The organism is Veillonella sp. S13053-19, assembly GCF_002959835.1.
GTDB classification, from domain to species: Bacteria; Bacillota; Negativicutes; order Veillonellales; family Veillonellaceae; genus Veillonella; species Veillonella rogosae.
This window is the reverse complement of record NZ_PPDA01000015.1, coordinates 1-57,671: the sequence shown is the minus strand read 5'-3', so window position 1 is coordinate 57,671 and position 57,671 is coordinate 1. Positions and strand designations below refer to the sequence as shown.

Sequence of the window (57,671 nt, the reverse complement as noted above, 5' to 3'; positions counted from 1 at the left end):
TGGATATCATCGTGATGAAGATGATTTTAGGACTACACAAGTAGTTATTCAATGTAAGCGTTATAATGCTGGAAAAGTGGGAGAACCCGAAATAAATCAATTTCTTGGTGCCATGAGTAAGTTTCAAGCTGATTATGGTGTATTTATAACTAATAATCTTTTTACTGAACAAGCACGTCAAGCTGCAGCTGAAGGGAAACCTATAACACTTATTGATGGTAGTGAATTGATCAAGCTTGTTATGAAATATGAGTTATATATTACACCTGTTAAAACATACTTATTAGATGACTTTTATCTAGATGTATAAAATTTTATGATAGTTAGTCTGTATTAAAAAGACCTGATTTTTATCAGGTCTTTTTTGTCACAATAGTTTATATTACAATATGTATAATAATTTAGTATTTGCTTTTTTTATCGTCGCTTCTCTAAAATTTATGAGGTGAGATATAACATTATATTCAGAGAATTATAATCTATGAAAAGTAACTTTAAGCCATTGTGTAAATCTACCGGTTGGATATTAGAACAGAAAAATAATTATAGAAAATGTTATAAGGCTACTAAGTTTTCCTTAAGTGATGCGAAGATGGAATATTCTGTAGTTGAGTTAAGAAAAAATTATTATAAAACTGGGGGCTTATTTACAATATTGATGCCCCTCCTTACCACGGTGACTTCTAATGTTAATCCTAGTATTATGAATGGAGCTATAGGTATAAACTTTCAAAATTGTATAACGGTTACGACAATTAAATTAGTTGGAGCTATGATTATTTTATATTCGATAACGATGTGGTTCGATTATAAGTTGAGAAAACATAAACCATATTATCTTGTACCTTATTTCTTCTTGTCGGTAGTAGTATTGCTTTTAACTATTGGAATAGAAACGAGTAATGCACTAGTAGCTATTTTAATTTTTATATTTAGTTTACTATCTTTTCTTTTACCGATTGCATACTTTATTTACCATAAAATAATAGACTATGATACTCGCTTGATAGTTTTAGATGAGATTATTGAAGCTCTAGAAAATAAATAGTCATAAATAGAGATGATTACAGATGGATTAATCATAGTAATTATCTCTATTTTATATAAATTTTGACTTCATTTTATTTTCATTTATTGTAGTGAAGACGTATAATATAAATATCATTATATGTAGTTTTCCTGAAAGGGGATTTATTATGAGTGTTAGTTATGTAGGAGAATTATTTGGTAGAGATAGTATATTAGATTCTTTATCAAACCGTCTTGAAATTGCCTTAAAAGGAAAAGGTTGTATTGATTTATTACATGGTGATGCTGGGATTGGTAAAAGTGCAATAATAAATAAGTTTGCTATCTTGCATCCAGAGGTACAAACCTTGTATGTACAATGCTCCGCTTTGACAGATGCAGATGATTTGTATAAGCCTTGTTCTGATCTTTTAAATGGTATAGAGTCGATTAAATGGCAAGAACAATCTAAAGTGAAAAAGTTCTTTGGCTCTTTTAATATGGAAAAAGTTTTTGATGTAGGTGGTAAGATTTTGGGATTTATTCCTGGGTTGGAATTACCAAGTGCAATTATTGACCTAGCTATCTCTGCTTATGCAGGAGATACAAACCCAGAAGTTTTAGCCGAGACCTATAAAAATGATAAAGTTAAGCTCTATTCAGATATCATATTGGGCCTTAGTATGGAGAAACCGATAGTTGTAGTTTTTGATGATCTTCATTGGGCTGATCGAGGAACTATCAATGTATTTAAACATATCTTTCAAATTATGTTGGAGTCTCGACAAGGATTAAATGATAAAAAATTTAATTTGTTATTAATTGGTTCATTACGAGGTTCAGAAGCTAAGGCTGATTCACTTCATAATGGTATTAATGAAATGTTTAGCTTTATGGATCGTTACAATTTTGGCCGAACTCAAAAGTTGATGATTCAACATGAGGTTCAAGAACTAGATGCTGCATCAGTTCAAGCTCTTATTACCTACAATTTTGATAATGATGAAAAACTTTCTGACGGATTAAAGCGTTGGTTATGTGAGTCCAGTAATGGCAACCCGTTGTTACTGTCCAATCTTATAGATGTATTACGTGAGAATGGTGCGGTTGAAAGCACATACACTGGATGGGTCGATTTTAATGAAGTTAGTTATATATCTCATAGCCCTGTATTAAAAGGTAGAATGCTACGTCTTGAAAAGCAAGGGGCTTTTAGAAGTAAGTCTGTAGTTGCTCTTGAAGCATTACGTAATCTAACGGATACAGAATTAAAGATTCTATATGTAGCCTCTATTTTTAAGGAATATTTTACTATTGAAAGCTTAGCTCATGTTTGTAAAATTATCGAATCAGATTTATATTGGCCAATTAATAGATTAATTAAAATGGGCTTTATTGTTGAACAAGGAGAAGTAGATAATGGATTAGAAGTTCAAAATCGCTACCAAATTAAATCTAAAGCTCTAATTGAAGCTCTGCGAAATGATATGTCTGTCCATCAAATCACTTATTATGAGAATTCTCTAGGTGAGTATTATTCCTCTAAAATAAAAGCTATTGACTATATGGAAGAGACTGTTGATAGCTTAGACTTATCTGATTTAGTTGCTAAACCAGTTATCTCTGATAAGTATAGTAAGATTAATAAAGTTAGAGATTTCTATCATAAAATGGCTTCTTATCATTATATGAAAGGTAAAAACTCACTAAAAGCGATAGAACATGGTTTATTTGGCATTGAACGACTCGTAGAACGATATAAAGAAACTAAAGAACAAACACCGTCGCCTTTAGAGTTGGATGGATTATATAAGACGATTGAGTCTCAGATTTCTTTATATGATACTCTTTTTGATAAGGTGATTGATGAATTAATTTTAGTTAAACATAACGATAATGAATTAATTCAACATCTTAAAATACGCGCATTAAAAATTTATGCTCAATTTTATGGCTGTTTTGGTCAATATTCTAAGGCTAGTCAATATTTAAATACGGCACTTATGTTGACTAGTTTTACTGAGTCAGAGATAGATGATGCAGAGTTAATGTTAGCAGTTGCAGAGATTAATATTGATAGTGGAAATTTTACAAAAGTAGGACAGATAATAGGAAAGCTTTTAGTCTATTTAGAAGAGTATGGTGATTCTTGGGAGTCATCACAATATGACGATATAATTGAGAAACTATTGGACTTAATTAGTTTTGACTCATCTTTACAAGCTAAATATCTTTCTAAAGTTAGTTCAATTGCAGTTGAATTTAATTCTGAATGTATTGTTGATGCAAAATTTGCTGAGTTGGAGTTTTATTTACATCATAATAATCTTGAGAGTGCTAAAGAGTTAATAGTACAAATAGAAAATACACATTTAGATATAAACTGGGCTCATTATTTAGGCATTCAATTATGTACATTATGTTTATATAATATTCCAAAAGATGTTAATAAGCAGTTAGAGCTTTTAGCTGATGATTGGGACGCTCAATATAATTATAAAGTCAAAAAAGATTATCAATGGGGCTTAAATGTATGCAACTTATTTTTACCAATCTTGTTAAAGGAACTTAAAGCGTTGAATGAAGACGCATTGTCTTCAACTGTAGAGGAGACGTTGACACTTTTATCTTGGCTTTATAGTTTATTAAGATTAAATCCAGATATTGCAATTGAAAACTATACTGACGACGAACATATTCAATCGGTTTATAAAGGTCGCGTTCTAGAGTTACAATCACAAGCAATTAATATTTTGGAGGTTAATAAGTATAATATTGATTTGCAGGCTATTTATAACTGGTTTTATGATCAGATTAAAAGTGGACTATATATTGAAGAAAGAGACTCCATATTGCGATACTTTTTAACTAGCTGGCCTGAGTATATTGACAGTAAACATATAGAATATTTATTTAAAGAGTCTATGAATTCAACTGAAATAATATCTAATATTAGTAGGTATGAAAATAATATAGCTGCTTGGCGTGACTATTATTTGATAAAACCTAGTCATGGGTTAGCAGACTTAGTTGTCCACTCATTAGAAGAAGCAATTAAGGCCTTAGGAAATAATCTGCTTGTAGTAAAATTAGTTGATGATATATTATTAAAAATTAATGATTTTAAGCAACTTGTAGATGGTAATAAATATATTAAATTAGCTGTAGATATTTGTTTAGAATATAGTGAGTATCATGAGGCTAGAAATCTTTTGAAATATGCATCTAAATCATTATCCGATGAACTACTTCTTAAGATAGATGAATTAGAAAATAAAGAATATGAAAAGTGTTTAGATAAGAGTAATCTTGAACTATTTTCATATAATGGAGAGGATCAATTTTCTAGATTTATTACTGCTGAAAAACTAATTAATCAGGCAGAGTCACTTTTATCAGATTATGAATCTGATGAGGAAAGAGAAGATTCTGACATTATCGAAGGTTTAAAACTATATGTACCTGCTTATAATTTAATGAAAAACAATGAATATGCAGAAACCAAAATAGATGATATATGTGAGTGTATTGCAAATTATATTGATGTACTTGAAGAGGTTGATTTATCAGAACTCGTAGATATTTTTGGAGAAGAATCTATTTATGAGATTCCAGAATTAAGTCTGTTTGTATTGCGACTTAAATTCCTGTATGAAGCATTAAAAATTAATCAGGCTCTAGGGGATGTTAATAGGGTTGTTGAATGTCTAGCAAATATGGTTTCAACTGTAGAGGAGGCCATTAATCCTAGTGAATCTGACGATGATGAGGATAATATTGAAAATGAAGTAGACGAAGGTCTTTCCTACAATGAAGTAGACAATGCACTAAAAACATTAGACCTTTCAATTGAAGCTATTTTATCTTTACATCAACAATTATTAGTTGAAAATACTATGTTAGATACTGCATTAGAGCAATATTTTGAATTCGATGATTTGAGTGGCTATGATTTTGCTGATGAATATATTATTCCTAGTGTTAAATCGTCTATAGAGCAAATTGTACAAAATATTGATAATCCCATTTTGACTAATTATGTTAATAGTTTGTTAGCTGTTAAAAATCCATTTTAATTATTTCTAGTAACACTTAAAGCCAAGGATATTAAATGATCTTTGGCTATAAATGTTAGAGGTTATTATGAATAACATTTTTTCTTTTGCCACAGGTGAGTTATCTCAAGATGCTTTTATTTGCTGGTGTCTTAATTGGATTAATGAACCAGATAATTTAACTACTCATAAATATCGTCAACTGGGCTTAAATCTACTATCTAAATTAACAGAAAATCTAGCTATCAGTAATGTGCTTTCAAGGATAGACGTTAAATCAATAGATAAAGTAATCTTGGTACAGCAAGTTTTAAATATTGATGTGCTAGCAATTATTCCTCAACATAAGCTAGCCATTATTATTGAAGACAAAACAAATACTAGTGAACATGGTAATCAAATTAAATTTTATAGAGAGTCTCTTGATGATGTTTTTAAAAATAAGAAACCTTGGAATGCTTATAATAAATTAGAAAAAGCTTTTAAGTCAGTAAACCTTAATATAGACCATGCTGATATAGCAAAATATCATATTCATACGGTCTATTTTAAGACAGGATACTACTTTGATTATGATTGGCAAGTGGCTCATAGCGATTCGGTGGATAATTATTTAACTGGTCCTATGTTTTGGGATATCTTAAAAAATTATGACGACTGTGAAAGTGATATTTTAAGAGGCTATTGTGAGCACTTAAAAAATCAACTAGATTGGTATCAAGCTGTATCTAAGATTGATGGGAAATATGATGATGAAGACTGTCATTATATTAAGTGGGAACATATTACGCAGCATGGTTTTTTACAGGTTTTATTTGATAATGAAAGCTTGGATGGAACTTGGTTATGGAAAGATATGAGTACATATCCTAATCAATATAGTACCGGTACAAATCAGGGAGGCAGCCCGTGGACTAACCGTCGTTTTTGGAGTCGACCAGAATCAGATGCTATATGGTCTAGTCCTCCAACTAGCTTTAAGCCTTGGATGTTTTGGCGCGTAGATCATGACTCAAAAGGGTTATATTTATCACTGCGATATTATAATAATGACTCAAGCGAAGCTGGAAAGGTATTACGTAAAAAGGTATATGCTCAACTTAATACTATGATTAATGAAACCATTTTGAATGAATTGGAGACATTAAGTAGTGCTTATAATCAATGTGTCATTAGACCTCGACATGGCAACTATTATGAAAATACTTTGATTCATATTGGTATCGAACCTGTGTTAGCATCTTGGGATGAAAATAAAGGACAACCGTTTATTAAGTGGGTACGAGATATTGATTGTAAGCTAAGAGAAACTATTGAAGCTTTTGATTGGGAAAAGTTTTAAGTTATAACAATCAAACAGGGAAAGAAATCATAAGATTTCTTTCCCTGTTTAGATATGATATAATTTATATCAAAGTGAGGCATAAATGGTTTCGACGCCAGACTTCGCTTCTAGTGTTTTAAATTGAAGAAACGGTCTGACTTCTATGTCGGGCCTTTTTTCATGCCACTATTAGAAAGCTAGCTTTCAGCTAGAGGTCAATCACTTTGCTGCCATGATAATGGTCGCCACAAGTATGCCAAAGGAAATCATGAGCGATAACACTTTGTATGTACTCATATTGATCACCGCCAATCCTCGAGTTGATTAGCAAAGGCTGGACCCATTTAGAGGCCTCAAGTTCAATATAGTGCCGTCAATAATAAAAGTAAATAGATAAGAGGTTCCTAATAGTCACATAGGTGACCAATAGGAACCTTTTTCGTTTTGTAATCGTATTCATAATTGTGTTCTTATTATGTTACAATACAGTTAAAATTACTATTTTGTGGAGAGCTGTATATGTTAAAACGATTATTATTAAGTGCTATTGCATTGAGTTCAATTTGTGTATCTTGTCATGCTATAGATGTAGACCTACCTGGTGCAAACTCCAAAATACCTGAAGATGAGTATAAAGATTATGTATATCTTAGTCCTAAAATCGCATTGGAGCAAATTGCTAGTACACAGGCTATAATTAATCAAATTAAAGCTGATGGTACTTTTGAAAAATTAAAAGAATGGCGTAAGATATCTGATGATGCTGAATTGGAGAAAACGTTACGCCATGATTTTAAGCAGTTTATGACGCCAATAGATGGACAAACAGAAATAATAGAACATACAGAAAATAGTGGGATACAGTTCACAGTTCCATTTTCAAGTATATTTAAGATTCAAAATAGTGAACATAACTATACCTTAGAAGGTCTTACTGGCAGTACATATGTCGCTAGAGATTATAATGTTGTTGAAAAAGGTGGTTCTGAAAGAACATTTATTTATAAAAAATTAGATAATACAAAATATTGGAATCTAAACGTTACTAATTTGGATAAATCAAATCAAGGTACTATAGTAGGCATTACTTTTACAAGCAAAGATAATCCTAATACTAGTCATAGTATTGGTACGTATGTTGCAGGATCTGAATCAGAGTCAGAACGTAATATAAAAGCCAATAGAATTCTTGCAAATTATGTATTGCCTTCGGTACGTTCCTTGAATAGACTTAACGAATTTTCTACCATTACGATGTCGAAGAATTTACAGTATCGGATACTAAATGGTTCAACTCGTACAGAATCGACAGATAAGGACAGTATATATGGATCTAAATCTTATACTGTAATGCATAAAGGACCACATGGAGTAAATCAAGTCCTTCAGATGATTCCACTACATGATAAGCAACAGCATTTTTTATTGAATGCCAAACCAGATGATCCATATAACTTTGAGACCCATATTGAGTATATTAATTCTTTATATGGTCATACCTTAAATAAAGAGATTAGATTGTCTCGGATTAGTAAAAGCTTTGTCTGGTTTGATGGTATTCCGGGGTTATTATTGGATTATGAATTATCTAATGGAGAGGGTAGATTAGAATTTATAACACGCGATAAAGACTATGAATATCGTCATATTGTTTTATATCGAGTAAATGGCTATTATACTTTGGAGCAACTAAAAAATATGTTGTTAGATGTCAATTTGTTAAATACTGGAGATATGTATAATAGAGATATTAACTTATTTAATCTAAGATTAAAGTCTTAGCTTATCTTGAATTGCAATAAGTAATAAAATAGTAGAGCCTAATAAACATATATATGCCTATTTGGCGCACAATGATAACAGGGAAAGAAATAATACGATTTCTTTCCCTGTTTAGATATGATATAATCTATATCAAAGTGAGGCATAAATGGTTTCGACGCCAGACTTCGCTTCTAGATTTATTGAATTGAAGAAACGGTCTGACTTCTATGTCGGGCCTTTTTTCATGCCCCAATTAGAAAGCTAGCTTTCAGCTAGAGGTCAATCACTTTGCTGCCATGATAATGGTCGCTACAAGTATGCCAAAGGAAATCATTAACGATAACACTTTGAATGTACTCATATTGATTACCGCCAATCTCTAGAAGATTAGCAAAGACTGGACCCATTTAGAGGCCTCAAGTTCAATATAGTGTTGTCAACTATAAAAGTAAATAGATTAGAGGTTCCTAATAGTCACCTGGGTGACCAATAGGAACCTCTTTAGATTTGTAATTAATTCGGGGGATTTTGGTTGTGATAATTCATTTACAATTTTATAGTACTAGAATTAAGTATCAGTTATGCAGTCCTCGTTTGCCATATATTTTTAAGAGTATAGCAATAATTGTATTTAATACGAATAGAAGAGCAAAGCATATTAAGGCTGTAGTATATCCATATCCTGCTTCGTGAAAGTATGATACGAGCATAGGACCAACGATGCCTGCTAATCCCCAAGCAGTCAGAATGCGGCCGTGAATAGTGGAGAGTTGGCGTATGCCATAGAGGTCTGCAAGATATGCTGGCATACAGGCGAATCCGCCGCCATAGCAGGTGATAATGAGAAGAATTAAAACTTGGAATGTTAGAGCATTATTGGTTTCGGCAAGTACGTAGAATGCGATGATTTGTATAATAAAGAATAGTATATAAGTTTGTGCACGGCCAAAGTAGTCGGAGATAGTAGACCACGCAATGCGACCTCCACCATTGAAGATACCGATGATACCAACTAGTGATGCAGCTGCTGCAGGTGTCATACCAATGGTTTCTTGTGCCATAGGGGATGCTAAGGATAGAAGACCTATACCACAGGTAATATTAATAAAGAAAATCCACCAAAGGGCACCAAATTGCCAAGTTTTCATAGCATCATTGGCTAGCATACCATGGTTATGAACGTACATAGTGGATTTATCTTTCGGAGTTCGAGGTGGTTGTTTTGGTTGAGGTGCTTTCAAATAGAGAGAAGAGGCACCCATAAGCACTAGATAGATTACACCGAGGATAATGAAGTTATTTACTAATCCAACTTGAGCTACGAGGAATTGCATAAGTGGTCCTGCAATGAGTGAAGCAAATCCAAAGCCCATAATGGCTAATCCTGTGGCAAATCCTGGGCGATTTGGAAAGTATTTTACGAGCGTAGAAACTGGTGTTATATAACCAATACCTAGTCCGATACCACCGATGATACCATAGAAAAGATAGAGTAAGGTGAGATTATGTATGCTAAGTGCATAGGCTGTACCTAATAGGCCTGCCACCCAGAATAACATTGAAAGAAGTCCGCTTTTCTTAGGACCTATTTTTTCTGCAAAAGATCCTAAAAAGCCTGCAGATAATCCAAGCATCAGAATAGCTAAGGAGAAGGTCCATGTTGTTTGTGACATAGTAAAGCCCATATCTGTCATGATAGGTCGTGTAAGCACGCTCCATGCATACACACTACCGATAGATATATGCAGACCAATGGCAGCTAGAGCAATAAGCCAGCGATTTCTCATAAGAAAACTCCTTTCATATAGGTGAGATGATTAAAACTTTGTACAGTATTATTTGCTACAAGAAAATAAAAAAAGACCGCCTGAACAAAAGCTTGCCCAGACGGTCGGCTATCACACGATGTGTGCTACTGTGCATGTAGTCAATTCTACGAATCCGTCAGCCCAGTAGTAATATAGTATCAGTATATCAATTGATACTATATCTTGTCGATGATATAAGTCACTATCGTATACACCATAAACATTTATAATTGAAAATAGGGAAAGGAATTCTTCGATTCCTTTCTCTATTTAGATATGATATAATTTATATCAAAGTGAGGCATAAATGGTTTGGACGCCAGACTTCGCTTCTAGTAAGAAAAATTGAAGAAACGGTCTGACTTCTATGTCGGGCCTTTTTTCATACCACGATTAGAAAGCTAGCTTTCAGCTAGAGGTCAATCACTTTGCTGCCATGATAATGGTCGCTACAAATATGCCAAAGGAAATCATCAATGATAATACTTTGAATGTACTCATATTGATCACCGCCAATCTCTAGAAGATTAGCAAAGGCTGGACCCATTTAGAGGCCTCAACTTCAATATAGATGTGTAAATAATAAAAGTAAATAGATTAGAGGTTCCTAATAGTCACCTATGTGACCAATAGGAACCTCTTTTGTTATTATTTTATTACTATATGAGTATGTTACAATATACAAAATATAGTTAGTGCTTATTGAGGAGAAATTATGTTTAGAAAATCTTTGTTATTGTGCATTTTAATTGCTGTCCTGTGTTTGAGTGGGTGTGGTAATGCCCAAGAGTTACCAGGCTATAATCCGAAAGTTGTGGGCAATGAAATGTATAAGAATGATTTAATGGATAAGATTCTTAACGAAAGAATCTATAAGGCTATAAGTGTTGGTGGTGATCGTGAAGAAGCGGAGATACTCTTTCGTCTTAATGAAATGACTGCTGATCAACGTAGAAATCTAAATTATTCTATATCGAGGGCTCAATATAATGCTGTAACAGAGGTACATATGCATACTGCAGAAGGGGGGCTGTCTTATACGTTGCCATTTACAGCTTTTAGAGGTGGCACGCAAATGGTTCCACTTCCTGGCATAGCTGGGACTGATGGCTCTCTCTATAGATTTAACCATCCTTTTATTTATACAAGTTTATCTATGGAATCTCGTCCCTATGAAGAAAGTGCACAGTATTTGGGCAAGCCTTATAATACATTGACGCAAAATGATGTACGCTCTGCGTTGAAAGAAAAATGGACAAATATGCAGCAAGATCAATATGATGTATCCAGTATTGATGGTAGTACTTTCAAAAGAGACAATATTATAAATGGACGTTGGAGTACTATGAAAACAAAGGAGACACCTAGTTTTGTGGCCAATGACATTTCTTTTGCTTTGCCGAACGAACCTAATACACAATATGTTATTACTTTATTGGTTAGAGAAGATGGTGAACGGGGAATTGGTAAGCCAGGCATTGAGGATATTATAGCCAATTATCTTGTGCCAACCATTTCTCCATTAGCTCGTTTAAATGAGTCTAGTCATTTTGAAAGTTATAATGACTATTCGTATAGGGTTTTGAATAATGCAGTAGAGGAGAGCACCGGTTCGGATAATATAAAGGTGTATAAAACATCAGGTGGTATTACACAGACTATTAGCGTGCACCCATACGAACATAAAGGTCCGATTTGGGCCAATATGGCAGATATTCTAAGGATTACACAAGCACAGTTAAGACTGAAGCCCAATATGCGTCATGGCAGCCATAAGTATATATGGAATGATGGCGCTCCTGGTGTGTTCATAGTGTTTGAGTATGAAGATGGCACTGGTGAATTACATTTTAGTACTCAAGATGCTCATAATCTGTATATTCATACAATTGATTATAATCGTGCTACAAGTGATTATAATATTGGTTTATTTCATACCATTATTTCCGATGCTAAAATTGCAAATTTAGGAAATACTTATAAAGGTGAAGTGGATTATTTATAATAAAATAGAAGAGTCTAATGAGAATATATATACCTAATCGGCGTAGAATGATAACAGGGAAAGAAATCCTTGGATTCCTTTCCCTGTTTAGATATGATATAATTTATATCAAAGTGAGGCATAAATGGTTTCGGCGCCAGACTTCGCTTCTAGTAATTTAAAATTGAAGAAACGGTCTGACTTCTATGTCGGGCCTTTTTTCATGCCACGATTAGAAAGCTAGCTTTTAGCTAGAGGTCAATCACTTTGCTGCCATGATAATGGTCGCTACAAGTATGCCAAAGGAAATCATTAACGATAACACTTTGAATGTACTCATATTGCTCACCGCCAATCTCTAGAAGATTAGCAAAGGCTGGACCCATTTAGAGGCCTCAACTTCAATATAGTGTTATCAATTATAAAAGTAAATAGATTAGAGGTTCCTAATAGTCACCTAGGTGACCAATAGGAACCTTTTTCGTTTTGTAACTATTATAATGGAATAGATTAATTATGTTACAATACAAATAAGATAATAGTTTTTAGGGAGAGGGAGACTCATATGAAACGTTGTATCACATTACTAAGCTTAGGTTTGTGTTTAGCCGTACCGATGCTTTCACAAGCTAGCGATATAAAACCTGTTATGCATGTTACGAATGTACATAATGGTCAATATGATGCGGCATTAGATGCTATTACAGATATAAAGTTTTATGGACCGTATCAATTCCGAGTATTAAAGAATGCTATCGAAACGCAGGGGGAAACAAAGGACATTGATGGTAGGGTATTTAGAACCTCTGATGGGGTATTTATGCATGTAAAGGCTAGATCTATTGATAAAAGTAGTGCATCCTTAGATAAAGAGGTTAAGAAGATTATTGAAGATAGAACGGTTCCTGAACCTACCATAAAGATGGTATTGCCTGTTAAGCATGATGTAATAGGGGTCAATAATGATGGTGTGCGTAGTTTGCTAGCCGAATTTATGTATGGCTGGCCATTACATAATAGGACGGATATGGTATTAGTTACAGATTATGAAGATACTCGTTACTATTATAATTTGCAGTTTTATAGAGACAAGCTACCTGAAGGTATTCGCATTGAGCAGTTGCGCCAAATGATTATGGATGCGCAGTTTAGTTATAAATAAGTGATATCTAATTAGCACAATATAGTTATAAATAAAAGCGGTTCCTAATGGTCACAGTAGTGACTTATAGGAACCTCTTTTGTCGGGCAAGTAATTTATATGAATTTGTTATAAGGTTATATTATTTATAAGTGTTTTTTGGGATTCGTAGTGGTTTTATATGTTTTACAATTGCGATAGATATAGCAATTGTAAAAGCTATCAAAAAGGATTCTTTTGCGAAGCTAATGGCAATAGTTTCTTGTCCCATTAGCATATAATAAATGGATCGATAAAAGCTGAGCCCTGGTAGTAAAGGGAATAAGCTAGTCATTAGGAAGACTATAGCAGGGCATTTTCGTTTAACTGCCAGTACTCTTGAAGAAATGGCAATGATAAAACCACTGATGAATATGGAGAGCATAACATTAGACTGTAGTGAAGATAATGTTAAAAACAAGAACCATGAGATGAATCCTAATATTGTACAATCGATAAAATGTTGTTTAGCTACACGGAATAAGATTGCAAATGCTGTAGTACCAATACCAGCCATTATACTACGCATAAACATAGAGGTTAAGGAATTAGTATCTAAATTAGAGGTATAAAGAGGAATCATTTGTGTGTTGAAGAGTAGTGATTGTACTACTGCGACCCCTACAGCCATGGAAATACAGGTAAGTAACGCACCCATCATAAGGGTTATTCCTGTATTATAGTTATTCTGGCTATACTCTCTAATCGCATTGACGAAAGGAACTCCGGGAACAATATCAATCATGGCTCCTAGTAATATAACTGATAGGTTGGAGCCTAATTCAAAGTGGATAAAGAGATTACCCAATAAGGCTATTAGAATACTACCTAAAATGGTGATTAATACATCTGAGTTAAGTATTCTTTTAATCGTGCACATATAGACGCCTAATATTAAGCCTATAATACCGGCAATTATAGAGTCTGTTATAGAACTACCAATTGCATAGCTAAAGCCCGAAGCTCCTAACGTATAAGCTACTAATCTCCAAAAAAAAGAATAGTCTGACATGGTATCAATTTGATTAAGTTCACTTTCAATCTCCTCAATAGTAATATTTTTTTGTGTGACACGTCGGGAGAGAGCATTAACAGATTCAATTTTACTGAGGTTAATATCGACTTCAGGAACGTTACAAATACGAGTAATTTCAGTTCCATCAGCTTTCTTAGCAGTTGCAAAAATACCTCTATTGGATACGTAGGCTTCTAAATCTTTAAAATTCATAGCTCGTGCTATGTAGTTCATAGTATCCTCTGTACGACTGATTTCAGCACCACTACTAAGAAGTATTTTTCCAGCTTTTAATATAATTTCTAATTCTACACTGGTCATTATTTCCTCGTTATTCATTTTACTTCATTGTTATTTATATTAGACTTTTTGATAGGTCTACCTTTAGAAGATTCAGTTGATTTTGATTCTTCCTGTTGTTCTTGTAGAATATTGATATTTTGATGTATAACTTCTTCGTCTACTGAGAGATGCTCTTCCACATAGTCTTTTAAGTCTTGAACTGTTTCCGTATTTGAAAGTATCTCTTTTGCTACATCATGAATATCTTCTTTTAGAGCTTTTGTATCTGCTTGACTAATATCACCTAATGTGTGGAATAGTTCACGTTCTTCTTCTGATAGTGTTTTGTGAGGACTATGTTTTTTTAGTGATAAATGGATCATCTTTCTTCGGAAGAGTTTTTCCATAATGATATCTTTACGATCGCGGAGCCAGCCATAAATAAGAATAATTAGGAGTAATAGTCCCATATAACCGAGAATTGGGTAGAGGATACTAATCAAATCTTTAAAACCAAAGAAACTACATATATATCCTATAGTTACTACAAAAATAATAACAATTCTCATTCTTTTTGTGCTGCCGTTGGCAAAACGTCTAGCAATAGAATAAAAAAGAGAGAATGCTGTATTAAAAATAAGTGAAAAGACTGTGATTGCATATATATATGCTAGCCAAGGATGAATTTGATTGGCAATAGCAAGAATCGGCAAATCTGCATCTTTTACTGTATCTAGATTGGCATAAATAGAGATAGCAGCTATAAAAACAACTAATCCGACTAATAGGCCGCCACGAGTGCCACCTTTTTCAGCAATACCAATACGAACAACAGAACCACCTAAAATAAAGGCCATAGAAACAGCTGTCATAGCACATAGAGAATAATAATTAATGACAGAAAACCATACATTGCTTGTGGCTGGTTTGATTGTGTGGGCTATAGTATCTAACGCAGCCCAATCATGACTTTTACCAATAAAAGAGTAACCTGTAATGATGAATATCATTACAATCATAATAGGTGTAAAAACACCTAGAACACTGGTAATTTTATCAAAGTCCATAAATGATACGGTTATGATTAAAAGTGAGCAAATTAATCCGCCAACCCAAAAAGGAAGTCCAAATTGTTGTTCTAAGTTTGATCCTGCACCGGCTATCATAACGAAGCCCATAATAAAACTACCAGCGATTAGTACAAAATCAAGTATTCTTGTAATAATAGGATGGGAAATCTGTGTAAAAACTTCTTCATGATTGTCTGCACGATAGTAGCTCCCTAAAGAAAGCATGATTTTACCAAATGCGGCATTTAATAGACCTAGTAATAGAACACCAACAAGACCTATTTGGCCAAAACTTATAAAATATTGTAGAAGATCTTGTCCACTCGAGAGTCCTGCACCTACAATAACACCTATGTAGGCAAATGCAATTTTCCATGATTGTTGCATTATATTTTCCGCCTTTCAAATACATAACTTAATAATCTAATATTATATCATACTAATGATTCAATTGATGGAAATCTTACTGCCAATCTCTATAAAGTTAGCTAAGAATGGAGCCATTTATAGGCCTCAATTTTAATATAGCTATGTGGAACGTAAAAGTAAATAAATTAGAGGTCCCTAATAGCCACCTAGGTGACCAATAGGAACCTCTTTTATCGTGCAAGTAATTTGTATAGTTGTTAAACTATTACAGAATGCTTTTACCCATAGGGAATACAGTTTTGCCGAATACTTTGTTTACAAGTACAGCACCAGAACCATAGAAGCCCAATAGGGAGATAAATAACTCAGACCATGCTGCAAGAGCGAAGAAGCCTGTTTTGCCGCCTAAGAATAGGTCTGTTGCAAGACCAAAGAATAGGAAACAGATTAAGAACATGATAGCGAATACAACTTTGTTTGTTTTTAAAGATGCAATTGTACCAAAGATAGAGAAGATTAAGAAGCCTACAAAAGCGAATGCCAATTGTGTTACATCAAAACCTTTTTGAATTTCAGGACCAAAGGAGCCCATTTGGATCAACCAAACGCCAGCCATAGCAGACCAGAATAAACCGTAAGCACCGAATACAACAGAGCCGAATGGATTGTTTTTCTTGAAATCAAAATAACTTGCGATTAATTGGGCGATAGAACCTAATAAAACTGCCCAAGGGATAATAACAGATGTTGTTGGACCAGACCAGCCTACGCGGGACGTGGATACTACAAAACATACCACAGCGAGACCAAGTAGTCCAAGACCAGTAGGATCAGCTACATTTTCGCTCATTTCAACTTTTCTTACTTCGTTTTCCATTTGTTTCACAATTCTCCATTAACTAACTACAACTATACAGCCAAATCTTCACGGGTATATGTACTGCCATCTCCAATCAATACTATGTGTACTGAATTGGCAGATAACCTATGTGAAAGTACTGCCTCATAAATGTAACATATATCACATTTTCAAGGCAATAGATTAGAAATAGTATCTATGCGTAAAAAGTATAATGTGAAAGTTGAAATAAATTAGAGAAAATAAAAGAAAACCGCGAAAAATGAGATAAAAAATATTTTAATTCCTATTTTTGTGCGGTTTTAAGATGTAAATCGGTTATTTTATATGAATTTGTTATAGATTAATGATTATAATTTAGGATGTTATTTATTTAAGTTTTCCACAATACTTAAAATATCTTCTGCATTACGTGCGATATGTTGTACACCTAGTTCTTGGTGTAGGGATTCCTCTCTAAAGCCCCATGTAACACCAATGCAAAGTAAGCCAGAGTTTTCTGCTGTTGCTACGTCTACTTCAGAATCACCTATATAGATGGATTCTTCAGGAGTAGAGTTTAACTCTTTTAATGCTTGGAGTACCATATCTGGAGCAGGTTTACGTTGTAAGCCCGGTCTTTCACCGATAGCAATAGGTAAGCGATCGCCAAAATATTCTTTATTTAAAGGTGTAACGCCTTCTTGAATTTTATTAGATACAATAGCTATTTTATATCCTTTTTTACGTAATAGGTCTAGCATGTCTAGAATACCATCATAGGGTGCAGTTGTATCTTTTAAATGCTCTCCATAGTAGGCTTTGAACTCGTCGATATATGATTCTAAATCGCTATCTGCCACAGTACTTGGTAAGCAATGACGCATTAAATAAGCTACAGCATTGCCAAGTTTTGCTTTCACCTCAGCCATAGAGCGCTCAGGAAAATTATGTTTACGCAGTACATAGTTCACGGAATTAAATAAATCTGTAGATGTATCGAGCAATGTGCCGTCACAATCGAAAACGATAGTTGTATATTTCATAAAGGCCTCCAAATATATATATTAATGACTCTATTATAAGACAGAAGAAGAAAAATTTCATAAAAAATTAGGCTATGTTACAATTAATGTACTATAGTTGAGAGTTTTAAAATTGGAGAGATACATGATTCGTAAAACAATAGCACTTTCAGTATATATCAGTTTGGTTACTGCTTTGGCAGGAGCTGTTGATGTTAATATTCCTGGTGCTGATCATAGAATTCCTGCAAATGCTTATGAAAGTTATGTACATCGTGATTCCTCAATTAAAAATATACAAGATGGAGCATTGAGAGACTTTCAAAAGAGTAAACAGTATGCCAAAACTAAGCAATTGTACATAGAAAATGGCCTGTCTGAAAAGGAAGCTGAACTAGCTATCCGAGAAAGCTATGTAGGCCCCCTTAATATGTATGAGGGACAAACAGAGATTATTGATCATAATGGAAAAGGGATTCGTTTTCTTGTACCGTATATGAGTTATTATAAAGTGCAGGAAAATAATATAACTGATAAATTTACAGCCTATGATATTTTCTCTAATGATATAACGATAGGTTTAATTGTTGAGAATAAACAAAATTGGCAAAGTTCTGATTATATAGGTAAGTCCTTTGATTCGATTACGGAAGATGATTTACGTAAAGATTATGAGCGACCTATAAATATAAAAGAATTTAAATCACTTTCTTATAAACTGGAAGATATCCATGGCGCGAGTTTTCCCTATTCAGGATTAACAGATAGTTACTGGTCTTCTTTATATGGAAAAGTTAAGAAAAATAATAAAGATCAGTTTCATTCTGACTTACACTTTGCCTTTGCTAATGATTCGACGATTCGATATCATGTAGGTATATCTGAAGCTAAGCGGGATATGGGGCAGGTAATAAGTCCTATTCTTGTTAATTATGTGCTACCATCTATAAAATCACTAACAGACAGTAATGCATATTCTCATACAACAAAAATAGACGGTGAAAATTTTATCTATCGCATTCTTAATGATGCAACAGCTAAGGGTTCCGTAAGAGATGTTAAAAATGGTTTATCCTATAAAAGTCCTTCTGGTATAACACATACTGTCTATGTAGAAACGATAGATAAGGAGAACGAGACAGATTCTATCGAGTTAGATAGTTTCTTTAATGAGGTGATGATTAATACCATTAAATCGCCTGAAGGCTATGTTTACTTCGCTAAGCGTATTGTATGGAATGATGGGGTGCCAGGAATTCTGGTGGAACAAGAAAAGGCTAATCATGAGGGCATGATGTTGTTTTATACTATGGATGGAAGAACAGCCTTTACTAGTATATTGTATTATGATAGAAATATGTCCTATACTAAAGAACAACTTCGTAATATGTTAACTGATGTTAGATTAGTTGCTATTCCTGAGAAATTCAAGGGCAATGTTGATCTTGCTAATATTGAAGATATAGTTAAAAAAGATTTGGAGAAGTAGTATGACTGAAATACAAGCTCTTTTATTGATAAAATCTATTCTCGAATCCGCAGATATTCACGGCATTGAAAATATTCTAGCCGAGGATTGCGAGTACATGTCCACAGGGCGTGGTATTATTGGCCGCAATCGTAATGAAAGTATTGAGTTTTTATCCTCTATGACTGAGTCTATTAAGGCTGATAATGTACCTGTTACGTGTAAGGTAATGCATATTACCGATGTGTACGAGGAGGATGCGCTATTCCATGAGGGCCGTCATGGTTTGACTGTTTCTTATGAAAGCGGCGATAATTACGTGTACATGATTTTCGTAGATGTCAACGATGAGGGCCTAGTAGATCGCATCGTTTCTAGTCAGGAAAATTATAGTATTGACTATGATGATCTTCGCTTTGGCGCTGATGAAAGTGAGTATGCTTTTATTACGCCGCCAATGACTGTGAAAGATTGGCTTACAGCCTTAAGTATGTGGCTTGAAACGGCGAATGTAGATGTAGATGATTTTTATCAATATATCGATGAAGATACTCGTGTAGTATTCCAAAAGGGCGATGCTGAATCTATAACCCTTGAAAGTGGCCTCGATGTAGAAGATTATTTTGATCAGATTATGAATCAACACTTTGATGCGGTGCCTCATATCATCCGTGATGAAGAGGATGGACTCATTTTGACATATGGTCCAATGAGTCTCATAGCTACGCTTAATGAAGAGGGCGCACTAGCGCTTATCAGTATCTATATTGATACACGGGATGAAGATGAAGCAACTGATGAAGTTGGTTATATTGAAGAAGATCTTAATGAGGAATTGTTAGACGAGTATACTGAAGATATTTTTGATGAGTATTCTGAAGAAATTTCTAAAGATGTATACTAATATAAGCATAAAAAAGCTCCACAACTAAGGTGTAGTGACCCCAAAAAGTTAGACTTTTTATTCCGAGTAACCAAAACTGGTTGCTCGGAATTTTTTATGCTGCAGTAGTAGCTAAACGATAGTCAATTGGACTTAGCCAGTTCAATCTTTCCTTAATTCGTTTAGTATTGTAATACATAATATAGTTTTCAATCGCCATTTTTAACTCATCATAGCTATGAAAAGTATTGCCATAATACAGCTCTTGTTTTAAGATGGCAAAGAAATTTTCCATTGGTGAATTGTCGAGACAATTACCGTTTCTAGACATACTTTGGAATATATTATGCACTTTTAAATTATGTTGATACGCTTTCATTTGGTAACCCCAACCACGATCAGAATGAAATGTCCGCCTATACTTAGCATCAGCAGTCTTTTCAATCGCCTGTTTCTGTGCTGAAAGTATAGACTCAGCTGATGGTGTAGGACTTATACTAAAACTGATAATTTCAAGATTATATAAATCCATAAATGGATCTAAGTATAGTTTTCTGACTTTCAAAGCACCATTTGCATCTAGTTCATAATACTTAAATTCAGTTGTATCTGTAGTAATTTTTTGATGTGGTTGATTACAATGGAATCTACGCTTAATGCGATTAGGTGCAATCCGTCCTTTAACACCTTTATATGAGTTATATTTTCGGCTCTTACGAGAAAATGCTATTACTTGCAAATTGAACTTTTGCATAATTCGTTGTAATCGTTTCTTATTAACAACAATACCTCGTGATTGTAACAAGGGTAACAATCTTCTATATCCATAGTTGGGATGGTCTTTACGAATATCTTCAATAGCTATTCGTATTTGTAGATCTGGATCTACTCGGTCAAAGCGCTGTTGCCAGTACATATATGTTGCTTTTGGAAAACATAAGGCAGCAAGAATCTCAGTTAGTTTGAATTCTCTTCGGAGACTGCTAATGATTCTTGCTGCTCTTTCATTTTCCGAGCATCCTCGAGGCGCAATCTCCTCAATTCTTTTAAATAGGCATTCTCTATTTGAGCATAGCGTAATTGTTTTTCCAGTTCTAAAATACGAGCTTGCTCTGGTGTTAATTCTTTTTTCTTCTTTTGGTTACGAGATTCAGTATGTGTGCTAATCTTTACTTTTTCATCTGTTCGACTCATGGTAGGTATTCGTCCTTTCGGTCGCTCGACAAAAGTATTGGCCCCATATTTCATAAAATCCGATTTCCAGCGAGCTATTAATGAAGGATTATTCAGCCCGTATTGTAATGCAATTTGCCGATACGATAATTCACTAGTTAAGTATGACTCTACCACAGCTAGCTTAAATTCTGAAGTATATCTTGTATTATGTCGCTTTCGACACAAACCATCTTTACCAAATTCTTTAAATGCACTAATCCAACGACGAACCTGCGATGTAGTCTTTACACCATATTTCTTAGTTAAATACTCATATCCACCCTCGCCATTTAGATATGCGGTAACGACTTTTAATTTAAATATAAGGTTATATTTTGCCATAGAAAAACCGACCTCCTTAACGTTAAGATTTTTGGTCTAACATTAAGGGGTCGGTTCAAGGTGTGGAGCTTTGCTATTATTTTCTTTAGTTTTTTTGAGCCGCTGCAATGAATGCATCAAATAAACGTGTTGCACTTTGATCTTTTGGTGTCATCATTTCAGGGTGGAATTGAGTAGCTACCATCCATGGGTAGGAGGGATCTTCTAAACCCTCTACAGTGCCGTCTTTAGCGCGAGCTACAACTTGTAAGCCCTTACCAACTGTTTTTACACTTTGATGGTGGTGAGAGTTTGTAACCCAAGTAGAGCGACCAATTGCGCTAGCAAGATTAGTTTCGAACTCGATATCAACTGTATGCGTACCTAATTCAGGCGTTTGATTTTGGGCATGTTTTATTGTACAAGTTTCGTCGTAGCTTAAATCTTGATACAAGGAGCCGCCACGGTATACATTTAATACTTGCATGCCGCGACAAATACCAAAGATAGGAATTTGTCTTTCTTCAGCAGCTTTCAACAAAGCAAAATCAAAATGATCACGTTCAGGCCATACTTCACCCAGTTTTTGTAATGGTTCCTCACCATAGTGCAGTGGGTACACATCATGACCACCAGATAATAGTAGACCATCGAGATGCGCCACTGTATCTTGAATGATTTCAAGATTTGTTGTGAAAGGAATAATAATAGGAATGCCACCAGCTTCTTCAATAGAGCGAGTGTAATCAAGGTTTACATAGGAGCGTGGCAGGTCTACATCAGAACCAGCGCTACCTAGTAAGATACTGCCAGAGATACCGATATATGGTTTTTTCATACTATCACCTCATGTACGGACTATATTGTATATTTACTCTTTAAGTATAAATGATTTTTAGAATAATTTATACTATTAATTTATTGAATTATAAAGATTTTATGGTTAATACTATGTACCGTGATTATAGGGTAGTTATTCTGTATGGATATACACTAAGTGAATAGCAAGGTGAGTCTATTCTTAGAACGGTTTTCTAAAATCGATGAAAACATGTTATGATAGACTACGAATCAACTGTTCGGGAGGTTTATTATGGTTTTTCTCACATCCTTACAGAGTATCATACCGATAGTGCTACTCATTTCGTTAGGATATTTCTTAAAAGGGCGGGGCATGTTTAACCCGACCTTCAGTAGTAATTTATCGCGCTTTATCATGTCCGTCATTTTGCCGGCTGGCGTCTTTGTTTCTGTATTACATCACCTACATATGTCCGACCTATGGGATTTACGATATGGCATGTTAGTAGTCATGCTAACCTATGTAATTGCCTATATCGTTGCTTTCATCATGATGAAACTGTTGAAAGTACCTAAAGGGCGGCGCGGTATTTTTATCAATATGGTAGTGAATGATAATTGCTTATTTATAGGTTTACCTGTGCAGATTGCACTCTTTGGACCTGAAGCATTACCATATTTCTTGCTCTATTATATTGGTAATACCATATCTGTGTGGCTCGTAGGGGTATTTTTAATTGAATTAGATCCGCTGCCAACTGTGGAAAATGGCTTGGCTAATGATGAGTGGGATCAACTTGGAAATAGCACCTCAGTTCAGTCCACTACAGCTCAAAAGCCTAAGTTTGATTGGAAGAAGTTATTACCACCGCCATTATTAGGTTTCTTTACAGCCTTAATCTTTTTATTCTTTGAAATTCCGTTGGCTCCAATTTTACATAATACACTGAATTATTTAGGTGATATGGTAACACCATTATCTTTGATTTATATTGGTATTGTCCTTCATGATGCAGGCTTAAAGAGTATGAGCCTCAATAAAGATTCTATCGGTGGTATCGTAGGTCGTTTTGTGATTTCACCCATTATTATGTTCTGTGTAATTATGGGTCTACAATACGGAGCAGGTATAGTACTAGAGCCAATTGCTATTATTACATTTGTAGTGCAATCGGCTGGCCCAGTCATTGCAGTACTGCCAATCGTAGCTAACGAAGCAAAATCCGATTTGCCCTTTGCTACAGGCCTTGTCATGATTAGTACTATACTATTTGTGGTAGTTATACCCATAATAATGGAAATCCTTACGACGATAGGAATAACGGCATAAAATAAGGAGAAGGTTAATTTCCTTCTCCTTATTTTATGGTACTGTGTATGGTTAATATATTACTTCATCTATATAAAAACTTTGTACCTACAATATTGATACAAGTTTAAAGATTTTATAATCTATAAGACGTTTAACAAATCTTATACACTCCATGATTAGCTGTATCAAACAATATATTTATAATTAAAGTTTAAATAAAATTGATAAAAATTTAATAATTAGATATAATATTTGTTAACTTGAGAGCTAGTATATAGAGGAGATTATTTATGAATTTGAAACGAATAATAACTTTAGGTCTTTTAGGTATTACATTAGGTGTAGGGCAGTCTTATGGGATTGATATTAATATTCCCGGTGCTTTTCCTTCTGCACCAGAAAATGCGTATCAGCATTATCGTATAGATCCTAAAGTAACGCGCTTGATGGAACAGAGTATAGAAAAAGAAATACCTGCTATTCGAGCAAATAATCCTAATTATGATAAATCAAAGTTAGAGTCTGATATTTATGCTATTAAAGAGTTAAATAATGCAATTATGTATTCACGGACAGTTTTAATTTTGCGTGATAATGGGTCAGATATAAAATTTACAGCTCCTTATGAAAGTGGTATAGGAATTGCAAGGTTAGATAATACAAAAGATGTCCTTAGAATGGGACGTATTTTTTCTCGAATTGCTCAATTAGGTTATGAAGTTCGGCCTCAACCAAAGGGCAATCTTTGGGAGAATACCGATATTGAATATAGTAAGCTGAATAGTGATATACTGCGTAAGGAATTTGAAGGGCGCAAAGGGGATATACGTCCTGATGGTTCTAAAATGCTAGGTAGTGGTACCTTTTCATATAAAGGCATTGAGAAGGCAACTTGGGATGTAATCAAATATGATTCAGATAATATAATTGGTACATTAAATTTTACACTCCCCACATCACCTACCAGAAGTTATCACATAGGTTATCAGATGAGTGGTCGTTTAAATCATAATGTTTTGAAAGATAATGAACAAGAAATCATGAATTCAACTATGGCACCATTAGTTAATATGATTTTGCCTTCTATCAAACCTGCATCAGCTATTTTAGAAAATACGACTCCAGTACGTGTAGAAAACTTTACTTTCCAAGTATTTAAAAATAGTAAGCACACTGGTCGTGAGACTCTTAAGAATGGGGGCTATAAGGTAAATTATTCTTCTGGAAATATAAAAGAAGAAATCATTGTTACTCCTTTATCATCTATAGATAATGTGAAAAAGCAAAATGTTTTATTTAACTATTTAAATGATTTTGTTTATACTGAATCGTTAAGTAAAGGGAAACCAATTCAATCAGCTACTGTTTGGAATGATGCTACACCAGGTGTGTATTTAGAGGTTGAAGGAGATAAATACACATTATTTACTATGACGGTATATGATGAAAATTATCGTTATACATACATGGTAAAAAAACCACACGATATTCATATAAGTAACTATAAAATTAGAGACATGATACAATATGTGGATAATAAGAAAAATAAAGCAAACTATAATAAGATAAAACTAGGTCTAGGTGTACCACCTGATGTTTTTGGTGATACAAAAACTTTCTATAAATAGTATCTATATAGGTAGTATAAAAAGAGGACTGACTCAAATGAGTCAGTCCTCTTGGTGTTTATATAATTATCTAAAGAATCTACCAATGAGCGGCATACCAGCACCGTCGTTTTTATCAAGGCCTTTTAGGAGAACCATAATAATTACGTACAATACTAAGCCTTCGATACCTGTAAGCAAGAAGTTAGCCCACATAGGTAGTGTGGTAGATAGAGCTTGGTAGCTCATGTAGATGAGTACGCCCATGATACCGGCACTAACCACGTTTTTCCAAAGGATAGAGAAGTCGAGGAAGTAGCCTGTATATTTTTTGATGTAAATCAAGTTGAGTAAGGCCGCAAAGCCGATATCTGCTACAGTTGCCCACGCAGCACCGCCGATGCCAAGTTCTGGAATTGCTGTTAAGTTCCAGTTTAAGATTACCTTGATAATAATGGCAATGGCCATGTTTACCACTGGAATTCTAGGTTTTCCTAGGCCTTGTAAGATGCCAGTCGTTACTTGATGAATGCCGAGGAAGAAGATGGCAAAGGCCACAGTTTGTGTTGCCATTTCAGCCTTTGGCGCATTATAGATCAATGTAACTGTTGGCGCTGCCAATACATAGAGCATAACCGTGAACGGTACAGTACCCATAAAGGATAGGCGCATAGCACCAGCTGTACGGTCGTAGATACCTTCATGATCACGCTTAGCGAAGGCATGAGAGATAGATGGTACAATGCTTGTTGCAAGGGCTGCCGTAATAATGGTAGCCAAGTTAATAAGCGGTACCGCCATACCTGTTAAGTAACCGAAAAGCTCCGTCGCTTCATTGAGGGAGAAGCCTGCCACCAATAATCGGCGAGGAACGATGATCAAATCAAGGTTGGCCGTCAATGGTAACATAATACTTGCTAAGGAAATTGGTAAGGCAAGCCAAATGAGGCGCGATAAAACCTCTTTAGAGGATTCTCGTTCACCTTCAAAGCTTTCACCTGTAGCAGGAGCCTTAGGCAATTTATAGTAATAATATAACAAGACTAGGAAGGCACCAAAGGCACCGATACCTGCACCTAAGCTGGCACCGCCGGCCGCCTCTGGCAAACCGTATGGTAACAAGATAGCTGCCGCACCTAGCATCACCACAACCCGTAATATTTGCTCTACAATTTGACTCATCGCCGTTGGTGTCATCATTTCATAACCTTGAATGTAACCGCGGAAGCAGGAAATCCAAGTAACAAAGAAAATGGCTGGCGCTAGCGCAATGAGGGAGTAGTAGGCACGACTTTCCTGAATGATACCACTTGAGATGAGCCAATCGGCGCCAAAGAACATGGCAAGACTGGCTATTAGACCTGTAATGGTAAGCATTGTAAAGGAAATGTTGAATACTCGTTTAGCCCCTGTGTAGTCGTTGAGAGCTAATCGCTCTGCCGTCAAAATAGAGATGGCAATTGGCACACCTGCGCTTGAAACTTGTAATAGCAATAAATAAATTGGAAAGGCCATCTGATAGATACCGATACCTTCACCGCCTAAAATACGGGATAGTAGAATCCAGTTAATACTACCGATGGCTTTCACCACAAAGCCGGCTATGGTGAGGATTAATGTTCCTTTTAAAAATCCGCTAGCCATAGATTATAGAGTGTTGGAAGAACCTAACACGTTTTTAATTTTGTGAGCTACCATGCCTTTAATAGCATCACGAGCAGGTCCTAAGTATTTACGAGGGTCAAATTCGGATGGGTTTTGAGCCAAGTATTCACGTACAGATGCAGTCATAGCAAGACGAAGGTCTGTATCGATGTTGATTTTACATACGGACATTTGAGCTGCTTGACGAAGCATTGCTTCAGGCACACCTTGTGCACCAGGGATGTTGCCACCGAATTCGTTACATTTAGCTACGAATTCAGGTAATACGGAGGAAGCGCCGTGCAATACGATTGGGAAGTTAGGCAATAATTCGCCAACTTTTTTCAAACGATCGAAGTCAAGGTAAGGGTCGCCTTTGAACTTATAAGCACCGTGGCTAGTACCGATAGCGATTGCTAAGGAGTCTACGCCTGTAAGGCGAACGAATTCAGCAGCTTGTTCTGGATCAGTGAAACGTGCATCCGCATCAGATACGTTTACATCATCTTCAACGCCAGCTAAACGGCCCAATTCTGCTTCTACTACTACGCCGTGAGCGTGTGCATATTCAACAACTTGTTTTGTAATGCGTACGTTTTCGTCAAAGTCATGGTGAGAAGCGTCGATCATTACGGAAGTGAAACCGCCGTCTACACAGTCTTTACAAATTTCGAAGGAATCGCCGTGGTCAAGGTGAAGCGCGATTGGCAAATTGCTGTCTTCAAGAGCTGCTTCCACAAGTTTAACAAGGTAAATATGTTTCGCATATTTACGAGCCCCTGCAGATACTTGCAAGATAAGAGGAGATTGTTCCTCTTTAGCAGCGTCTACGATACCTTGTACGATTTCCATGTTGTTTACGTTGAAGGCGCCGATAGCGTAGCCACCTTCGTAGGCTTTTTTAAACATTTCTGTAGTAGTAACTAATGGCATGTTGTCCTCCTTGGCCCTAGGGCCTGTCATATCTGTTATTAATACTGTGACTGCAGTATTTTAAGCAACTAAAAACTAGATGAAATACTAGTGTTATTGCAATCATATATCAATCAAATTAAGTATATCAAGAAACACTATAAAGGGCCAATCTTTTTTGTATAACTTATGCATAAAATTAGCCTCTGCTTAATGACCCACGTGGGTAGATTTCTAGTGATTTGTTGATTGTTTTATGAATTACTGTATTAGATCTTTCATATCCTGTGGCATGTCCGCACTTAGCTCGAGCCATTCATTTGTCATTGGATGGTGAAAGCTGACGCGCGCTGCGTGTAGTGCTTGGCGCTGGATATAATCTAAATGGCCCCCATATAAGTCATCGCCCGCAAGGGGATAGCCTAATTGAGATACATGAACTCGAATCTGATGAGTGCGCCCTGTGTGTAATAAGCATTGCACGTGAGTGAAGTGCTGTTCACTATTGCTACTAATGTAAGTATTATGGTCGACAATAGATATATCTGTGCGAGCTGGCTTTCCTTCATTAGTACAACAGCGCTCAATGATACTGCCTGGTTTACGCCCTATAGGCCAATTAATGGTTAAAGGTACAGCGGGAAGTTTTCCCTCAACGATAGCATCGTAAGTTTTATAGAAGGGTGTATGCTTTTTATCAAATGCATGTTGCACTACTGAAGTCTTAGCGATGATGACAATACCAGATGTATCCTTATCTAATCGGTGTACCGGATGGAAATCATAATGCTGATGAGTTTCTTGGTAATAATATAGCACTCCGTTAGCTAGTGTATGATCTCGCACGGTCGAGGTAGGATGCATAAGAACACCAGCCGCTTTGTTTATGACCAAGATGTGCTCGTCTTCATAGAGGATATCTAAATCCATAGGGCAGAGGCTGAATTCCTGTTCTGGCGTTAACTTCATGACAAGATGATCGCCACCGTGAACTAGAGTATTCCAAGTGGCGGGCTCATCATTAACCGTTATGATACCCTCATTTCGTAGACGCCGCCTCATGCGCTGAGAAATATGTTGTTGTTTTATAATATGATTCATAGACTGTGTATATACATCAGAATCTACAATCAAGTCGATTATCGTTGCTGTTTTCATAGCTTTTATTATATCAAATAAATGATAAATGAAGAATTTTTCATCCTTTGTTGTTTTTATTAAGCTCTATATAGTATAATTTATGTTAATAAAATTTATAAATTTTTAATATATGGCTTTGGTATAGTTATTATTGTTTTGTACCTAAGTTTAATTTGTAAAAGGAGAGGTTTATGAATCTTAACAAGAAATCCTTATTAGTCGCTTGTGTGTTGGCGGCTATGTCTACAACAGCTTTCGCAGCCACAGAATCTACTAGTAGTACTACCGCAACAAACCAAGATACACCAACGTTTACTAGTACTCGAGTTACACGTGAACAACATACTACATCAACTTCTCCTAAAACTATTTCTACGACTGAAAAGTCATCTTTTAAATCCAGTAGTACGTCTGTAGGCGTAGGGGTTGGTATCGGTAGTTTAGATACATTTATGCCTATTGCAGGTTCTTTAAAGCAACAACCAACTTATGTAAATAAAGCTTTTGTGAGTATGAATGATGATCGATTGGCTAAACTAGGTTATTTAGGTTTAATTAAAGTAAATGGTAAATGGGGGATTATAGGAACTAACGGTCAAATCGTACTTGAACCAGCCTATAAAAATTTAAAATCATCTTACAATAAAGATGGTACATTCTTTGTGGAAGAAGGTAAAAATAAAGTTATTCAAATTAAAGCGGATGGTACAGTTTTAAAATCTGGGGAAGAAGCAAAGGAAGCTCTTTATAAATCTTCTAGCGAGTTGACCGATGAAATTTCAAATCTAACTGATTATGATAAACAAACTAATTTAGAGAAATATCCGAGTGACTCATACAGAATTTTTAAAGAAAAAGGAAAAACTGGATTTACAGATGCTGAAGGTAACGTAGTTATTCCTGCAAAATTTAAAGAGTTGGAAGAGTATTTTACTAAATTTAGTGAAGATCGAGCATTTGTTAAACTTGATGGTAAAGTTGTAGCTATAGATGGTAAGGGGAATATCGTGTTTACGGCACCTTCTAATGAGGTTTATAACTTTAAAAATGGCTTAGCAGAATATCGTCGTAAAGTGAGTCATTTTGGTCTTGGTGGAGTCTTAGGTCTTGTTGGTTTAGGCTATATGTATAATCATGGCGGAGTATATCTTGATGGTCTTGGTAATTTTATTGAAGATGGTATGAAACGAGGATATATTGATCGTAATGGTAATATTGTTATAGATAGTAAGAATGATTATGTATACCCTATGGAACGATTTGGGACATTTGTTCGGAATGATGGTAAGTTAGGGTTTATGAATCGTAAGGGTCAGTATGTAATTCAACCTGGTAATTATGAACCTGGCTCAATAGATGTGAACGGCGTATTGGTGACATTGAAAAATAAAGATACTAAAAAATATGGTATTTTTGATATGGAAACAGGTAAGCAAGAGATACCATTTAAATATGATTCTATTGACTTTATTGGTGAACATCATATGAATGTTACCAATGAAAGCATTCGTTATGTTGTGGATATGTCTGATGGCCGAATTATTTATAAAGGGGATAAATCCACTAAAGTAAAAAATTTCTTAGGTGATACATATACTTGGCTATATGATAAGGCTGGAACTTATAAAATTCTTTCTGTTGATGGAACAATTATAGAGACACCTATTACCCAGGAAGTAACTGATGCAGGTGCATTTTATCACGGCTATAGTTCTGTAAAAATTAAAGGTAAATGGGGAGTAATTAATACTAAAGGTGAGTTAGTTGTTCAGCCTATATATGAAGAGGTTCAAATATTATAAGCTTACTAGTTTAAGGTTACGTCATATATTAAGATGATAATGAGTTCATTAAAAATTCATAATGTGCTATACTAAACACGTAATGTATAGTTATATGTTTTTATTTGTTTTGGGGGTATATATGAAATCTTCTAAAGCTCTTTTGAAACTTCTTGCTGTAGGCTGTATTAGTTTAGGATGCTTAATGCCGACTGTTGTTCATGGAGAAAGTGTAGTAGAACAACCTAAGACTGATAGTGCTCTTGTAAAAACGGAAATGCCATCTGGTGTTAATCGAATTCAACTTTTAAAAAGTGATGAAATGTCTACAAGTGTACGTACAAGCTCAATTGCTAATGGTCATGCTTATATTCCTAAGGATACTAAGATTGAATTAGAATTAATGACTCCAATTAGCTCTAGAAGAAGTAAAGAAGGCAATACATTTAGATTAAAAACACTGGAAAATCTTCTTATCAATGATGTTGTAGTAATACCAGTTAATCAAGAAGTATTAGGTACTATTACTAAATCTAGAAAAAATGGTATGTTCGGCCGTAAGGGACGATTAGAATTTAGCATTAATGAAATTAAGACTATTAATGGTGTATCTGTTCCTCTTGATGCTCAAATAAAAGGTAAAGGTCATTCTGACAATGGTGCAGTTGCGGTTGCTGCAGCTGTTAGCTTAGTAGGTGGTCTCTTCATGAAGGGGACTAATATTTACTATGAACCAGGTCAAAAATTTGTTGCTGTTGTAGCGGCTGATACAGATCTAAATACAACTGTTGAAGATTTGCCAAATGCAATGAATCCAAGTAAACCATCTGGTCAAAATATTGTGTTACCAACACGATAATCTGTAATTTTTATAATTACTATATTTATTAATAAATACCCAGTAGTAATATATGATACATATTGCTGCTGGGTATATTGTTTTATATTAGCTTATTAAGACTATTAAATATCATTAGTTTTATCGTATTTTTATTGTCCTAATAGTTATAATTGAAAATATCGATATACCTAGAAAATAAGCCTGTTTTAAGGTATAATTATAGAGATGTATTCCAATTTGGTGTACTTTTACACTTTCACTTGGAATATGAGGATGATGAAAGTAATGCTATGAACCCCATGCCCAACGGGTTCAGGTGTAGGAGGTATAAAATGGCTAAAGATTGTTCCTTTGACGTTGTGTCCGAAGTGGATATGCAGGAAGTAGATAATGCAGTAAACCAAGCGAAAAAAGAGATTGGTACGCGCTATGATTTCCGTGGTTCTAAAGCGGAAATTAGTCTTGAAGGTGACACTATCAAAATCATCGGTGATGATGAATATAAATTGAATGCCATTATCGATGTTTTAAAAGGCAAAATGGTTAAACGTAACGTAGCGATTAAAAATCTTGACTACGGCAAAGTTGAACCAGCTGCTGGTGCTACAGTTCGCCAAATCATTACTATTAAAAAAGGCATTACAAAAGAAAATGCTAAAGAAGTAGTAAAAGCAATTAAAAACATGAAAATTAAGGTACAAGCATCTATCCAAGAGGATCAAGTGCGTGTATCTGGTAAAGATAAAGATGATTTGCAAGCAGTAATTCAAATGTTAAAACAATTGGATATCCCTGTAGAATTGCAATTCGTTAACTTCCGTTCCTAATAACATATGTCCATAAGATAGGGGTAGTTTGATTTCTTGGAATCGCTAACCCTATCGGTGTAGGAGGCCTTATGAGAGTAGAGGACATGAAGGGTGGCTATACCACAGGTTCATGTGCTACGGCAGGTATGAAAGCTGGTTTATTGGCCCTCTTAGATAAGAACATCGTGGACCAAGTGGTCATTGAAAATCCTCAAGGTCAGTATATTGAGGTACCTATTAAAGCCGTAGAGGTTATATCCGATACAGAAGCTAAGGTGACCGTTATGAAAGACGGCGGCGACGATCCTGATGTAACCCATGGCAATGATGTGGAAACGATGGTGACCCTTGATGATACTGGTGAACTACGATTCCGAGCTGGCTTTGGCGTTGGGACGGTAACTAAACCGGGCCTTGCGATGCCGCCTGGAGAACCGGCTATCAATCCTGGGCCTCGTACGATGATGAACATCGTCTTTAAAGAGCATTGTGTACATGGTCAAGGTGTAACAGTAACAGTTAGCGTACCAAACGGTATGATCTTAGCTAAGAAAACCTTAAACCATACCCTCGGGATCGAAGGTGGTATTTCCATTATCGGTACTACGGGTATCGTTAAGCCTATGAGTGAAGAAGGGTTCAAAAACTCGTTAGTGCCTCAGCTAAAGGTTATGAAAGCTAATGGTTGTGAAACGGCTGTTCTCGTGCCGGGCCGTATTGGTCAGGATTTAGCAGAGCAAGTGCTAGGTATTCATAAGAACCAAATGGCAGAAACAAGTAACTTTATCGGTTTTATGCTGGAAAAGGCAGTACAAATTGGCTTCAAGCGTATTTTGATCATCGGTCATATTGGTAAGCTAATAAAACTTGCTAGTGGTAGTTTCCATACACACAATCGCATGAGTGATGGTCGCATGGAAAGCATTGTTGCTTATGCTGCTCTTGAAGGGGCATCCCAAGCGGTGTGTGAAGAGCTATTTAATTGCCAAACTACAGAGTCTACGTTCCCAATATTGGAGCGTGAAGGACTGACTGGGGTGTACCAACGTGTGGTAGATCGTGCATCGTTACGTAGTGAGCGATATATTGCTAACGAAGCAGAGGTAGGTATCATTATTACCACCTTAAAGGGCGAGATTTTGGCAATGGATAAGCATGCTAAAGAGATAGGAGAGCTTGAACAATGGCACATACCTTGTATATCGTAGGCATTGGTCCGGGTAATCCTGATTATGTGGTGCCTAGAGGCCTTAATTTAATTAAACATGCCACAGTATTGGTAGGTAGTGAACGTTCTTTAGAGGACTTTCAAGAGCCTGGCCAAATTACATATCCTGTAACGGGTAAGCTTAGCTTACTGGCTGAGCAAATTGAGCGTGAGCTCAACGACCATGATGTTGTAGTTATGGTAAGCGGTGATACAGGCTACTATAGCTTGTTACCGTATTTGAAAAAGAAATTTACTGCTAACCCTATTGAGGTTGTGCCCGGCATTAGTTCTATGACCTTTGCCTTCGCACGACTTAATGAGGTCTGGCATGATGCGGATTTAATGAGCTTTCACGGTCGCCAACCGGCACCGGAGAAACTCGTATATGAAGCAGGTAAAAAGATGGGGTTCTTAACGGATCCTGAATATAATCCAGCGCATATTGCGCGTATTTTAATAGATGCAGGTTGGCCCAAAGAAACGAGAGCAGCAGCCCTTGAGCGCTTGAGCTATGATGATGAAAAAATTGTAGACTCTACGCTAGAGGTGTTAACTGAGCTAGAAGGATTTGGTCACTCTGTAATGGTGGTACTAGGATGAGACATTTTTTCGGAATTCCTGATGAAGAATTTATCCGCGGCGACGTGCCGATGACGAAATGCGAGATTCGCAAAGCCGTTATGAACGAGGCGCGCATCGAGGAGGATAGCATCGTTCTTGATGTAGGTGCTGGTACGGGCTCTATCTCTATTGAAGCAGCCTTGGCAGCTCCTAAAGGGCATGTATATGCGATTGAACGCTTTGATAAAGGCATCGACCTTATCAATGAAAACATGAAGAAATTCAATGTAAATAATATGACAGTGATTAAGTCCAAAGCTCCTGAAGGCATGGAAGAATTGCCTGCGCTTGATGCAGTTATCATCGGCGGTAGTGCTGGTGGTATGACAGGCATCATGGATGAGGCGCAACGTCTATTAAAAGTAGGTGGTCGTCTAGTGGTTACTGCGGTAACGATGGAAACTGGTTATACAATCTTAAAAGAATTGAAAGGTCGGCCTTTCACCTATGAAGGTTACCAAATGTCTATCAGCCGTTACCGCAAGGCTGGTCCATATCATTTGTTAGACCCATTGAGTCCAATTTTCATTGTATCTGCAACGCGTATCGCAGAAGGAGAGTAATATGGTTGACGTACATATCGTAGGCGCAGGCCCTGGGGATCCCGAGTTAATTACTCGCAAAGGGTATCGTTTAGTGCAAGAGGCAGACGTTGTTATCTACGCTGGCTCCTTGGTAAACCCTGCCATTTTAGAGGCTTGTAAACCAAGCTGTGAAATTCATAACAGTGCTACCATGAACCTTGATGAGGTATTGGCTGTTATGAAAGCTTCTGTGGAGGCTGGCAAAAGCGTAGTTCGCCTTCACACGGGTGACCCTGCTATTTACGGTGCGATTCAAGAGCAAATGGATGCACTAGCTGGCATGGGTATTTCTTATGAAGTCGTGCCAGGTGTAAGCTCTTTCCTTGCTACAGCAGCGGCATTAAAACAAGAATACACATTACCTAATGTGTCCCAAACAGTTATCATTACACGCATGGAAGGCCGTACACCAATGCCTCCAAAGGAAAAATTGCGCATGTTAGCAGCTCATGAAGCAACTATGTGTATTTTCCTTAGCGTTCAAATGTTAGATAAGGTTGTAGCTGAACTCATCGAGGGCGGTTATGACAAAACGACTCCAGTGGCAATCGTTGTAAAAGCGTCTTGGCCAGACCAACGCATTATCCGTGGCACATTGGAAACTATTGCGGACATCGTAGCGAAAGAGGGCGTATTGCGACAAGCTATGATCGTAGTAAGCCATGTATTAGATAGCGAATACGAATTATCTAAGCTTTACGACAAAGGCTTTGCTCACATGTACCGCAGTGCTAAGGACTAGTATGATGAAAGAACTAGAAACTATTGCGCCTTTGACGGGAAACAAGAAGAATAGAACAGCTATTCTTTCTGTGTCTGAACGAGGTGCAAAGCTAGGTCAACGCATCAAGTCTTTGGTGGCACCTCATGCAGATTGCTTTGAAAAAGAAAATCGTCCCTCTGGTGGTGAGGCCATTTATTTTGATTCCCTCAAAAAACATATAGGACAGATTTTTAAAGATTACGACCAAGTGTTATGTATTATGGCACTCGGTATCGTAGTGCGCATGATTGCACCATATATTGAGCATAAATCCAAGGATCCTGCAGTAGTTGTAATGGACGAAGTAGGACACCATGTAATTAGCTTGTTATCTGGTCACCTAGGGGGCGCCAACGAATGGACGCAGTCCATTTCGCTGGCCATCGATGCGGACCCAGTTATTACAACCGCTACGGATGTAAACGGATTGCCAGCGCCTGACGTGTTGGCGCGCCATGACCATCTGTTGGTGGATAATTTCCAAACCTTAATCAATGTGAACTCTGCCATCGTTGGGGGAGAGCAGGTTGATTATTATATCGATGCAAGCTTAGCGAATGCTGAGCATTTAGAGGCAGTTACAAAAGCTCATATTGGTGAACATGGCATGGTTCACGTTATTTCTTTGGATCAACTAGATTCTATTCCATGTAAACATGAAAGCTCTGAAGAGGGGGCTTCTCGGGTGGTCATTACGGACAAAGTAATAACCGAGTATGGTCATCAATTGATTTTGCGCCCTCGGACCTATACGATGGGCATTGGCTGTCGTCGAGATACGCCGAAGGAATTAATCCTTGACGCCATACAACAGTCGCTAGCAGCGCATAAGCTTTCACCAAAGAGCCTTGTAACGGCAGCATCGGTCATCGTTAAACAAGACGAAGTAGGCCTCTTAGAGGCTATGCAAATTATGGGGTGGCCTATCGTATTCTATACACAGGACGAGATGGCACCACTCATTGAAGAAGAAGAATTAAAAGAATCTAATTTTGTAAAAGGAACTATAGGAGTAGGAAACGTATGCGAGACAACGGCATTACTAGCGGCCAAGAGCCGAACATTAATACAGTACAAAACAATTTATCCCAAAACAACGGTAGCCATTGCACAGGTAATATCAAAGTAATCGGCATCGGCCCTGGCGATGAAGAGTTTATGACGCCTCAAGCGCGCGAAGCTATCTTAGCGGCTGACCGCGTGGTAGGTTATTTGACATACCTAGACTTGATTAAAGATCTCATCGAAGGCAAAGAAACTGTAGGTACTGCGATGATGCAGGAAGTAGATCGTTGCCAACAAGCCGTTGATTTGGCTGTAGAAGGTCATCAAGTGGTAGTAGTATCCTCTGGTGACTCTGGCGTATACGGCATGGCAGGTCTTGTGTTGGAACTTGCTAATAAAGTGCCAGCAGAAAAACGTCCTTCCGTAGACATCGTACCTGGTCTTAGTGCTGTAAACGTAGCAGCATCAGTATTGGGTGCACCTTTGATGCATGACTTTGCAGTCATTTCTTTGAGTGATTTGATGACTCCATGGGATCTTATTAAAAAACGTGCTGACCTTTGTGCACAAGGTGACATGGTTATCTCCTTGTATAACCCACGTAGTAAAAAACGTGTTACTCACTTAGATGAAGTTCGCGAAATTGTTCTTAAATACCGCGATCCTAAAACACCTGTTGGCATCGTGCAAAAAGCTGGTCGTCCAGGTCAACAAATGGTAATTTCTGACCTTGAAAACTTCACAAAAGAAGAAGTAGATATGCAAACACTTGTTATCATCGGCAACAGCCAAACCTATGTTGAAAACGGTCGCATGATTACTCCTCGAGGCTACAAATTATGATTTGGGTCATTGCCGGTACTCTGGATGGTCGCACCTTAGCGGTAGATATTCAAGAACGGACAGGTGAAGATGTGCTTGTTACGGTAGTTAGTCAATATGGGGCAGAGCTTGCTGCCCATAAAGGCATTACTGTACATACGGGTCGTCTTGATCAACAGGCTATGCAGAACTTAATTAAGGAGCATAATGTGCGCCTATTAATCGATGCAAGCCATCCGTACGCCGCAGTTGTGACCGCAACGGCACAAGAGGCAGCCAAGGCAGTAGGTATTCCATTCGTTCGTTTTGAACGTAAAGAGGTACCATTGCCAGAGTATGATAAATTACATATCGTAGTGGACGAAGTTGAAGCAGCGAATTTGGCAGGCAAGTTAGCAAAAGAAAATAATAACCATGTGTATTTGACTACTGGTAGTAAGACAATGCACATCTTTGCTAAATCTGAAGCCTTGCAAGATTGCGAAGTATGGACACGTATTTTGCCAACTGCAGAGGTGTTACAAATGATGGAAGACCTCAATGTAAGTCCCAAACGCATTGTTGCTGTACAAGGTCCATTTTCTTACGATATGAACCGCATCATGTTCCACGATACAAAGGCTAGCGTTGTAGTTATGAAAAACTCTGGTCTTGTAGGTGGTGCTGATACAAAATTACAAGCAGCTATGGATCTTGGTATCCATGTTATTGTTATCGATAGACCTCGTGTTAAACTTGAAAGCCACGTGGTATCAACGAATGATGAATTTTTCAAATTATGGGAGGACACTAATGGATTACGTTAAAAATCCTAAAGAGATTGAAGATAAAAGTATGCAAATCATTTACGATTATGTAAAAGATTTAGGGTTAACAGATGATGAAGTACGCGTAGTATCTCGTACTGTACATGCTTCTGGTGACGTTGAATACGCACAACTCGTAAAAATGAGCCCTAATGCTGTTCAAAAAGGTATCGAAGCCTTGGAAAGCGGTGCTAACATCTACACTGACGTAGAAATGGTGCGCACAGGTATTTCCAAACCAGCTCTTAAAATTCGTGGTAACGAAGTACACTGCTTGATCAAAGATGAAAACGTAGCTAAAATGGCTAAAGAATTGGGTGTAACTCGTTCCATCGCGGCTATGCGTACATTTGGCAAACAGTTAGAAGGCCAAATCGTTGCTATCGGGAATGCTCCTACTGCATTGTACGAAGTATTGCGCTTAGCTCTTGAAGAAGGCATTAAACCAGCTCTTATTATTGGTATCCCTGTAGGCTTTGTAGGCGCTGCAGAATCCAAAGATTATTTGATGGAAGTATCCCCAGTTCCTTACATCACTGTAAAAGGCAACAAAGGTGGTAGCCCAATCGCTGCTTCCGTATGCAATGCATTGCTTTACACAGATGTAAAACGCAATGACATGCTTTTTGTAGAAGGCAAAGAATCTAAATAATACAAAACCCGAATCGTGTTTTAGTAGTTTTGCGATTCGGGTTTTAATGTATATTTTAGATACTACCAGTTAAAAATAAATATTTTTAATTGGTAGTATCTCTAAAATCGCTGTTACTAGGTCTAAAATATAGAATTTTCAAAATGACTTATTTTGTATATGAAGATATGGAGAGGGGGTTCGTATGGAGTCTATTAATGAACGAAAGGCCTTTCGTTTATCTGTTATCATTGTTTTACTTATTGCAGTGATAGCTTGTATGATTATATCTCTTATCTGGGGTTCTACACCTGTATCGCTAGCAGAGATATGGAGAACGTTATGGTCTGATGAATTAACAGATACGGCTTCACAGATTATTTGGAATATTCGTTTGCCCCGTAATATTGTGGCTGCTTTGGTAGGGGCCTGTCTTGCAGTATCGGGGGCTATATTACAAGCGGTTATGAAAAACCCACTGGCGGATCCACAAATTGTAGGGGTATCCTCTGGTGCAGGACTAGCTGGTGTTATCATATTTATTTTATTTCCTGGGTATGATCATATAGTTCCTTTAGTGGCCTTTTTAGGTGCTATGGCTGCAGCACTTATGGTGTATGCATTAGCATGGAAAAATGGAGTGCGACCTAGTCGTATTATCTTAGCTGGTGTTGCGGTCGCAGCCTTTTTAGGCTCAGGTATTTCAGCACTACTTGTATTCTTCGGTGATCGTGTACAAGGGGCATTGCTTTGGATGGTAGGGGGACTCGCTGCACGCAGTTGGCCTCAGGTAGAAGTGCTGTTTCCATATGCTATAATTGGTCTTATTTTTGCCTGTTTAGGAGCTAAACGACTTACCATTTTAAGTTTAGGTGATGAAACTGCAAAGGGATTAGGCCTTAAGGTAGAACAAACACGGTTTATTATGACTGCAGTGGCTGCTCTTTTAGCGGCTGGTGCTGTAAGTATAGCTGGGCTTATCGGATTTGTAGGTTTGGTTATTCCCCATATGTTACGTCTTATAATCGGTAACGACTATGCATATTTACTGCCTGGATCCGCATTATTAGGCGCACTAGTTCTTGTTGTCAGTGATACAATAGGACGTGTTATGTGGAGCCCTATAGAGGTACCAGTGGGCATTATTATGGCATTTTTTGGAGCGCCGTTCTTCTTGTATCTGTTGAGGAGGGATAACTAATGAATACCGCTATTGATGTAAAACAGTTATCCGTAACTCTTGGTAATCGTCATATTCTACATGACATTAATGTATCGGTTCCTATCGGTAAAATTACGACATTAATAGGGCCTAATGGTTGTGGTAAAAGTACGCTTTTACGATCTATGATCGGGTATATTTCTAGTCCTAGTGAGTGTGTAACCATCTTTGATAAGCCATTATCCTCTTATTCACAAAATAAGCTGGCTCGTCAAATGGCATTTTTACCACAAGTACCTAATATGCCAAAGGATATGACCGTAGAGGAGCTTGTGTACTGTGGTCGTTATCCGTACCAAACGTGGTGGAAGAATACGGCGAAAGAGGATAGAGAAATCGTAGACTATGCACAGTCTATTACGAAAACAGACCATCTTCGTCATCAGCTCATACCATCTCTATCTGGTGGTGAACGGCAACGCGTTTGGATTGCTATGGCGCTAGCACAGCAACCAAAATTATTAGTATTAGACGAACCAACAACATATTTAGATATTAATCACCAATTAGAAATTATGGAGTTATTGAAACGCTTAAATAAGGAACAAAATTTAACCGTTCTCATGGTACTTCACGAACTAACACAGGCGGTTCAATATTCACATTATATGGCTGTTATAAAAGAAGGCCATTTAGTAACGTCAGGAGAAACAAATAAAATAATATCAGATGAGTTGTTTAGAGATGTTTTCTCTGTAGATGTACAACTTGATACATATGATAATAAAAAATATGTGCGTGTAAAAGGATTAGTTGAGTAGCTTGATACTAATAAAAAAAGAGGGCACTCCCTATTTAGGGGATGCCCTCTTTAGCATGATGCAATATATTAGAATGTAACATTAATACCGTATGCTTCTTTAACTAAACGTGCCATAGCTTCAGGTGTTTGTAGACCTGGGTTTAATAGGAATAGTTTAGATGGTAAATATATTACGCGATTATTTTGTACAGCTTTTAAATTAGCCCATGCAGGATTATCTGTCATAGCTTGTTTCATGGCTTTTGTAATTTCTTCTTCTTTGCCCATTGTAACAACAAAGATAATATCAGGATTATCTGCCGTCAATGTTTCAAGAGAATAAGGGACAGTTTTATCCTTGGTTGTACCCTCTAGGTGGGAGGCAACAACATTTGTCATACCTAGTTCTTTTACCATAGATGCAGTCACTGCTTCATCAGTTTCGGCAGTTACACCTTTCCCTGTGGCACGTAACACGGCAACACGTGCAGGCTGTTGATTTTTAACTGCATCTTTTACCTTGGTGATATTGCTTTCATAGGTAGTAATAACAGATTTAGCATTGTCTTGATGATTGGTTAACTCGCCAAGGAATGTTAACATTGGTACATTATCTTTAATACCATCGTAATCAAAAAGTACGGTTGGAATATTATTAGCTTGTAATTGGGATTCATATTTTTTATGTTGATTTACTAAACCCAATACCACATCTGGCTTCAAGCCTAATAGTTGTTCCATGTTGATATTTGCAGTTTGACCAAGAGCGGGTAGAGCTTCTAATTCTGGGGCTAATTTATCCGTTGTATTGGCACGGCTAATGGCTTTGCCATCGACAGCATAAAGCATAGATAAAACAGAATTAGATAATACAGCAATTTTTTGTGGATCTTTTGGTACAGTATAGGTTTGACCATTAAAGGTCAATTCCTTCGTAGTAGCAGAAGAGCTGGATGTGGTTTTACCACACCCAGCTAGTGCTAGTACAATCATTACCAAAGCGATACTACCGAGTAGTAGTTTTCTCATGATGTACTCCTATGTACGTTATAGATTGATAACGATACTAGTTAAATGGATTATTTTTGTAATGCGTCCCAAGATTCGTTTGCACGTTCAACAAACAAGTTACGGATATTTTGGTTTTCACCTAAACCATGAAGGTAAGTATCTACTTTGAAGCCGTCTTTTTCAAGGATGGATTTATGGGAATCTGGTTCATCACCAGCCATGTCATTGTTAGCATGGTCGCCTGCAACCATCATGAATGGCATCAATGTAACGTGCTTAATACCATGTAATTTTAATTGAGGGATAACTTGTTCAAGATTTGGAGTACCTTCTACAGTGTAGATGAATGTATTTTTCAAGCCAAGAGTATGGATGCGGTCTTGAATTACAGAATAGTAAGCATTTGCAGGATCTGGAGTACCGTGAGCCATGATAAGAACAGCATCTTCTTTGCCTAATTTAGGGAATTGAGATTGTACAGCCTTAATTGTTTGAATAACTTCATCAGTTTGGCCTTCTTGACCCATCCAGTACATAAGTGGAGTACCTAATGTCATTTTTTTGAAGTTGTTTTTGTAAAGGTTATAAACAGCTACATCGTAGTTATATTCCATACCAGGAATAACATCTAATGATGTAAGAGCAACGCGTGTATAACCTTCAGCTTTCAATTGGTCTAAAGCTTCTTCTGGTGTAGGGTATGTAATGCCTTCTTTTTGTTGGATACGATCACGAATGATATGGCTTGTGAAAGCAGTTACTACTTTAGTGTTAGGGTGAGCTGCTTGAATAGCTGCTACAGTAGCATCAATAGTTTTTGCGCGAGTTTCTTTATAAGTTGTACCAAAGCTCATAACTACGATAGCATCTTTGTTTTGAAGATTTTGAAGCTCTTTTGTTTCATGTGTGCGAACACCAATAGTGGATGCCTCTTTTAATGCAGGTGTAGGATTTTTTACTTCTTCATTTAATTGGTATGCTGCATGAGATACAACAGGTGCGCCAACAGATACGGCAAGACCTAGAATAGCGGATGCTAATGCTAATTGTTTTTTCATTTCTATACTCCTATCCAAAACTAAAACTACAGGGGTATGCAATTATTTACATAATTTTGCTATATCGAAAAATGTAGATTTATTGCATATATATAACCTTAAGCCAATCGTAACAAAGGGTAAAAGAGGTGTCAATAAACCCCATACCCCTAGAAGTATAGGAAAATTAAGGAGTTTTTAAGAAATTAATGTGATGAATATAGTATAGTAGTAGATTTTATAATTATATTCTTTTTGGTTATAAGGATATGAATATGTGAATACATAAGTGATTTTATTTTCTTGATATCTAGAATACTTTGAAGGGGCCCCATAACATTACTACAAATATATTAAAAATGTTGCCCTATACTTGTTTGCTCCTCGTTCCTGATGTCGCTACACAAGTACAGGGCATCATTTTTATTACTGTAGTTATGTAGGCGTCCTATCAAAATATGATATATAATAAAAATAAATATAAAATTTTAGTAAAATAAAATTATCATATAAAAGAGAGAAGATTATGTTTGGTTTTATTGAGAGAGAACAAATTCTTTTAAAACAAAATATATACGATCTACTACATAATACTAGGATAGGTAGAAAAGGATTTGCTTTTATATTAATTGGACTATTCTTTACCTATTTAGTGAGTAATGCCATTATTAATAATATATCGGTAGAGTATATACTTATGTATTATGTAAGATATGTTTTTAAGATATTTGGATTGGGATTAACGTTAGAATTAAGTAGACGTAGACTACATGATAATGGATATTCTGGAAAACTGTTATGGATATGGGGGTCCATCGCTAGTATTATATATTCTTATTATATTTATAACACATATTCTACAGAGGGATTATTTTTGAGTTTTTTTGAACAGATATTTCTCATAGAAATATTAATTATTTTTATTCCAGCAGCATTGTTACTTTTTTTGCCCTCGGAACAATGTTTGAATAAATATGGCGATAGTAATGTGCAGATGATTTCTTCTACATGTACAATTGGATATGTAGAGACAAAAATCACTTTAAGCAATGAAAAAGGAATTTTAGAATATTTGAGAGATATTTATTTATATCGCTCATTTAGATTAACTGGACGCGCTAAGATTATTGAGGCTGGCATAGGTGTAGGGTCACTAGGCACAATAATGGGCTTAAATGTAAATATTTTTGCGTTGCTTCTCATGATAAAAAGTGAAATGGGAATAGCTATTTTAGAGCCTATATCATGGGCGATCTTTTATATACTTTATGTCTATACTCTTTTCTCTGTATTTACTTTACTCATCCGACGGCTTCATGATAGTTTGTATAGCGGATTATGGATATTGTTATTAGTAGTTCCTTTCGCCAATGTCTTTGTCTTTTATAGACTCTTTATAAAAGGTAGCTGGGATGTTAATAGTATAAAAGAAATTTAATATACAAAATGGTGTTGGACTCCTTTGAGTTCAACACCATTTTGTGTATCTTGAAGTAATAGTGTAATGTATATATTAAATAGATTAGAGTACTATGATTTTAAATTAGTAGGGTAGATATGTTTGCGAATATTGTAATAGGTCTCTTTGGCTTATTAATGGTGAATTATCTCGTCATTATAGCTAGGCAACGAATAGTTAAAATTGTAATTGGTATCTTAGGGAATTGTTTCTTTGCACTTTCATTGTTTAGCGATTATATTGCTTTACCAAGTTATATGATTGATTTGAAGTATATTTTAATTATTATTCTTTGTGTTGCTTGTGTCTTTGATCTATGGCGTCATAATTGCTCTGGCAAAATCACAGCTGGCGACAAGAGAAGGTATGATACCTTTACAGGTCGAATTAAGTTTATTGTTATATTTTTCCTTCTTTTATGTGGTGTTGCATCATTTATACATTATTTTGGTTGATTTTGATATTTTTTCTCATTGACTTCTATACATTAATCTTGTACTATTATTACAGAGTAGTTGATAACAATTTTCAGTTGTGAAAATTGTATCATGTATGAGAAATATGGAGGTCACATATGAAAGGCATAATCATTGCATCCTTTGGATCAATTTACCAAGATGCTGTGGAGAAATCCATTGGCAGTATAGAGAAAAAAGTACGTTCCATGTATAGCGATATGGAGGTACGCCGTGTATTCTTATCTGATGCATTAGTAGAGAAGTGGAACGAGAAGTACGATGATAAGATTTCTTCTTTCACAGAGGCTATGCAAGATTTCGCTCGTAAGGGCGTTGATGAAGTATACATTCAACCAGTTACATTGGTAGCAGATCAGTGTTACCAACAAATGCGTAAACAAGCATTAAAGTTTTTACATAATAATGAATATGGTTTTAGCCAAGTGAACATTGGTAAGCCGTTACTCACATCTTTAGGTGTAAAGAATTATGCTGACGATTATGAAGCTACATTAGAAAGTATTGTTCGCCACGTTAATACAAAAGCGCTTAATAAGTCTGTAGTGCTTATGGCGAATGGTCAAAATCAATTGGAATTTAGTACATTACAATTGAAAGCTATGTACGGCTCAGCACCAAATGTAGTGGTATTTACTACAAATGGATTCCCTACTTTTAAACAAGCTCTTACCTTGTTAGATCGAATGGGGCATAAAGATTTGTTAGTAGTACCGTTGGCTCTTATTGGTTCTACACATTTAATGGACTATCTTGGCGGTGAGCGTTCTGACTCCATTTATGCATTGCTCGCTGAAGAGGGTTACAATGTAGATATTTGGAATGAAGGTCTTGGTGAAAACCCTTATGTACAAGATTTATTCTTGAAACATTTAGGCCAAGCTATCCGCATGTCTGATCGGAAGCGTCCCATGCCTCGTGAATCTGTAAAACCTGTAATGACAAATTCTCGTATAGAAGCACAAGGTATGATTTCTTAATACTTACTATTACATAATTAGACATATCACTCCACTCCTTTCCATAAGCAAAACTCCTCCTTGTTGGATATCCAATGAGGAGGAGTTTTACTTTTCACTATGAAAGATAAGAATAATTTCCAATTTATACGTACTACGGTATGCCCTGAAAAGGTTCTCTATGGTATGATTAAGATATATTATTAATTAATATAAGGAGACTTTCATGAAACAAGCTATTTTAGTTGTTGCCTTTGGATCCACTGTTGACAGTGCTCGTGAACATAATATTGATTCCGTAGTAGAACATATTCGTAAATCATATCCGGATTGTACCGTGGAACTAGCTTTTTCTTCTCGTATCATTGTTAAGCGTTTACGTGAACGCGGTATTGAGGTGCCTACTGAACAAGGGGCATTAGAAAAACTCATCCAAGAAGGGTATACACATGTGTATGTACAACCACTTCACTTCACTGGCGGTGAAGAGTTTGATAAATTGAAAAATAATATCCTTGCCCATGAAGGGGAAGGACAGCTGGAAGTATTGCGCGTAGGTAGACCTCTCGTATATTACATGGGCCAAGAAGAGCATCCAGATGATTACCAAATCTTAATTGACCGTTTCATTAAATCTCTTAATATTTCTAAAGAAGAAGGGTTACTATTGGTTGGTCATGGTGGCCTCGGTTCTGGTAATTCATCATATGGCAACCTACAATTTAAACTAATTCGTGATGGCCTTACAAATGTACGTGTCGCCGTTTTAGAGAATGCTCCTTATGTGGCTGATGTAGCTATGCCATGGGAATGGCTTGATGGGAAGCGTCCAAATACAATTCACCTACATCCATTATTATTAGTACTAGGAGATCATGCCCAAAATGATCTCTTCGGAGATGAAGAGGATAGTGTAGTAAATGAATTGACTGAGGCTGGTTATGAGGTTAAACCTATTAATGCTGGTCTAGGTGAGTATGAAGTTATCCAAGATATCTTCCGTCAACATTTACAAGACTGCATCGATGATTTGTATGGCAAACGTAGCCCACATCGCCCTGCAATTCCAAATATTAAATAGTGCCTTTGTATATCTTGCATAAATTGGTTATAATAAAAGATATTGCAATTATAAATAAACTGTAACTATAAGAATAGGAGATACCCATGAAAGGTAAATTATATGGCATTGGCGTAGGCCCTGGTGATTCTGAATTAATGACTGTGAAAGCTGCTCGTATCGTAGGTGAAGCAGATATTATTATCACACCTAAAACAGAAAAGAAAGATGGCTCTGTAGCCCTTGATATTGCATCCCCATATATCCAAGAACATACAGAAATCGTTCCTGTAGTATTCCCAATGGTATTGGATGATGCTACACAAGAGGAAGGCTGGCAAGAAGCAAAACGCATTATTTTATCTTACTTAGATGAAGGTAAAAGCGTTGTATTCTTAACATTGGGTGATCCTATGTTCTACAGCACATATATGTATGTATACCGCTTGATTGAAAATACTGGTCATGAAATCGAAACAATTCCAGGTGTAACTGCATTCTGTGCTATTGGTTCCCATCTTGGCTATCCAATCGTAGAGAAGGAAGAAGTATTAGCTATCGTTCCTGCTACAGCACCTAAAGAAAAAATTGATGCTGTATTGGCTGTTGCCGATGATGCGGTAATCATGAAAGTGTACAAAAACTTTGATGAAGTACAAGAAACATTGATTAAACACAATATGGCAGATGATGCGGTTATGATTAGCCGTGTAGGTTTGCCAGATGAGCAAGTATTCGTAGGCCTTGATAACATGCCAAAAGATACTAAACTCAACTACTTATCTACAATCCTTGCAAAACGTAAGGACCGTTAACAAACACGTCGTATTACGAGGTAATATCTATGAACACAGTACAGATTCCACGCGTTGTCATTGCTGGCACTAACTCTGGTGTAGGTAAAACAACTATCGTAGCGGGCTTATTGGCTGCTTATGCAAATGGTGGACGTACGGTGCAATCCTTTAAAGTGGGCCCGGATTATATTGATCCGGGCTTTCATAAAATTGCATCCGGCCGTGACAGCTATAATTTAGATACGTGGCTCGTGCCACCTCACAAATTAAATCCTTTCTTTTCTACTATGGCGCATGGAGTAGACCTTGCTATTATTGAAGGTGTTATGGGTCTTTATGATGGTGGTCGAGAAGGTGTTAGTTCTACAGCTCAAATTGCTAAACAATTGAATGCACCGGTGGTGCTTGTTATCGATTGCAAGGCCATGGGTGAAAGTGCGGCAGCTATTGCTAAAGGTTTCCGTGATTATGATCCAGAGGTAAACTTTGGTGGCGTCATCTTGAATCGCTTAGGTTCTGCTAACCATGAGCGCATGGTTCGTGAAGGCATGGATAAGATAGGTGTACCTGTTATTGGTGCTATTTACCGAGATGATCGTATGCACTCTCCTGAGCGCCATTTAGGACTCACACCTGTTACTGAAATAGACCCAACAGAGGCCATCAACACGATTCGCGAAGCTGTTGAGAAAATGGTAAATCTAGATCAATTGTTGGACATTGCTTCTAGTGCACCTGCTATTGAGTTACCAGAGGCTGTAGATGCTAAATCCGTTGAAAAGCGAGTTAAAATTGGCGTAGCCTATGATGAGGCGTTCTCTTTCTACTATCCCGCAAGCTTAGCTGCCTTAGAAGAGAAGGGGGCCGAGCTCGTTTATTTTAGCCCTCTTAATGATTTAATGATTCCCGAAGTAGACGGCCTTGTATTTGGTGGGGGCTTCCCTGAAATGTTCTTGTTCCAATTATCTAGCAATGAATCTATGAAGGAATCTATCCGCCAAGCAAATGAGCAAGGTATGCCGATTTATGCTGAATGTGGTGGGCTTATGTACCTTTGTGAAACGATTCACGATTTTGAAGGCTCTGTATATGAAACAGTAGGGATTGTACCGGCTAACTGTGTGATGCAACAAAAACTGCAAAAGGTTGGCTATGTTACGGCTACTGCCAAAAGAGATACTTTATTAGGGGACGCAAATACATCCCTTCGTGGGCATGAGTTCCATTTCTCTACGATGGAGCCCACAGTAGAAGACTTCCCATGGGCATTCCATTTAGAAGGAGGCCGTAAACCTCAATCTTATGATGGCGGCTATGCTACTAATAATGTATTAGCATCCTATTTACATTTGAACTTTGCTGGTTCTGATGAAGGGGCGCAACACTTTGTAGATATATGTGCTACGTATAAAGCTAAAAGGAGCTAATTATGAGTGAACGAGGCTTAATTTTAGTCAACACAGGCAATGGTAAAGGTAAAACTACGGCCGCTTTAGGTGTTGCATTGCGTGCTGTTGGTCAAGGTTTTAAGGTTCTCATACTACAATTTATTAAAAGTGGTAATGGCTATGGTGAATTAGCAGGTCTCGCTAAATTAGGTGACCAAGTAGAAATACGCTCCATGGGTAAAGGCTTTATTTACTATAAACGTGATGAAGTAGGAGAGGCTGAGCTCGCAAGACACAAAGAGGCGGCTCAAACTGCTTGGCATACTTTGGTAGAGGAGGTTAACTCTGATACATGGGATCTTATCATTATGGATGAAATCAACAATGCCATTAATTACGAGCTTATTGATGTAAACTCTGTAGTAGATATGCTAAAGAATAAGCCAGAACGACTTCATGTAATTTTGACGGGCCGCTACGCTAAACCAGAAATTATTGAAATAGCGGATACGGTAACAGAAATGAACGTAGTAAAGCATGCTTATGAGAAGGGTATTAAGGCTGCTAAAGGTATTGAGTTTTAAGTATATGTACTTAAATCTTAAGGATACTCCTAAAGGCATGTGTAGTAGCATGTTTAGTAGTACATTTAGCAACTGATATTTTGTATTTATGAGTTTTAACTATAATTAAATCTAAAAGTTTCGAAAAAGTCCTTGCTAAAACTATATCGAAAATGTATAATATAGTCATAAGCACAGTAGTGCTCAATATTCTTGACATTAAGTATGTATATAACAATAACCAGGAGGTTAACTATGGCTGTACATGATTACATTAAATCCGGCGATTTCGCTACTGAAAAACACGTTCCTGTTATCGAAACAGTTGACACTGTAAAAGCAGGTGAAACTTTCCACGTAACTTTGTCCGTAGGTAAAGACATTGCACATCCTAACACTGTAGAACATCACATTGATTGGATTAAATTGTACTTCGTAGCTGAAGGTACTCAATTACCATACGAAGTTGGTACTATCGCATTCAACGTTCATGGTGACGGTGCAACTGCTAACGAAGGCCCTGTAGTAGCAATTTCTGAAGGTACTTTAGCAGTATCTTTGAAAAAATCCGGTAAATTGATTGCTGTATCTTACTGCAATCTTCACGGTTTGTGGGAATCTGAAAAAGAAATTACAGTTGCTTAATTAACTAAAACAACTAATAAAGACCAGCCTTAGGGCTGGTCTTTTTGCATATATCTTAATGTCCGCAGAAAAAGGATTTTTGTATTAGTCCAGTGGAATGATTGCTGTACATCCCTTTACAGTGCTATTTGTTTGTGGTAAAGTATATTCATATTGATATTTAGTAAATATAGTTAAATGAGGGATTATTGTGGCCTTAATCGTTAAAAAATTTGGTGGTAGTTCCGTAGCTACACCAGAAAAAATATTTAATATTGTTGATCGCGTCCTTCGTGAGAAGCAAGCAGACGATAAAATCGTTATTGTTGTATCCGCAATGGGTGATACAACGGATGACTTGGTAGCATTGGCTAAACAAGTAACATCCAAGCCTTATGGTCGTGAGATGGACCGCCTGTTATCCACAGGTGAACAAGTAACGATTGCATTGATGGCAATGGCTTTTAACGAACGTGGTCATAAATCTGTATCCTTAACAGGTGACCAAGCAGGTATCACAACTAGTGATAGTTTCAATAAAGGCCGTATTTTGGGCGTTGATCCAAATCGCGTGTTTGAAGCGTTGGATGCAGGCAACATCGTAGTTGTTGCTGGTTTCCAAGGTATTACTGAATATGGTGACATGGTTACATTAGGTCGTGGTGGCTCTGATACAACAGCAGTTGCATTGGCAGGCGCTATGAAGGCAGATGTATGTGAAATCTTCACAGATGTAGACGGCGTATATTCTACAGACCCTCGCGTAGCGAAGGAAGCTTTCAAATTAGAAGAAGTAACGTATGGCGAAATGCTCGAAATGGCTCGCCTTGGTGCAGGTGTAATGCAACCACGTGCCGTAGAAATGGGCTTCCGTTATGGCGTGCCTATTCATGTACGTTCTACATTTAATGATAAAACAGGTACTATTATTCGGGAGGATTATACTGTGGAAGCAAATAAACGCGTAATTACTGGCGTAGCTGATGATAAAAATACTGCAAAAGTAGCCCTTGTAGGCGTTGAAAATAAACCAGGTGTGGCAGCAACTGTATTCAAAGCATTGGCTGAGAAAAATGTTGACGTAGATATGATTGTTCAATCTATCCGCTCTGTTGGTGAGCCTAAAACCGACCTTATCTTTACAGTAGCTATGGATGACGTAGTTTTGGCGCGCGAAGTGTTGGAAGAATTGCAAAAAGCAGTTGATATTGAAGCTGTTAATATTGACGAACGCATGGCAAAAGTTTCTATTATCGGTGCTGGTATGCTAGGTCAACCTGGCGTAGCTGCACAAATGTTTGATATTTTGAGCCAAGAAGGTATTAACATCGAAATCATTTCTACTTCTGAAATTAGTATTTCCTGCCTTGTTGCTGAAGACCGTGTAAAAGATGCTGTTCGTGTTATTCACAATGGCTTATTGTTAGACCAAAGAGGTTAATCTATTCATGGATAGTCTACGTAGTTTTATGGATGAAATGCTCAATGACCAAGGTCGTAAGGAAGGTTTCATTAGCGATCTACTAGGAAATCTAAAAAATCAGCCTATTCCAACATTGGAGCAAGCTCAAACTGGTTATACTACAGTAAGTAATTTACATGGTATCTACTACGATTATGATAAAGCAGAGGTTACTATTTCTTACAAGGTAGTACCGGATATGTATGAACCCTATACATTGAGCTTTGTACAGTTTCAAGCTGTACTAGAAGGCTTATTAACCTTGCGCCGCAATCAAAAGTGGCAAATGCAACATACTAAATAACATAAACCCCATAGGCCTATGCCTATGGGGTTTTGTGTTTCGATAATTATTCTTAACATCTATATATAAAGTCATCGATATGGTATAATTAATTGTTAAGAAAGAAATCATTTTATTTATATAGAAAGAAGGGACAGCATGGAAATAAATAAGGTTTATTCTGGCTTTCGCCTTGACCGCATTGAGCGCATTGATGAGATCAATGGTACCGCTTATGAAATGAAGCACGAAAAGTCTGGTGCACGATTAATTTATATCGATTCACCAGATTCTAATAAAGTATTCAATATTGCTTTTAGAACAACACCTCACAACAGTACTGGTGTAGCGCATATTATGGAGCACTCCGTATTATGTGGTTCTCGCAAGTTTCCTTTGAAAGAGCCTTTTGTAGAGCTCGTGAAAGGTTCTTTGAATACGTTCTTAAACGCAATGACATACCCTGATAAGACGATGTATCCTGTGGCGAGTAAGAACGATAAAGACTTCCGCAACTTAATGGACGTGTATCTTGATGCTGTATTGTATCCTCGCGTACGTGACGATGCAGAAATCGTAATGCAAGAAGGTTGGCATTATGAGCTAGATCATGCCGATGATGAGCTTACCTATAAAGGCGTTGTATTTAATGAGATGAAGGGTGTGTACTCTTCCCCTGATTCCGTATTAGAGCGTCAAATGATGCGCGAACTTTTCCCAGATACTACTTATGGTGTTGATTCTGGTGGGGATCCTGATCATATTACAGATTTAACATATGAAGAATTCCAAGAGTTCTATCGTGTTCACTATCATCCATCCAATAGTTATATCTTCTTGTATGGGGCTATGAATATTGAAGAACAATTAGCATTTTTGAATGATGAATACTTAAGTCACTTTGATGCTATTGAGGTTCATACTGAGGTAGGTTTACAAGCTCCATTTACAGAAGGTAAAGTGGTGAGCTATCCGTATAGTGTAGGTTCTGAGGAACCAACAGAGAATCGTACTTTGCATTCCTTTGCCTATGTATTACCTAGTGTGACTCCTGAGCATAGCTTGGCTTTTGAAGTGTTAACACATGCTTTATTAACGTCCCCAGCGGCACCTTTAAAACAGGCTTTAGTAAAAGCAGGTATCGGCTCTGATGTGAGTGGCTATTATTTAGATAGCATTCGCCAACCTATGTGGACTGTACAAGCAACTGGCTCTAATCTAGATAAACAAGCTGACTTGCAACGCATTGTAGAATCTACATTACAAGAGCTTTGTGATAAAGGTTTAGATAAAGAATTATTAGAAGCTTCCTTGAATAGCATTGAGTTTGCTCTTCGTGAAAGCGACTTTGGTGGTCGGCCAATCGGTCTTGCCTATGTCATCCGCATGATGGATAACTGGTTATACGATAATGATCCACTTGAGCTCTTACACTACGAAGAAGCGTTAGTGAATATTCGAAAAGGATTATCTGGTACGTACTTTGAAGATTTGATTCGTCAATCTATTTTAAATAACAATCACAAAGTACTCGTATCTATCTATCCTGAACGTGGACTTCAAGAGCGCAAAGATGCAGAGGTTAAAGAACATTTAGCTGCTGTAAAAGCGAATATGACAAAAGAGGAGATTGACGCGATTGTAGAACAAACAAAACGCCTTAAAATCCGTCAAGAAACTCCAGATAGTGAAGAAGCGTTGGCATCGATTCCATTGCTTGAGTTATCTGATTTAAATCCTAATATTGAAGCTGTAGAACGCCGTGAAAGCAAGATTGGCGATACGAAAGTACACTTTGTGCCAACTTTCACAAAAGGTATTAACTATGTAGGTTTATACTTTAACTTGAGTTGCCTTACAGAAGATGAATTGTTCTACGCAGATATTTTAAGTGATATCCTTGGTCGTATTGATACATCTGAACGCGGCTATGAAGCATTGGCTAAAGATATCAATATGAATCTTGGTGGTTTAAGCTCTGATGTTACAGCAATCAGCAAAGATGGTAAACGCGATGAATTTACACCACTTATGATTGTACGTGCTAAAGCATTGCATTCTAAATTACCTGATTTGTGTCGCTTGATTAATGAAGTAGTACAAAAAGCAGATTATAGCGATGATCGTCGTTTGACTGAGCTTGTTCAAGAAAGCAAAGCTATTTGGGATAACGAAGCATTCCGTCGCGGTAACTCCATTGTAAGTCAACGCGTTATGGCACAAGTATCTGCGGTTGGTAAATTTAGAGACAATGGGAACTTTAGTTACTATCAGAAGATTAGCGAATTAGCTTCTAACCCCGCAGCATTACCATTACTGCCAGAAAAATTAGCCGACGTAGCTCGTAAGATTTTCCGTGCTAACAACGTAGATATTATGTTTGTTGGTGAAGAAGGCGAATTAGAGGCTTTTGAAAACTTAATGAAACCATTGGTTGAAACTTGGGATACTACTGAGTTAAGCAATGATGTATTACAAATTACTCGACTTTCCGGTAATGACGGTATCGTTACAGCTGGTAAGGTGCAATACGTAGCGCAAGGTGGTAACTTTGTCGATCATGGGTATAAACATATTGGTCCTATGAGTGTACTAGAAACGATTTTGCGGTATGAGTACCTTTGGATTCGTATTCGTGTTCAAGGTGGTGCTTACGGTGCCTTTGCTAATTTCTATGACGATGGCAATATGATTTTCTGTAGCTATCGTGATCCAAATTTGGTAGAAACATTGAATGTGTACAAAGAGTTACCTCAATACCTTCGTGAGTTTACTTTGACTGACCGTGAAATGCGTAAATATATTATTGGTACGATGAGCTCTTTAGACTTGCCTATGACTCCAGCGTTGCGTGGTCCACGTGCAATGGGCATGTACTTTAGCGGTGCTAAACTAGAGGATAAGGTAGAGTTCCGTAAACAAGTTATCGCTTGTAAGCCAGAGAATATTGTTGCTTTAGCAGATGTGGTTGAACCTGTATTAAAGGATAATCATATTTGTACAATGGGTAACGAACAAAAAATTAAAGACGCTGGTGATGTATTCGATAATATCATTTCTTTAGGCTAATTATTTAATATAATATAGTGGCATATTCTGTTTGATTGTACAGAGTATGCCACTTGTTTTGTAATGTAGGAGGGCTAATATGAAAGGCCGGTTTGCACCAAGCCCAACAGGATATATCCATCTTGGCAATGTGTGGATTGCTTTATTATCATATATTTCTACGCGACAACAAAAGGGAACTTATGTAGTTCGAATGGAGGATATAGATCTTCAACGTTCTAAACGGGAATTAGGGGACGCACTTTTAGATGATTTAGAGTGGCTTGGCTTTGAATGGGATGAAGGTCCGCGTATTGGCGGACCAGAATCAACATATTGGCAAAGTGAACGACAAGAATACTATGCTAATATCTTAGAAAGTCTTGCATTAGAAAAACTAATTTATCCATGCTTTTGTAATCGTGCTAGATTACAGTCTATTGCTTCAGCCCCTCATGTGGGAGAGGTAGTTCATCGATATGATGGACATTGCCGCCATATAGATGAGGAAAAGGTGAAAACGTTTTCTGCTGAAAAGGATCCTTCGTTGCGCTTATCCATAGATTCTTGTGATATAGAATTTACAGATCGCTGGCAAGGTGTTCAACATATTCATTTAGAAGGTGAGCTAGATGATTATGTATTACGTCGTGGTGATGGTATGTATGCCTATAATTTAGCCGTTGTCCTAGACGATATTGCAATGGGAATCACGGAGGTCATTCGTGGAGATGATTTGCTAGATACTACAGGACAGCAAATATATTTATATAAAACATTACAACAGTGTTTACACTCTAAACATATAAAAGTACCATCGTATGGTCATGCACCGCTCTTAATTGATTCTGAAGGGCATAGATTGTCTAAACGACAGAAGAGTATTACTATTCGGGAAATGCGTGATAATCAATGGTCTGCTAATAGAATCGTCGGTGAATTAGCTATCGCAGGCGGGTTAGTTAAAGCCAATGCATTAAATAATCGGGAAATAAGTATTTCTGAATTAATTAAGATTGATTTAAATTTACCTTGTCTTAGTCAGAAAACGATTGAGATAAAAATATAGATAAAGAGCATAAAACGGCTATTGCTTTATGTTATAGGATGTTTGCTAAAAGAGAATAATTCTTTGGTTATAAAATTCGATATATTATATTGACAATATTCGATATTCATTTATAATAGAATATAAGAGGTGGTCAAAATGACAATTCAACAAGCTTTAGATCAAAAAGTGTGGGCCGTTATTGGAGCCACTCATAAAACCGAAAAGTTCGGCTATAAGATTTATAAATGTCTTAAAGATCACGGATATGAAGTATATCCAGTTAATCCTAATATTGCAGAAATAGATGGAGACAAATGTTACTCTAGTCTTTCTGCACTTCCTGTTGTACCAGCTGTTGTGGATTTTGTTGTACCAGAAGCAGCGGGCTTGGCTGCATTAGATGAATGTAAAGAACTTGGCATTTCTACTGTATGGTTGCAACCAGGAGCGGATAAACCATCTGTTGTTGAAAAAGCACATGCTTTAAACCTGCATGTCATTCAAGATTGTGTATTAGTTCAATTACCGTAGGAGGGTACAATGAGCGAATTAAAAGAATTAAAAACTGCTGAATATCAAGATTTAGTAAATCAAGGTGGCGTTACTGTTATTGATTTCTGGGCTCCATGGTGCGGTTATTGCGTACGTATGATGCCAATCATCGAAGAAATCGCAGGTGAGCTTGAAGGCAAAGCTAACTTTGTAAAAGTAAATGCTGATGAAGAACCAGAATTAGCACGTAATATGCAAGTAGAAGTATTACCTACATTCGTTATCTTGAAAGACGGCGAAGTTGTAGATCGTAAAATTGGTTTCTTGCCAAAAGGTGACCTTCAAGGTGCTATCGAATCTAAATTCTAATATTATAGATAAAACTATATAGAGTAAAAAAGACCTCATCAATGTATAAGTGATACATTGATGAGGTTTTTTTCATATTTTGAATACTTAGGAATAAAATGAAAGCTGTAAAAGTAAATTTAGTTTAAAATTTAAAATTTCGTTTTATACGATGCGATAAATATTAAGTTCCAGTATTTATCTGTATTGTTGTTGAATTTTTGATGAGTGAAAAATGAAACATAAGTTTAACTTATTAATTTTTTTATGGAAGTTTAAAATATTATATGGTAATATTATGTTAAATATTGTGAATGTTTAGTGAAAAGAGTGCAATATTTGATTTATTTCTTCATTGTGGGGTGAGAGCCACAAATGTTGGGAGGGAACTTATATGAATAAGGTATTCAAAGTTGTTTGGAGTGCAACTAAGCACGCTTACGTAGTAACGTCTGAGTTGGCTAAGTCACATCAAAAATCCGCCACTACAATCGTAGCAGCGGTTATTTTGGCGGCTAGCTTTTCTGGAGGTGTTGCTAATGCATCCAGCCCTGAGGATTGGGCTAGAGCTGATCTTATTGGTAGCCAAAGATGGATAACACCTGAGCAAAATGCTTGGGGTCATAACCAATATCAACATCCAATTGATCCACAAGCGCAAAGTCAGCAAGAACAGCAACAACAGCAACAGCAGCAACAGCAGCAACAACAACAACAGCAGCAACAGCAACAACAACAGCAGCAACAGCAG

The 57,671-nt window shown here is 36.7% G+C and carries 54 protein-coding genes and 1 riboswitch (1 of these 55 running past the window's edge); of the genes, 38 read left to right on the top strand and 16 right to left on the bottom strand.

Annotated elements, in window-relative coordinates:
- From VEHSUH06_RS09640 to VEHSUH06_RS09625, 4 genes are all read left to right on the top strand, one after another.
- Positions 1-310, top strand: partial view of a restriction endonuclease gene (locus VEHSUH06_RS09640; protein WP_233187937.1) — the 3' portion only. The gene continues 305 nt to the left of window position 1, outside the view; only the last 310 of its 615 coding nucleotides appear in the window; its start codon lies beyond the left edge, outside the window; it ends in the stop codon at positions 308-310.
- 171 nt (positions 311-481) lie between these two features.
- Positions 482-1,048 carry a hypothetical protein gene (locus tag VEHSUH06_RS09635; RefSeq protein ID WP_105098717.1) on the top strand — a complete coding sequence of 189 codons (567 nt, stop codon included), beginning with the start codon at positions 482-484 and terminating at the stop codon, positions 1,046-1,048.
- Between the two features lie 148 nt (positions 1,049-1,196).
- Positions 1,197-5,084: an AAA family ATPase gene (locus tag VEHSUH06_RS09630; protein ID WP_105098716.1), complete on the top strand. Its 3,888-nt coding sequence runs from the start codon at positions 1,197-1,199 to the stop codon at positions 5,082-5,084.
- A gap of 67 nt (positions 5,085-5,151) precedes the next feature.
- Positions 5,152-6,405, top strand: coding sequence for a PD-(D/E)XK nuclease family protein (locus VEHSUH06_RS09625; RefSeq protein ID WP_105098715.1), 1,254 nt, complete (start codon positions 5,152-5,154; stop codon positions 6,403-6,405).
- A gap of 201 nt (positions 6,406-6,606) precedes the next feature.
- On the opposite strand, the gene VEHSUH06_RS10995 is transcribed toward VEHSUH06_RS09625, so the two are convergent.
- Entirely contained in the window at positions 6,607-6,657 is a 51-nt protein-coding gene (locus VEHSUH06_RS10995) for a hypothetical protein (RefSeq protein WP_353511575.1), read from the bottom strand.
- 249 nt (positions 6,658-6,906) lie between these two features.
- Between VEHSUH06_RS10995 and VEHSUH06_RS09620 the strand changes: the two genes are divergently transcribed.
- Positions 6,907-8,169, top strand: a complete 1,263-nt coding sequence (locus VEHSUH06_RS09620) for a hypothetical protein (protein ID WP_105098714.1) — start codon at positions 6,907-6,909, stop codon at positions 8,167-8,169.
- A 265-nt stretch (positions 8,170-8,434) separates the two neighbouring features.
- Here the strand turns inward: VEHSUH06_RS09620 and VEHSUH06_RS10990 are convergent, their stop codons facing one another.
- The 3 genes from VEHSUH06_RS10990 to VEHSUH06_RS10985 all read right to left on the bottom strand — a co-directional run bounded on the left by VEHSUH06_RS10990 (position 8,435) and on the right by VEHSUH06_RS10985 (position 10,433).
- Positions 8,435-8,485 (bottom strand): hypothetical protein, encoded by a 51-nt coding sequence (locus VEHSUH06_RS10990; RefSeq protein ID WP_353511575.1) that lies wholly within the window; start codon positions 8,483-8,485, stop codon positions 8,435-8,437.
- A gap of 241 nt (positions 8,486-8,726) precedes the next feature.
- Positions 8,727-9,938 carry an OFA family MFS transporter gene (locus VEHSUH06_RS09615; protein ID WP_105098713.1) on the bottom strand — a complete coding sequence of 404 codons (1,212 nt, stop codon included), beginning with the start codon at positions 9,936-9,938 and terminating at the stop codon, positions 8,727-8,729.
- An 87-nt stretch (positions 9,939-10,025) separates the two neighbouring features.
- Positions 10,026-10,113: riboswitch (ZMP/ZTP riboswitch) on the bottom strand.
- A gap of 269 nt (positions 10,114-10,382) precedes the next feature.
- On the bottom strand, positions 10,383-10,433 hold the full coding sequence (locus tag VEHSUH06_RS10985) for a hypothetical protein (protein ID WP_370397698.1): 51 nt from the start codon (positions 10,431-10,433) through the stop codon (positions 10,383-10,385).
- Positions 10,434-10,674: 241 nt separating this feature from the next.
- On the opposite strand from VEHSUH06_RS10985, the gene VEHSUH06_RS09610 reads away from it, so the two are divergent.
- Entirely contained in the window at positions 10,675-11,964 is a 1,290-nt protein-coding gene (locus tag VEHSUH06_RS09610; RefSeq protein ID WP_105098712.1) for a hypothetical protein, read from the top strand.
- 241 nt (positions 11,965-12,205) lie between these two features.
- Here VEHSUH06_RS09610 and VEHSUH06_RS10980 read toward each other — a convergent pair whose 3' ends face one another.
- Positions 12,206-12,256 carry a hypothetical protein gene (locus VEHSUH06_RS10980; protein WP_353511575.1) on the bottom strand — a complete coding sequence of 17 codons (51 nt, stop codon included), beginning with the start codon at positions 12,254-12,256 and terminating at the stop codon, positions 12,206-12,208.
- 252 nt (positions 12,257-12,508) lie between these two features.
- On the opposite strand from VEHSUH06_RS10980, the gene VEHSUH06_RS09605 reads away from it, so the two are divergent.
- A complete protein-coding gene (locus VEHSUH06_RS09605; RefSeq protein WP_105098711.1) occupies positions 12,509-13,105 on the top strand; it encodes a hypothetical protein in 597 nt (198 codons plus the stop codon).
- Positions 13,106-13,226: 121 nt separating this feature from the next.
- Here the strand turns inward: VEHSUH06_RS09605 and VEHSUH06_RS09600 are convergent, their stop codons facing one another.
- From VEHSUH06_RS09600 to VEHSUH06_RS09585, 4 genes are all read right to left on the bottom strand, one after another.
- Positions 13,227-14,459 carry a threonine/serine exporter ThrE family protein gene (locus VEHSUH06_RS09600; protein WP_105098710.1) on the bottom strand — a complete coding sequence of 411 codons (1,233 nt, stop codon included), beginning with the start codon at positions 14,457-14,459 and terminating at the stop codon, positions 13,227-13,229.
- A 14-nt stretch (positions 14,460-14,473) separates the two neighbouring features.
- Positions 14,474-15,877 (bottom strand): hypothetical protein, encoded by a 1,404-nt coding sequence (locus tag VEHSUH06_RS09595; protein WP_105098709.1) that lies wholly within the window; start codon positions 15,875-15,877, stop codon positions 14,474-14,476.
- A 247-nt stretch (positions 15,878-16,124) separates the two neighbouring features.
- Entirely contained in the window at positions 16,125-16,736 is a 612-nt protein-coding gene (locus VEHSUH06_RS09590; RefSeq protein WP_105098708.1) for an acetate uptake transporter family protein, read from the bottom strand.
- 347 nt (positions 16,737-17,083) lie between these two features.
- Positions 17,084-17,743 (bottom strand): HAD family hydrolase, encoded by a 660-nt coding sequence (locus VEHSUH06_RS09585; protein WP_105098707.1) that lies wholly within the window; start codon positions 17,741-17,743, stop codon positions 17,084-17,086.
- A 124-nt stretch (positions 17,744-17,867) separates the two neighbouring features.
- Here VEHSUH06_RS09585 and VEHSUH06_RS09580 point away from each other — a divergent pair, with 124 nt between their 5' ends.
- On the top strand, positions 17,868-19,211 hold the full coding sequence (locus tag VEHSUH06_RS09580; RefSeq protein ID WP_105098706.1) for a hypothetical protein: 1,344 nt from the start codon (positions 17,868-17,870) through the stop codon (positions 19,209-19,211).
- 1 nt (position 19,212) lies between these two features.
- On the top strand, positions 19,213-20,094 hold the full coding sequence (locus VEHSUH06_RS09575; protein WP_105098705.1) for a hypothetical protein: 882 nt from the start codon (positions 19,213-19,215) through the stop codon (positions 20,092-20,094).
- 94 nt (positions 20,095-20,188) lie between these two features.
- On the opposite strand, the gene VEHSUH06_RS09570 is transcribed toward VEHSUH06_RS09575, so the two are convergent.
- Both VEHSUH06_RS09570 and VEHSUH06_RS09565 read right to left on the bottom strand, forming a co-directional pair.
- Positions 20,189-21,630, bottom strand: a protein-coding gene (locus VEHSUH06_RS09570; RefSeq protein WP_105098704.1) for an IS3 family transposase whose coding sequence is annotated in 2 segments (ribosomal slippage) — positions 20,189-21,042 and positions 21,042-21,630 — 1,443 coding nt in all. Because the reading frame shifts where the segments join, the coding sequence is not laid out codon by codon here.
- Between the two features lie 85 nt (positions 21,631-21,715).
- Complete coding sequence (locus tag VEHSUH06_RS09565) at positions 21,716-22,447, bottom strand: gamma-glutamyl-gamma-aminobutyrate hydrolase family protein (protein WP_105098703.1); 732 nt, start codon at positions 22,445-22,447, stop codon at positions 21,716-21,718.
- Positions 22,448-22,702: 255 nt separating this feature from the next.
- On the opposite strand from VEHSUH06_RS09565, the gene VEHSUH06_RS09560 reads away from it, so the two are divergent.
- Both VEHSUH06_RS09560 and VEHSUH06_RS09555 read left to right on the top strand, forming a co-directional pair.
- Positions 22,703-23,740: an AEC family transporter gene (locus VEHSUH06_RS09560; RefSeq protein ID WP_105098702.1), complete on the top strand. Its 1,038-nt coding sequence runs from the start codon at positions 22,703-22,705 to the stop codon at positions 23,738-23,740.
- Between the two features lie 272 nt (positions 23,741-24,012).
- On the top strand, positions 24,013-25,350 hold the full coding sequence (locus VEHSUH06_RS09555; protein ID WP_105098701.1) for a hypothetical protein: 1,338 nt from the start codon (positions 24,013-24,015) through the stop codon (positions 25,348-25,350).
- A 66-nt stretch (positions 25,351-25,416) separates the two neighbouring features.
- Here VEHSUH06_RS09555 and VEHSUH06_RS09550 read toward each other — a convergent pair whose 3' ends face one another.
- From VEHSUH06_RS09550 to VEHSUH06_RS09540, 3 genes are all read right to left on the bottom strand, one after another.
- The gene (locus VEHSUH06_RS09550; RefSeq protein ID WP_105098700.1) at positions 25,417-26,973 is read right to left on the bottom strand and encodes a polysaccharide biosynthesis protein; all 1,557 of its coding nucleotides are present in this window, start codon (positions 26,971-26,973) and stop codon (positions 25,417-25,419) included.
- A gap of 3 nt (positions 26,974-26,976) precedes the next feature.
- Entirely contained in the window at positions 26,977-27,906 is a 930-nt protein-coding gene (gene fba, locus VEHSUH06_RS09545; protein ID WP_105098699.1) for a class II fructose-1,6-bisphosphate aldolase, read from the bottom strand.
- A 240-nt stretch (positions 27,907-28,146) separates the two neighbouring features.
- Positions 28,147-29,043 (bottom strand): RluA family pseudouridine synthase, encoded by an 897-nt coding sequence (locus VEHSUH06_RS09540; protein ID WP_105098698.1) that lies wholly within the window; start codon positions 29,041-29,043, stop codon positions 28,147-28,149.
- Between the two features lie 173 nt (positions 29,044-29,216).
- Here VEHSUH06_RS09540 and VEHSUH06_RS09535 point away from each other — a divergent pair, with 173 nt between their 5' ends.
- From VEHSUH06_RS09535 to VEHSUH06_RS09475, 13 genes are all read left to right on the top strand, one after another.
- Positions 29,217-30,827 (top strand): WG repeat-containing protein, encoded by a 1,611-nt coding sequence (locus VEHSUH06_RS09535; RefSeq protein WP_105098697.1) that lies wholly within the window; start codon positions 29,217-29,219, stop codon positions 30,825-30,827.
- Between the two features lie 121 nt (positions 30,828-30,948).
- On the top strand, positions 30,949-31,665 hold the full coding sequence (locus VEHSUH06_RS09530; protein WP_105098696.1) for a hypothetical protein: 717 nt from the start codon (positions 30,949-30,951) through the stop codon (positions 31,663-31,665).
- A 314-nt stretch (positions 31,666-31,979) separates the two neighbouring features.
- Complete coding sequence (locus VEHSUH06_RS09525) at positions 31,980-32,474, top strand: YajQ family cyclic di-GMP-binding protein (RefSeq protein ID WP_004696277.1); 495 nt, start codon at positions 31,980-31,982, stop codon at positions 32,472-32,474.
- Positions 32,475-32,545: 71 nt separating this feature from the next.
- On the top strand, positions 32,546-33,664 hold the full coding sequence (gene cbiD / locus VEHSUH06_RS09520) for a cobalt-precorrin-5B (C(1))-methyltransferase CbiD (RefSeq protein WP_105098695.1): 1,119 nt from the start codon (positions 32,546-32,548) through the stop codon (positions 33,662-33,664).
- Complete coding sequence (gene cbiE / locus VEHSUH06_RS09515) at positions 33,640-34,266, top strand: precorrin-6y C5,15-methyltransferase (decarboxylating) subunit CbiE (protein ID WP_009351756.1); 627 nt, start codon at positions 33,640-33,642, stop codon at positions 34,264-34,266. The genes cbiD and cbiE overlap by 25 nt, the downstream gene beginning before the upstream one ends.
- On the top strand, positions 34,263-34,850 hold the full coding sequence (gene cbiT, locus VEHSUH06_RS09510; RefSeq protein WP_105098694.1) for a precorrin-6Y C5,15-methyltransferase (decarboxylating) subunit CbiT: 588 nt from the start codon (positions 34,263-34,265) through the stop codon (positions 34,848-34,850). Before cbiE ends, cbiT begins: the two co-directional genes overlap by 4 nt.
- A 1-nt stretch (position 34,851) precedes the next feature.
- Positions 34,852-35,613: a precorrin-4 C(11)-methyltransferase gene (gene cobM, locus VEHSUH06_RS09505; RefSeq protein WP_024064141.1), complete on the top strand. Its 762-nt coding sequence runs from the start codon at positions 34,852-34,854 to the stop codon at positions 35,611-35,613.
- Positions 35,614-35,617: 4 nt separating this feature from the next.
- The gene (locus VEHSUH06_RS09500; protein ID WP_199179795.1) at positions 35,618-36,763 is read left to right on the top strand and encodes a cobalamin biosynthesis protein; all 1,146 of its coding nucleotides are present in this window, start codon (positions 35,618-35,620) and stop codon (positions 36,761-36,763) included.
- Between the two features lie 29 nt (positions 36,764-36,792).
- Positions 36,793-37,482, top strand: a complete 690-nt coding sequence (gene cobJ / locus VEHSUH06_RS09495; protein ID WP_009351748.1) for a precorrin-3B C(17)-methyltransferase — start codon at positions 36,793-36,795, stop codon at positions 37,480-37,482.
- Positions 37,479-38,267, top strand: a complete 789-nt coding sequence (cobK, locus tag VEHSUH06_RS09490; protein ID WP_105082103.1) for a precorrin-6A reductase — start codon at positions 37,479-37,481, stop codon at positions 38,265-38,267. Before cobJ ends, cobK begins: the two co-directional genes overlap by 4 nt.
- Complete coding sequence (locus tag VEHSUH06_RS09485) at positions 38,254-38,919, top strand: precorrin-8X methylmutase (RefSeq protein WP_105098692.1); 666 nt, start codon at positions 38,254-38,256, stop codon at positions 38,917-38,919. The genes cobK and VEHSUH06_RS09485 overlap by 14 nt, the downstream gene beginning before the upstream one ends.
- Positions 38,920-39,103: 184 nt before the next feature.
- Positions 39,104-40,099 (top strand): iron ABC transporter permease, encoded by a 996-nt coding sequence (locus VEHSUH06_RS09480; RefSeq protein WP_009351759.1) that lies wholly within the window; start codon positions 39,104-39,106, stop codon positions 40,097-40,099.
- Positions 40,099-40,881 (top strand): ABC transporter ATP-binding protein, encoded by a 783-nt coding sequence (locus VEHSUH06_RS09475; RefSeq protein WP_105098691.1) that lies wholly within the window; start codon positions 40,099-40,101, stop codon positions 40,879-40,881. The genes VEHSUH06_RS09480 and VEHSUH06_RS09475 overlap by 1 nt, the downstream gene beginning before the upstream one ends.
- A 68-nt stretch (positions 40,882-40,949) precedes the next feature.
- On the opposite strand, the gene VEHSUH06_RS09470 is transcribed toward VEHSUH06_RS09475, so the two are convergent.
- Both VEHSUH06_RS09470 and VEHSUH06_RS09465 read right to left on the bottom strand, forming a co-directional pair.
- Positions 40,950-41,891 (bottom strand): ABC transporter substrate-binding protein, encoded by a 942-nt coding sequence (locus tag VEHSUH06_RS09470; protein WP_105098690.1) that lies wholly within the window; start codon positions 41,889-41,891, stop codon positions 40,950-40,952.
- 50 nt (positions 41,892-41,941) lie between these two features.
- Complete coding sequence (locus VEHSUH06_RS09465) at positions 41,942-42,931, bottom strand: sirohydrochlorin cobaltochelatase (protein ID WP_009351724.1); 990 nt, start codon at positions 42,929-42,931, stop codon at positions 41,942-41,944.
- 505 nt (positions 42,932-43,436) lie between these two features.
- On the opposite strand from VEHSUH06_RS09465, the gene VEHSUH06_RS09460 reads away from it, so the two are divergent.
- The 14 genes from VEHSUH06_RS09460 to VEHSUH06_RS09390 form a co-directional block, all read left to right on the top strand.
- A complete protein-coding gene (locus tag VEHSUH06_RS09460; RefSeq protein WP_105098689.1) occupies positions 43,437-44,348 on the top strand; it encodes a DUF805 domain-containing protein in 912 nt (303 codons plus the stop codon).
- 595 nt (positions 44,349-44,943) lie between these two features.
- Positions 44,944-45,825: a sirohydrochlorin cobaltochelatase gene (locus VEHSUH06_RS09450; protein ID WP_105098687.1), complete on the top strand. Its 882-nt coding sequence runs from the start codon at positions 44,944-44,946 to the stop codon at positions 45,823-45,825.
- A gap of 205 nt (positions 45,826-46,030) precedes the next feature.
- Entirely contained in the window at positions 46,031-46,885 is an 855-nt protein-coding gene (locus tag VEHSUH06_RS09445) for a sirohydrochlorin cobaltochelatase (RefSeq protein ID WP_105098686.1), read from the top strand.
- A gap of 86 nt (positions 46,886-46,971) precedes the next feature.
- Positions 46,972-47,679: a precorrin-2 C(20)-methyltransferase gene (cobI, locus tag VEHSUH06_RS09440; protein ID WP_054748673.1), complete on the top strand. Its 708-nt coding sequence runs from the start codon at positions 46,972-46,974 to the stop codon at positions 47,677-47,679.
- A gap of 29 nt (positions 47,680-47,708) precedes the next feature.
- Complete coding sequence (locus VEHSUH06_RS09435; RefSeq protein ID WP_105098685.1) at positions 47,709-49,088, top strand: cobyrinate a,c-diamide synthase; 1,380 nt, start codon at positions 47,709-47,711, stop codon at positions 49,086-49,088.
- Positions 49,089-49,090: 2 nt separating this feature from the next.
- On the top strand, positions 49,091-49,633 hold the full coding sequence (cobO, locus tag VEHSUH06_RS09430) for a cob(I)yrinic acid a,c-diamide adenosyltransferase (protein WP_105098684.1): 543 nt from the start codon (positions 49,091-49,093) through the stop codon (positions 49,631-49,633).
- Positions 49,634-49,867: 234 nt separating this feature from the next.
- Positions 49,868-50,257: a class II SORL domain-containing protein gene (locus tag VEHSUH06_RS09425; RefSeq protein ID WP_054748677.1), complete on the top strand. Its 390-nt coding sequence runs from the start codon at positions 49,868-49,870 to the stop codon at positions 50,255-50,257.
- 190 nt (positions 50,258-50,447) lie between these two features.
- A complete protein-coding gene (locus VEHSUH06_RS09420) occupies positions 50,448-51,677 on the top strand; it encodes an aspartate kinase (RefSeq protein ID WP_105098683.1) in 1,230 nt (409 codons plus the stop codon).
- Between the two features lie 7 nt (positions 51,678-51,684).
- Positions 51,685-52,002 carry a hypothetical protein gene (locus VEHSUH06_RS09415; protein ID WP_105098682.1) on the top strand — a complete coding sequence of 106 codons (318 nt, stop codon included), beginning with the start codon at positions 51,685-51,687 and terminating at the stop codon, positions 52,000-52,002.
- 138 nt (positions 52,003-52,140) lie between these two features.
- The gene (locus VEHSUH06_RS09410; protein WP_105098681.1) at positions 52,141-55,050 is read left to right on the top strand and encodes an insulinase family protein; all 2,910 of its coding nucleotides are present in this window, start codon (positions 52,141-52,143) and stop codon (positions 55,048-55,050) included.
- A 79-nt stretch (positions 55,051-55,129) separates the two neighbouring features.
- Entirely contained in the window at positions 55,130-56,098 is a 969-nt protein-coding gene (gene gluQRS / locus VEHSUH06_RS09405; RefSeq protein WP_105098680.1) for a tRNA glutamyl-Q(34) synthetase GluQRS, read from the top strand.
- Positions 56,099-56,236: 138 nt separating this feature from the next.
- Complete coding sequence (locus VEHSUH06_RS09400) at positions 56,237-56,611, top strand: CoA-binding protein (protein ID WP_009351753.1); 375 nt, start codon at positions 56,237-56,239, stop codon at positions 56,609-56,611.
- Positions 56,612-56,620: 9 nt separating this feature from the next.
- Positions 56,621-56,941 (top strand): thioredoxin, encoded by a 321-nt coding sequence (trxA, locus tag VEHSUH06_RS09395; protein ID WP_009351711.1) that lies wholly within the window; start codon positions 56,621-56,623, stop codon positions 56,939-56,941.
- A gap of 334 nt (positions 56,942-57,275) precedes the next feature.
- Positions 57,276-57,671: ESPR domain-containing protein (locus VEHSUH06_RS09390; protein WP_233187936.1), on the top strand; the 396-nt coding region annotated here is incomplete at its 3' end.

Coding starts and splice junctions, on each gene's coding strand:
- VEHSUH06_RS09635 (WP_105098717.1), top strand. CDS start 482: ATGAAAAGTAACTTTAAGCCATTGTGTAAATCTACCGGTTGGATATTA.
- VEHSUH06_RS09630 (WP_105098716.1), top strand. CDS start 1,197: ATGAGTGTTAGTTATGTAGGAGAATTATTTGGTAGAGATAGTATATTA.
- VEHSUH06_RS09625 (WP_105098715.1), top strand. CDS start 5,152: ATGAATAACATTTTTTCTTTTGCCACAGGTGAGTTATCTCAAGATGCT.
- VEHSUH06_RS09620 (WP_105098714.1), top strand. CDS start 6,907: ATGTTAAAACGATTATTATTAAGTGCTATTGCATTGAGTTCAATTTGT.
- VEHSUH06_RS09615 (WP_105098713.1), bottom strand. CDS start 9,938: ATGAGAAATCGCTGGCTTATTGCTCTAGCTGCCATTGGTCTGCATATA.
- VEHSUH06_RS09610 (WP_105098712.1), top strand. CDS start 10,675: ATGTTTAGAAAATCTTTGTTATTGTGCATTTTAATTGCTGTCCTGTGT.
- VEHSUH06_RS09605 (WP_105098711.1), top strand. CDS start 12,509: ATGAAACGTTGTATCACATTACTAAGCTTAGGTTTGTGTTTAGCCGTA.
- VEHSUH06_RS09600 (WP_105098710.1), bottom strand. CDS start 14,459: ATGACCAGTGTAGAATTAGAAATTATATTAAAAGCTGGAAAAATACTT.
- VEHSUH06_RS09595 (WP_105098709.1), bottom strand. CDS start 15,877: ATGCAACAATCATGGAAAATTGCATTTGCCTACATAGGTGTTATTGTA.
- VEHSUH06_RS09590 (WP_105098708.1), bottom strand. CDS start 16,736: ATGGAAAACGAAGTAAGAAAAGTTGAAATGAGCGAAAATGTAGCTGAT.
- VEHSUH06_RS09585 (WP_105098707.1), bottom strand. CDS start 17,743: ATGAAATATACAACTATCGTTTTCGATTGTGACGGCACATTGCTCGAT.
- VEHSUH06_RS09580 (WP_105098706.1), top strand. CDS start 17,868: ATGATTCGTAAAACAATAGCACTTTCAGTATATATCAGTTTGGTTACT.
- VEHSUH06_RS09575 (WP_105098705.1), top strand. CDS start 19,213: ATGACTGAAATACAAGCTCTTTTATTGATAAAATCTATTCTCGAATCC.
- VEHSUH06_RS09565 (WP_105098703.1), bottom strand. CDS start 22,447: ATGAAAAAACCATATATCGGTATCTCTGGCAGTATCTTACTAGGTAGC.
- VEHSUH06_RS09560 (WP_105098702.1), top strand. CDS start 22,703: ATGGTTTTTCTCACATCCTTACAGAGTATCATACCGATAGTGCTACTC.
- VEHSUH06_RS09555 (WP_105098701.1), top strand. CDS start 24,013: ATGAATTTGAAACGAATAATAACTTTAGGTCTTTTAGGTATTACATTA.
- VEHSUH06_RS09550 (WP_105098700.1), bottom strand. CDS start 26,973: ATGGCTAGCGGATTTTTAAAAGGAACATTAATCCTCACCATAGCCGGC.
- fba (WP_105098699.1), bottom strand. CDS start 27,906: ATGCCATTAGTTACTACTACAGAAATGTTTAAAAAAGCCTACGAAGGT.
- VEHSUH06_RS09540 (WP_105098698.1), bottom strand. CDS start 29,043: ATGAAAACAGCAACGATAATCGACTTGATTGTAGATTCTGATGTATAT.
- VEHSUH06_RS09535 (WP_105098697.1), top strand. CDS start 29,217: ATGAATCTTAACAAGAAATCCTTATTAGTCGCTTGTGTGTTGGCGGCT.
- VEHSUH06_RS09530 (WP_105098696.1), top strand. CDS start 30,949: ATGAAATCTTCTAAAGCTCTTTTGAAACTTCTTGCTGTAGGCTGTATT.
- VEHSUH06_RS09525 (WP_004696277.1), top strand. CDS start 31,980: ATGGCTAAAGATTGTTCCTTTGACGTTGTGTCCGAAGTGGATATGCAG.
- cbiD (WP_105098695.1), top strand. CDS start 32,546: ATGAGAGTAGAGGACATGAAGGGTGGCTATACCACAGGTTCATGTGCT.
- cbiE (WP_009351756.1), top strand. CDS start 33,640: ATGGCACATACCTTGTATATCGTAGGCATTGGTCCGGGTAATCCTGAT.
- cbiT (WP_105098694.1), top strand. CDS start 34,263: ATGAGACATTTTTTCGGAATTCCTGATGAAGAATTTATCCGCGGCGAC.
- cobM (WP_024064141.1), top strand. CDS start 34,852: ATGGTTGACGTACATATCGTAGGCGCAGGCCCTGGGGATCCCGAGTTA.
- VEHSUH06_RS09500 (WP_199179795.1), top strand. CDS start 35,618: ATGAAAGAACTAGAAACTATTGCGCCTTTGACGGGAAACAAGAAGAAT.
- cobJ (WP_009351748.1), top strand. CDS start 36,793: ATGACGCCTCAAGCGCGCGAAGCTATCTTAGCGGCTGACCGCGTGGTA.
- cobK (WP_105082103.1), top strand. CDS start 37,479: ATGATTTGGGTCATTGCCGGTACTCTGGATGGTCGCACCTTAGCGGTA.
- VEHSUH06_RS09485 (WP_105098692.1), top strand. CDS start 38,254: ATGGATTACGTTAAAAATCCTAAAGAGATTGAAGATAAAAGTATGCAA.
- VEHSUH06_RS09480 (WP_009351759.1), top strand. CDS start 39,104: ATGGAGTCTATTAATGAACGAAAGGCCTTTCGTTTATCTGTTATCATT.
- VEHSUH06_RS09475 (WP_105098691.1), top strand. CDS start 40,099: ATGAATACCGCTATTGATGTAAAACAGTTATCCGTAACTCTTGGTAAT.
- VEHSUH06_RS09470 (WP_105098690.1), bottom strand. CDS start 41,891: ATGAGAAAACTACTACTCGGTAGTATCGCTTTGGTAATGATTGTACTA.
- VEHSUH06_RS09465 (WP_009351724.1), bottom strand. CDS start 42,931: ATGAAAAAACAATTAGCATTAGCATCCGCTATTCTAGGTCTTGCCGTA.
- VEHSUH06_RS09460 (WP_105098689.1), top strand. CDS start 43,437: ATGTTTGGTTTTATTGAGAGAGAACAAATTCTTTTAAAACAAAATATA.
- VEHSUH06_RS09450 (WP_105098687.1), top strand. CDS start 44,944: ATGAAAGGCATAATCATTGCATCCTTTGGATCAATTTACCAAGATGCT.
- VEHSUH06_RS09445 (WP_105098686.1), top strand. CDS start 46,031: ATGAAACAAGCTATTTTAGTTGTTGCCTTTGGATCCACTGTTGACAGT.
- cobI (WP_054748673.1), top strand. CDS start 46,972: ATGAAAGGTAAATTATATGGCATTGGCGTAGGCCCTGGTGATTCTGAA.
- VEHSUH06_RS09435 (WP_105098685.1), top strand. CDS start 47,709: ATGAACACAGTACAGATTCCACGCGTTGTCATTGCTGGCACTAACTCT.
- cobO (WP_105098684.1), top strand. CDS start 49,091: ATGAGTGAACGAGGCTTAATTTTAGTCAACACAGGCAATGGTAAAGGT.
- VEHSUH06_RS09425 (WP_054748677.1), top strand. CDS start 49,868: ATGGCTGTACATGATTACATTAAATCCGGCGATTTCGCTACTGAAAAA.
- VEHSUH06_RS09415 (WP_105098682.1), top strand. CDS start 51,685: ATGGATAGTCTACGTAGTTTTATGGATGAAATGCTCAATGACCAAGGT.
- VEHSUH06_RS09410 (WP_105098681.1), top strand. CDS start 52,141: ATGGAAATAAATAAGGTTTATTCTGGCTTTCGCCTTGACCGCATTGAG.
- gluQRS (WP_105098680.1), top strand. CDS start 55,130: ATGAAAGGCCGGTTTGCACCAAGCCCAACAGGATATATCCATCTTGGC.
- VEHSUH06_RS09400 (WP_009351753.1), top strand. CDS start 56,237: ATGACAATTCAACAAGCTTTAGATCAAAAAGTGTGGGCCGTTATTGGA.
- trxA (WP_009351711.1), top strand. CDS start 56,621: ATGAGCGAATTAAAAGAATTAAAAACTGCTGAATATCAAGATTTAGTA.